Below are 57,671 nucleotides of genomic sequence, written 5' to 3'. Positions count from 1 at the left end.
TATTCCTCTTGGCTGTACTTCCAAATATCTTAAGGTATCTTCTAAAATGCTCTTTACTACAGGGGCAGCCAATTGGCTTCCAAAATGGGTTTCCGGATTATTAGGCTCATCTATTACCACCAACACAATAACTTTTGGATCCTCCGCTGGTGCAAAACCTATAAAAGATGCCACATATTTTCCTGGCATATATTTTTCTGTAGTACCAGTCTTTCCAGCTACATCAAATCCTTCAATATATCCTGCTTTTCCCGTTCCCTCTGACACTACACTTTTTAGTATTTCTCTCATTGTAGAAGATGTCTCTTCAGAAATGACCTGCCTCACTACTTTTGGTTTGAATTCCTTCACTACTTTTCCATTTGGATCTACAATTGATTTCACAATTATAGGTTGCATCAATTTCCCTCCATTGGCTATTGCAGAGACAGCAGTAATCATCTGAAGAGGCGTCACAGCAATACCTTGCCCAAAAGAATTAGTGGCCAACTCAACAGGCCCAACATTACTTTCTGCCAATACAAGGCCTGGAGCTTCACCAGGAAGAAATATTCCTGTCCTTTGTCCAAATCCAAAATCATGTATGTATTTATAGAGTTTTTCTACTCCTAACCTTTGTCCTAACGTCACAAAAACTACGTTGCAGGAATTTTGAACACCTTGAACAAAATTTTCACTGCCATGAGTAGCCCAGCAATTTATTCTATGTCCAGCAACTGTGGTATAGCCCGGACAATAAAACTGTTCATTAAGACCTACAAGTTTTTCTTCTAGAGCTGCAGAAGCAGTAATTGTCTTAAAAACAGAACCAGGTTCATAAGAATCAGAAATAGCTTTATTTCGCCAAGCTTTATACCATTCCTCCTGCGGTCCTTCAAAAGGATTATTAGGATTAAAATTTGGTCTATTAGCCAAAGCCAATATTTCCCCTGTTTTGGGGTCCATAACAATAGCTACCGCTCCCTTTGAAGGCCTAGAATTAACCATCGCTTGGTTAAGAGCCTTTTCTGTAAAATGCTGAATAGTCTCATCTATTGTAAGCACTACATTATAACCTGGAAGAGGTTCAAAATATTCTTCCTCTCCCACATCCATCTTTCTACCTATAGCATCCATTGGAGTAGTAATTCTTCCTGGAATACCTCTTAAAAAGTTGTCAAATGCTAATTCAATACCATCTAAACCCTGATTGTCAATTCCAGTAAAGCCTAAGACATGAGATGCAAGAGTATTATTTGGATAGAATCTTTTCATGTCCTCTGAAATTATTATTCCATCTATATTAAGCTTTCTTATCTCTGCTGCCTTTTCGTCATCAACTTGTTTAGCAATTAACACTTCTTGTAAGTTTTTATTAGAAATCTTTTGAAGAACTTTCCATTTATCTAAATTTAATATTTGGGCTAAAGCTTCAGCCACTGCTTCTCTTTGAGAAACAGGTATTTCTTTAGGGATAACACTTATCTTATTTACACTTATATTTTCTGCTAATACTTTGCCATTTCTATCAAATATATTTCCCCTTTTGCCACTAACAGATACGTCTAAAGTCCATTGAGGAAGTGCCATCTTTTGATAATCTTCACTTTTTACCACCTGTATCCAAAAAAGTCTGAGTATAAGTCCAAAAACAACTATAGAGGATAAAAAAAGTAAAAAAAGAATTCTTCTCTTTAAAGATATGGTTGGATATATCTATTATCCCCCCTATCTATTCAACACCCCCAATATCCTCATAAAAAAGTGACTTTTATCTTGTGATTTTTCTTCACTTTTTTTCTCTTCAGCTACTTTAGGTTTTTCTCCTACTTTTACGTAAACTATCTGATTTTCTTCTGGCAATTGCATTCCTAATTTTTCTTTTGCAATCTCTTCAATTCGAGCAGGATTGGTTAAAGAAGCAATTTGGGCTTTTAATTGTTGATTTAAATTTTCTGTATATTGTACTCGCTTTTCCATTTTGTCTAAAGCAATTGACCTTTGATAAATTACAGTATACCTGTAAAGTATCAAAATGCTTAGAGAACTTATAAAAACTACCAAAAGTAAATTCTTTAACTTCTTGTTTTTTTTAGTTTTCCTTACTTGCTCTTTCTTTTCTGAGGTATATGGGGGATACTCGTAATTATATTCTCTTTGTGCTACTATCAATTTATTCTACCTCCATTTCTTTTAGAACTTACAGTTTTTCTGCAACCCTAAGTTTTGCACTGCGGGACCTGGAATTTGTTTCTATTTCCTCTTTGGAAGGTAATACCGGTTTTTTTGTTATAATTCTCACTACCGGTTTTTTGCCACAAGTACATGGCATATTAGGTGGACAAGTGCAGGGATTTTCTAATTTTTTAAAAGTATTTTTCACAATTCTATCTTCCAAAGAGTGAAATGTAATTATCGCAATGCGCCCTTTCCCCCGTAATACCTCTACCATATCCTCAATCGTCTTATCTAAACCTTTAAGTTCTTGATTGACTTCTATCCGTATGGCTTGAAATGTTCTTTTGGCTGGATGTGGTCCTTCCCTCCTGGCAGAGGCAGGAATAGCATTTTTTATAATCTCTACCAACTGGAAAGTAGTTTTTATTTCTCCTTTTTCTCTTTCTTTTACAATAAATTTAGCAATACGTGATGCCCATTTCTCTTCACCATATTCTCTTATAACTTTTTCTAATTCTTGCTGTGAATACTTGTTCACCACGTCATAGGCAGAAAAAGGTGAATTTTTGTCCATTCTCATATCCAGTGGAGCATCTTTCATATAAGAAAAACCTCGTTCAATTTCTTCTAATTGATAAGAAGATACCCCCAGATCCAAAAGTATGCCATCAACTTTGTCAATATTTAAACTTTTAAGTATTTCTTTTATATTTTTAAAATTATCATTTATGTACTTTACATTTTCATAGTTTTTAAGCCTTTCTTTGCTAGCTTTTATCGCATCCAAATCTCTATCTATCGCAATTAATTTTCCTGTGGTAAGCCTTTTTAATATTTCTTCAGAATGACCTCCACCACCTAAAGTACCATCTACATATATTCCCTCTGGTTTTATATTTAAATATTCAATTGTCTCCTTAAGCAAAACACTTTTATGGCTATATTCCATTCTTTATCACACCTATATATTTAAGTCGTCAAGATGCTCAGCAATCTCTTCAAAAGAAACATCTGTATTATTAGAATACTCTTCCCAAACCTCTTTACTCCAAATCTCAACCCTTGTAGAAACTCCAATAAATATAACATCTTTTTCTATTTTGGCATGCTCTCTTAAATTAGCAGGTATAAGTATTCTTCCCTGTTTATCAATTTCACATTCCACAGCTCCAGCTAAGAAAAATCTCGTAAATGCTCTTGCGTCTTTTTTGGTAAGTGGCAAAGTTTTAAGTTTGGCCTCAATATTTTTCCACTCCTCCAAGGAATATACAAATAAACAATTGTCCAAACCTTTAGTCAATACAAACCTTTCCCCTAGTTCTTCTCTGAATTTTGCGGGAATTATGACTCTTCCCTTTGCATCAATTGTGTGTTCGTATTGGCCCATCAACATACAAAACACCAAACTTTCATTTCACATTCTCCCACTTACCACCACATTACACCACTTAATATGTTATTCTATATAAATTTAAAAAATCCTGCTAAATTTTTATAAAAAAATAAAAAAACAGGCTTTGCGCCTGTAGTTTGTTGACAAAGTTAAAAAAATATTCAAAGGAGATATTTTGCATCGTCGTTCCGATGTTCCAAAGCGACAAAACTAAATCTCGACCTTCGGGCTCCGGCAGGGTACCGGGCACAATCGGCCTCCATGCCTTAAGGTGCCCGCCTCCGCCATCCATGGCTTCGGCCCTGCCTCCACCTTCGGTCTTGCTAAGTTTTGTTACCGCTTTGTAACAAGTCGCTCCTTATGCAAAATATCTCCTTTACGAAAGTTTGTCTACAGTCTGAAACAGGCTTTGCGCCTGACTTTTATTTTTTAAGAGGATTCACAATAGAAAGTACGCTATTCTCTTCTCTCAGATGATTTTGAAATCTTCCCCTAACATCTTCAAAGCTTATACTATAAAGCACATCTAAATAATCCAGTAAATTTATTTCTTTCATATAAAAGTTTATAAAACTGTAAGCTATACTATCGACTGAATTAAAGGTTCTTAAAAATTTTCCTATATACTTTTTCTTTATTCTCTCAAAATCTTCTTCCTTTAAAAATTGTAGATTATTTATTGCATTTAAAATGATATCTCTCACTTTAAAAGGATCTTTAGATTGACCTCCTATTATAGAATAACCGTAATCTATCTCTCCGCCGTAATCAAAGCTAAAAGTGCTGTCAATAAGGCCTTCATTGTAAAGCCTTTCATACAAGTCAGAGCTTCTGCCTAATACCATTTCCAGCCCTATTTGTATCTCTAAATTTTTCTTTAATAATTTCTTTCCCCCAAAACCCACATCTGTATCTTTAAAACCTAGATTAAAAAGAGGAATGGATACTTGCATATCTTGTACCACTTCTTTTTTATAAACGCTTGAAGGCTCTTTAGGATATATCCTTTCTATTTCTCCCTGTTTTTTATCCTGTCTCACATTTTCTTTTATAACGTCAAGAGTTTTATCTATATCAATGTCTCCTACCGCAAAAAATACCATATTTTCAGGATGATAAAATGTGTAATAACACTTATATAAAATTTCTTTATTTATTTGAGAAATTGATTCAATCGTGCCAGCTATGTCCTTTCTGACTGGATGTACATGATAAAGGGCCTCTAATGCGTTAAAATAAACTCTCCAATTGGGGTCATCTTGATACATCCTTATTTCTTGAGCTATTATTCCCTTTTCTTTTTCCACATTTTCATCTGTAAAATAAGGATTTTGTACAAACTTTATCAAAAGTTTCAGATTTTCATAGAAGTTTTCAGTACACGCAAATAAATAAGCAGTTGTAGTAAAATTAGTATAAGCGTTAGCTGAAGCCCCTAATTTTGAAAACTGCTCAAAAATACTACCTTCTTCCTCTTCGAACATTTTGTGTTCCAAAAAATGTGCAACTCCATCAGGTACCTCAGTTATATCAGTATCCCCTGGAGCGATAAATTTACTGTCATTAGAACCAAAATGGGTAGCAAATATTGCAAACTGTTTTGTATAACCTCTTTTCGGCATTATATACACTTTTAGGCCATTATCCAATTCTTGTAAAAGCATTTTTTCATTTATTCTCTCATTGTACAACTGCTGCATAATTATTCCTCCTTTTTGCCGGTCATAAAATACACCGTATCTAATTTAACCTTTTTAGCAACTTCCACTACGTCCTCTTTTGTCACTTTCTCTACTTTTTTAATAAATTCTTCTATATTTAAATCTCCTCCTGCAATTTTTTGTGATAAATAGTAGTCAGATTTAGAAGTAGCATTGTCTTTCATTGCATTTAAAGAGGTCTTTAAAGCTTTTATTGTGGAATCTAATTCATAATCTGAGATATTGCCTTCTTCAATTTCTTTTAACTGTTTGAGTATTATATCAAGAGCTTTGTTGTAATTTTCTATCTCTATGCCGCAACTTACCACCATTAAACCTTTAAATCTCTCAAGCCTTGAATAAGCATAATAAGCAAGGCTTGCTCTTTCCCTTACATTCATAAAAAGTTTAGAAAAGGGTCCCCCTCCTAACACGCCACTGTATACCAAAAGAGGAAAATATTCCTCGCTGTTAGACGGTATATTAGTTCTAAATCCAAGAGTAAGCTTTCCTTGTGTTACTTCTAAATTTTCCGTCACATATTTTACTTCCTTTACTTCTTTATATACATTTGGAGAAGGAATATTTAATATTTGTCCTCTTTGAAAAGAAAAATATTTTCTAAAAACCTCCTCTACATATTTAGGGTCCACGCTTCCCACTACATATATATCCATCGGTAAAGTATTAATACAATTTTGATAATAATGGTAAAGATTTGTTTCATCAATAACCTCTAAATCCTCACTCTTGCCTAATTCGAATATAGCAAAAGGCTCCCCTTTACACATCTCTTCATAACAACGGTCTACCGCATATTTGGTTTTATCGTTTATTCTTGAATCTATTAAATTTTTGTGAATCTCTTTTTCTTGAAGTACATAATCTTTATTAAAAGCATTTCCTTCTGTAAGAGGGTTGAAAACTAACTCTTTTAAAAATTTTACTCCCTCTTCTAAAATATTCTCTTTTATGTACTCTTCTTGAGGTAATTCCAATCTATATTGTTGAAGGTGCCTTTCTCCTTTTTTATACACAGAAACAGCCATGGTAGTACCATATAAGTTTTCTAAAAACTTCACAATTTCTTTGTAGGTTTTAATATTAGAAGTACCCCTTTTTAAAACAGCAGGAAACAAAGCATATTTTGTAGCCTCTTCTCCTAATTGGTTGTGGATATAAAGATTAATTGTCACTGTTTTAAATTTGTCTGTAGTATCTATGTGCAAATCTATTCCATTGTTTACTTGTTTCCTAATTAATTCCATGTCATCAACTCCTTCTAAAATAATCCAATTATTTTTTGATTATATGATAATTGTAACACAAAGTCAATAATACATAAACCCGGGGAAAAACCCCAGGTTTTTGTTACATACCAGGTGTAATGCGTTTTATAATTTCTGAAATTTGTTTCGCAAATTCAGAAACTGGTCTTCCCGCAGAGATTCCTCTGGCAATGTTATCTATTCTTTTGTACAAATCTGGATCCGAAGTTACATAGACCCTTGTTATAGATTTATCAGTATTTTTTACAGTTTTTTCTATTTTCTTTTTTACATCAGTTTCATGCGTTCCCTGTACTCTTGCTTTCATATCCACACCTACAAGGGCTGTACTTCCAGATACTACTACTGTAGCCTTGTTTACTTCTGGTATTTTAGCAACATTTGAAGCTATTTTGCTTGCTCTTACACTTTCTGTTGTCGGTTTTCTTACAGGAGTTGGAGCTGGCATTGTTGGTGTCCTAGGTGCAGGCGTTGTATAACCTGGTGCTGTCTTAGAAGGCGCAGGAGTAGTCCTTGTAGGCGTCGGTGTATAACGAGCAGGAGCAGGCTTTTTAGTCGCAGTTTTGCATCCTGCCATTGAAACCATTATCATTATCCCAATAAGCATTATTGTAATTATACTTTTTATTTTTTTCAAAGCTATGCACCTCCTCAAAATATATTTTTGCACTTTTATCAAAAAGTATTATGCTAAATTATGGAATATTTATGAAAAACATTTGAAAAAATTTTTTAAGTAATATATAATGCATATGTAAAACTATTGGAGGGAAGATAAAATGGAAATAGGAATTGTTGGACTACCTAACGTCGGTAAAAGTACTTTGTTTAACGCAATTACAAAAGCGGGTGCAGAATGTGCAAACTATCCTTTTTGCACTATTGAACCAAATGTCGGAATTGTAGCTGTACCAGATGAAAGGCTGGATTTTCTAGCAAAAATTGAAAATCCACAAAAAGTTATACCCGCAACTATAAAATTTGTTGACATAGCAGGCCTTGTAAAAGGAGCGAGCAAAGGTGAGGGTTTAGGAAATAAATTTCTTTCTCATATTAGGGAAGTTGACGCTATATTAAACGTAGTAAGATGTTTTGAAGATAGCAATATTGTCCATGTAGAAGGAAGTATCGATCCTATAAGAGATGTTGAAATAATAACTTTAGAGCTTATACTTGCTGACATGGAAGTTATTGAAAGGCGTCTTCAAAAAACATCAAAACTTGCGCGAAATGATAAAAAAGCAGCCTTCGAATTGGAAATACTTGAAAAAATAAAAAAAGGATTAGATGAAGGGAAACCTGTAAGGGCTCTTCAATTTACTGAAGAAGAAAAAAGTTTTGTAAGTCAACTTATGTTGCTTACCTATAAACCTGTCATGTATGTAGCAAACATTTCAGAAGAAGATTTAATTTCAGAAGAAGACAATCAATATGTTAAGCAGCTAAAAGAATATGCTGAAAAAGAAAATTCTCAAGTTTTGGTTATAAGTGCAAAAATTGAAGAAGAATTAGCTTCTTTAAGTGATGAAGAAAGAAATGAACTTTTGAGAGAGTACGGCCTTGCCGAACCTGGCCTTAACAACATAATAAGGCATGGTTACTCTCTCCTTGGACTTATAACCTTTTTCACCGCTGGACCAAAAGAAGTCCACGCTTGGACAATAAAAAAAGGCACAAAAGCACCTCAAGCAGCAGGAAAAATTCATTCAGATTTTGAAAAAGGATTTATAAGGGCAGAAGTGATCTCTTATGAAGATTTAGTAAAAGCTGGTTCACAGGCAGCAGCAAGAGAAATGGGACTTATGAGACTGGAAGGAAAAGATTATGTGATGCAGGATGGGGATATAGTAGTCTTCAGATTTAACGTATAAAAATCGCCTTTTATGGCGATTTTTATACGTCAGCATCAGGTGGCATCCATGGCTTCGGCCCTGCCTCCACCCTCGGTCTTGCTAAGTTTCCCGGCACTCAAGTGTCTGAAACCAAGCAAAGTTGCTTGATTTAAACTTCTATAACCTCTTCTTCAAATTCATCAATGTATTTTTGATATTCCATTTTTTGTTCTACTTCAATTACTTTGTCTAACTTAGGTTTTGTAGCAGGATGTTTTGGCACAAAAATAGTGCAACAATCTTCATAGGGTCTTATAGAGATCTCAAAAGTACCAATCTTTTGAGCTAAATCTATAATCTCTGTCTTATCCATCCCAATGAGAGGCCTAAATATTGGCATAGAGACAGAAGCATTGGTTACATATAAACTTTCAATCGTTTGACTCGCAACTTGTCCTAAACTTTCACCAGTAATTAGAGCCATAGAACCATTCTTTTGAGCAATTTTTTCTGCTATCTTCATCATCATCCTTCTCATAATTATAGTAGTAAATCTTGGTGGACATTTCTCATAAATTTCTAATTGCAACTCAGTAAAATGCACTATATGTAATTTTATCTTTTGTCCATACTGAGAAAGGACTTTGCACAAATCTATAACCTTGTCTTTAGCTCTTTCAGAGGTATAAGGAGGACTGTGAAAATAAACCGCTTCTATCTCTACTCCTCTTTTCATCATCATCCAAGAAGCTACAGGGCTATCAATTCCTCCCGACAAAAGTACAGTGGCTTTGCCATTCGTCCCAAGAGGGAGCCCTCCTATTCCTTCAATCACTCCTGCGTACACAAATCCCATTTCTCTTATCTCTACATTTAAAAGCACATCAGGATTATGGACATCTACTTTTAAGTTTTTCACATTTTTTAATACAGCTGCTCCTACTTTACGACTAATCTCCATGCTGTTATAAGGAAAAGATTTATTAGGTCTTTTAGTTTCTACTTTAAAAGTTTTTCCTGAGTGCTCTTTCATTAATTCTATCGCAGCTTGATATATATCCTCCAATTTTAAATCAGTTCTTTTTGCTTTCGTTATTCCTACAATACCAAAGACTTTTTTTAATCTTTCTATTACCTCTTCAATATCTCCATCACATTCTACATAAATTCTGCCATGAGTTTTTTCAACATTAACTTCCTTAAAGTCAGAAAGAGCATGTTTTATATTTTTTATAAGTTTATTTTCAAAAAAAGACCTATTATCTCCTTTTAAAGCTAATTCTCCATATTTAATCAATAATATGTCTTGCATATTTTACCTCCGTTTGTATTTTCTCAAAAAATTCACTTTTTCTTTTAACACTGATATAGTATAGTCAATTTCTTCTTCGGTATTAAAAATTCCAAAAGAAAATCTTATAGCGCTTTCAATAAGGTCCTCTTTAAGACCTATCGCTTTTAAAACATGACTTTGTCCTTTCTTTTTAGAAGAACAAGCTGAACCTGTAGAAACATATATACCCTTTTCTTCAAGAGCGTGCAAAAGCACCTCTCCTCTAATTCCAGCAAAAGAAATATTAAGTATATGAGGAGCTCCCTCTTCAATCTTTGGTCCATTTAAATGGACATCTTTTATTTCCGAAAATATTCCTTCATAAAGGCGCTTTTTTAAGGTCATCAACTTACTTGCGTTTTCATGAAAATTTCCTTGTGCAAGTTTGCTGGCTACACCAAACCCCGCAATTCCAGGCATATTCTCCGTTCCGGACCTTAAATTTTTTTCCTGTCCTCCTCCAAAAATTATTGGCCTAATTTTGACTGATTTATCAATATATAAGGCTCCTACGCCCTTAGGTCCGTGTATCTTGTGACTACTTAAAGAAACCATATCTAAATTTTGCTTTTTTACATCTACATTTATTTTTCCCACTGCCTGTATAGCATCCACATGAAAAATTATATCTCTTTCCTTTGCTACTTCCCCTATTTCCTGTATTGGCTCAATCGTACCTATTTCATTGTTAACAGCCATAATTGAAACAAGAATCGTTTTGTCAGTTATAGTCCTCTTTAAATTTTCTATATCTACTTTTCCTGTTTTATCCACATCTAAATAGGTCACTTCAAAGCCATTTTCCTCTAAATATTTTAAAACATTAAGTACAGAGGGGTGTTCAATAGTGGAAGATATTATGTGATTGCCTTTTTTTCTTAAACTTTCAGCAACTCCAATTAAAGCGAGATTGTTTGATTCCGTACCGCCAGAAGTAAAAACAATCCCCTCAGTATCTCCGTTAATAAGTTTAGCAACATTTTCTCTTGCTTCCTTCATCAATTTTTCAGCCTGATACCCTTTTAAATGTAACGAAGAAGGATTTCCATATTCCTTTTCTAAAACCTCTACCATTTTTTCTATAACTTCTTTCCTAACTCGTGTAGTAGCACTGTTGTCAAGGTATACTTCCATAGACATCATCCCTTTTATCTATTTTGCAAACTTGATTAACAAATTAATAATTCGCTGTACTTCTTCATAGGTAGCCTTTCCATCCTCATTTGCTAATATACACTCCTTAGCATGCTCTTGTATTATAGACATACCCACTTTTTCTAAAGAAGCTTTTACAGCTGCTATCTGCAATAAAATTTCCTCACAACTTTTTGACTCTTCTACCATTTTTTCTATCCCTGCTATGTGCCCTTTTATCGTCTTTAATCTCATTAAAATATCATTTCTCAAATTATCGCCCACTTACAACACACCCTTTACTAATTTAATTCCCTATATATTAACTTTGCCACAAAATTTGCAAAGAGTCAATTCCTATGTAAAAAGCCAGCTAATTTGCTGGCTTTTAATAAGGATTTTGATACATTTGTGGTGGATCAAAAGATGGGAAAGGCTTTTTGTAAAAAATGTCACATACATCTGTTGTAAATTCTTCACAAGCTGCTGGAGTAGGACAGAATCCATAAGAAGGAACTAATAATTGCACATCTACTGCGGATTTTATCACAATCCATACCCCAATTATCACTTCTACAGTGGTAGTAGCTCCTAGATTAACCTTTCCGTACAAGCACTCTGCTAACGCCTCGTATTTCATTATCGCTACATTTGGGTCTGGCACATAAAGTACAATATCTTTGTTGAAAGTAGTAATATTTCCTGGTAATGTTTGTGTGGTTCCGTCCGGATAGTTAATCACAATATCATAAGTCACTTGAAAAGTTGCTTCTACCCTAGCAAATCCCGGTCTATCCGGAAGTGGCGTTATTACAAAACCCGGGGGTGTTACTAAAGTCACTTTTATATTTTCACATCCTCCAAAAGAAGGAGTTAAAGTTAGATTTGTTGGTACAAACGTAATCGGAGGTATATTATCAAGGCATAATCTTTGCGAACAAGCATCATATATCTTAGTCACTTCAATGCAAGCTATTTCTGTAGGTTCAGGAAGTTGCCCTGGCTGTACAGGGCCTGGCACTATCTCTTGCTGCCCTATCATCTTTTTAGAAAAAGCCATATTATTTCCCCCTTTACAGTTTACAGCTTTTATTAACTTAAACTATCTTATCTATCTACAATATACGTTTTAATATATTAGATTGTTACAGAAAATTAAAAAAATAAGTACCTCGATAAGGTACTTATCAGTTTGTTGACAAAGTTAAAAATATTCAAAGAAGATATTTTGCATCGTCGCTCCGATGTTCCAAAGCGACAAAACTAAAGCTCGGCCTTCGGGCTCCGGCAGGGTACCGGGCACAATCGGCATCCATGCCTTAAGGTGCCCGCCTCCGCCATCCTTGGCTTCGGCCCTGCCTCTACCCTCGGTCTTGCTAAGTTTTGTTACCGCTTTGTCACAAGTCGCTCCTTATGCAAAATATCTCCTTTACGAAAGTTTGTCTACAGTCTGATAAGTACCTCGATAAGGTACTTATTTCAACTATCTATAAGCACAAACTCCTTCTTTTATTTAATCTTTCCAATCATTTCTTCTACTTCTTTTGCCCCTTCTTCGTAAAATTTCTCCTCATCAGGAGCTAATTCTTTCAAAAGCCTCAAAAACTCTCCCGCATGCACTTTTTCCTCATCTGCTATGTCCATTAAAACTGCTTTTGCTAATTCATTATCAGTAGCTTCTGCCAACTGAGTATAAAGTTGAATTGCCTCATACTCTGCCGCCACCATAAAGCGTATAGCCCGTACCAACTCTTCATGGGTTACTTTTCTTTTTTCAGTGAGTCCTGAAAAAGGAGTTCCAAACTCAGGCACAGTTAACATCTCCTCTCCTTATGTATCGATTTTATTATATCATAAATTCATATAATATCAAAAAATTTCAAAAAGTTGAATTAACTCTTTGTCACCTTCAACCCCTCATCAGCATGATAAGAACTTCTGACCAAGGGACCAGAAGCTACGTATTTAAAACCTAATTCATATCCTATCTCTTCATATCTCTTAAACTGCTGTGGAGTAACATATTCTGCTACTTCTATATGTTTTGCTGAAGGTCTCAAATACTGTCCTATAGTCATCATGTCACAATCAACACTTCTTAAGTCTTTCATAACTTGTATAACCTCTTCTTCTGTTTCCCCAAGCCCCACCATAATTCCTGACTTGGTAATAATATAAGGGTTTAATTCTTTTGACTTTTTTAAAAGGTTTAAAGACCTTAAATAATCTGCTTTTGGCCTTACCATTGGATAAAGTCTCGGTACTGTTTCTACATTGTGATTTATTATATCTGGCTTGGCTTCTACTACTTGAGCAATAGACTCTTCTTTACCCATAAAATCAGATACAAGTACCTCAACTGTAACTCCTGGAAATTTTTTAAGTTCATAGATTGTCTTTGCAAAATGTGATGCTCCACCATCCGGTAAATCATCCCTTGTAACACAAGTAACCACAACATGCTTTAATCCTAACTTTTGAGCAGCCTCAGCAATTCTTCGAGGCTCATCCTCATCAAGAGGTTGAGGATGTCCTTTTTCTACCGCACAAAACCTACAGTTTCGCGTACATATATTTCCCATAATCATAAAAGTAGCTGTCTTTCTTGCAAAGCATTCCCCCATGTTGGGACAATTGGCACTTTGACAAACTGTGTTTAAAGACATACTTTTTAAAAAAGCTTCCATCCTGTTTAAATCTTCGTTTAATAGCCTCACTTTGAGCCATTCAGGCTTTTGCATTATCAATCACCGCCAATCTATCTAAAGTTATTTCATTAAAGTGTATACCAAATACTTCGCTAAATTTATCAACCATTTTTTCTTTTACTTTTTCTATGTCTTCATTTATTCCAAGTTTTTGCATAGAAGTAACTCCAAACTCAGTAATGCCGCAGGCATTTATTAAACCAAAATATGAAAGGTCAGTATTTACATTAAAGGCTATTCCATGCCAAGTAATCCAGCGCCTAACAGCAATACCTATGGCGCATATCTTTTCATCACCTACCCATACTCCGGTGTATTTAGGCTTCCTTCCCGCTTTTATACCATACTCCTCCAAGAGTTTTATAATCGTCTCTTCTAATTTATAAACAAAAAGATGAACATCTTTTTGCCACTTTGCCAAATTAAATATAGGATAGGCAACTATTTGTCCTGGTCCGTGAAAAGTTATTTTACCTCCCCTTTCTACTTTATAAAGCTCCGCTTTTTTCTTAAGTTCCTCTAAAGGTACAAGGATGTTTTCGTCAAAACCACCTGAAACTCCTATAGTATATACTGGTGGATGTTGAAGCAATATAAGAATCCCGTCCGTCTCGCCCTTTTTAACTCTTTCAAAGGCTTTAAGCTGTATCTCTTTTCCCTCCATATAAGGTACAATTCCCAGTTTTAACACTTCTCCTTTTTTCAAGTAAATCTCTCCTTTAACTTATCCTTTATTTATAGGCATTCCTAATGCGTCTTCTGCTGCCTCTTTTACGCTTTCTGAAAGCGTAGGATGAGCGTGAATTGCATCTGCCAACTCTTCTAATGTAAATTCTTCTTTTACAGCAAGTACACCTTCATGGATTATCTCTGTAGCGCCAGCACCTATTATTTCCATTCCCACTACCCTATTGTATTTTGCTTCTGCGATTATTTTAACAAATCCATCGTTTTGCCCCATAGTCATAGCTCGTCCTAAAGCAGTATAAGGAAAAGTGCCTATTTTTACATCTCCAAATTTTTCTCTTGCTTGAACTTCATTCAAACCTACCCATGCTATTTCAGGACTTGTATAGAGGCAATTAGGCACTGCATTTAAATCCGCTTCCTTTTCTTCTCCTGCTATATTGTGAGCAGCTACAATACCTTGATAAGAAGCCACATGAGCCAGTTGTATACCACCTGTGACATCTCCAATTGCATATATATTTTTTATGCTTGTCTTCATGTGGGAGTCGACTTTTATGCCCTTTTTATCCATATCAAGATTTAAAGCTTCAATTCCATTTACATTGGCAACTCTTCCTACAGCGACTAAAACAGTATCGCATTCCACTACCTGAGTATTCCCTTCTGTGGTATAAACTACCTTTAAACCTTCTTCTATCTTTTCTACTTTACTGCTTAAATGTAATTCAATTTTTTTATGCCTCAAAATTTTTTCCATCGTATCTGCTATGTCTCTATCTAACATAGGCAAAAGTTGAGGAAGCATTTCAATTATGACAACTTTACTTCCTAAAGCAGAATAAATATTTGCAAATTCCAATCCTATAATTCCCGCCCCTATGATGACAATTTTTTCAGGAATTCTTTCAAGTTCTAACGCTTTATCACTTGTAATAACACCTTCTAAGTTAATCCCTTCAATAGGCGGTAAAAACACCTTTGAACCTGTTGCAATTATAAAATTTTCTGCTGTGTATCTTTTATCAACTTCTATAGTGTTTTCATCAACAAACCTACCTCTCCCTTTTATAACATCTACATGGTGTAAGTTCATTAAATAACCTACTCCACCGACAAGTCTTTTTACTACTCTTTCTTTTTTCTGACGAAGTTTCACAATATCCACTGTATACTGGGCCATTATTCCAAAGTCTTTAGCATCTTTTATGGCATTTATAAGCTCTGTCGCATGAGAATAGACTTTCGTCGGTATGCAACCTCTGTTTAAACAAGTACCCCCCAATGAATCTTCTTCTACAACAGCGACTTTTTTCCCTAATTCGCTGAGTCTAATAGCAGCAGTATAGCCACCCGGCCCTCCACCTAAAACTATAACATCGTAATCCATTTTTCTCCTCCTTTTTGAGTTTATTGATTCTTGATTTATCTTTTTATTTATTTCTACACTTAACCTCAAAAATCCTTCTTTCATTATTGCAATAACATGTCAATTCTATTCAATAATCATTATGCATATATTTTAGCAAAGGGAGGGAAATTTATGGACAAGATTGTGACTAAAAAAGATGAGGATTTTTTTCAGTATATTTATCTTAAAGATAGAAAAATCATATTGAACACTATAGAAAATGGAAAAACAACAGAAGAAATCATTGTAAAAGACTGTTTAAGTGATTTTGACACTTGTTACGATGAAAAAGGAAGTCTAAACCTGATATACTTTAATTCACAAGGAGAAATAATTTTTTTAATTCAAAAGGAAGAAGGCTGGGTAGGAAAATCTTTATACACTTATAAAGATAAAAAAACGTATATAAGCAATTTTAGCCTCTTTATAAAAAATAAAACACTCCACATATTTTTCACAATCAGTAATTCTAATAATCCTAGAGAAGTCCATTTGATACACCAAAAATGGTCAAAAAATTGGAAGGGCAATAATATAGCTGTTATAAAAAATATCTCTTTCACCCCTTTTTATGATTTATTCATTGATGAAGAAGAAAATATTCACTTAATTTATATAACAAAAGAAAAAAATAACAGTCAACTTTACTACCTTAACTATGTAAAAGATAATTGGTCGCCAAAATTTCTAATTTCAGAAGCAGAAGGAATATTCTATCCTACAATAACTGTAGATCCGCAAAAAAATGTACATACCTTATGGGTAGAAGAAGATATAATTCAAGAAATAAAATATAGAAAGAAAACCCCTGGAAGCTGGCCAAAAGGCAGTTGGGGTAGTATCATGACTCTGGCTTATTCAACAAATATTAAAAATTGCTATATCTCATTTTTAGAAAATACTTTATGGTGCACTTACCTTCAAAACGACAACTTCTTTGCCACCATCTCCTCGGATGGAGGAAATAGTTGGTGCAAGCCCTTTAAAATTCCTTCTTCTTTTTCTGAATACAGTTTTTTTAAGTTAAAAACCCCGATAGATAAATTTCAAAGCAATTATTTATTTATAAACGATAAAGGAGAAATAATTCCTTCTTTGCAGTACACATTAACCAGCAAAAATGGAGAAAAAGATTCTTATTTCACTTTCTATATAAAAGAAGTTCAGGAGTATTTGAACATCCTAATAAAAAAGCTTGAAACTATCAAGGAGGAAAAAACAAGATTAGAAGAAGAACTAAGCAGAAAGAATATTGAAATTACAATAAAAAACAAAAATATAGGCGATTTACAAGAACTATTAAAACAAATAAATGATGAAAAAATGAAAATTGCCCTTAAAGCGGACAATTACAATACAATGGTAAATAGTTTGATAAGAGAAAATGAAAATCTTAAAAAACAAATAAAAGACTTACAAAATCAAATAATAATTTTAAATGCTAAACTGGAAAATCTACAAAATGTCAGCACTTTTCAAAAAATAAAAAATATATTTATAAAAAGCGACGAATATTAAACAATTTTAACTATTTTATATCCTGCAGGAATTCTTTCTACTTCGTATATCCCCTTGTAAGGAATGTTGAGCCTTTGCAAAAGGTTTTGTACTACTCGCAAAGATTCCAATCCAAACTTAAGAGAATGGCTGCAACTTTCCGTGATACTTCTGGGAGTTGGTACAAATTCTACCGGAATATTATTTTTCTTTAACATTTTTTCTGTCATTAAACCATGCTGATAAGAGTAAAAGACAATCAATCCATATTTCACTAATACCACCTCAAAATCAGTATATTCCAACAACGCAAAAGTTGATACAATGTTCCTATCTCACCATAAATTACTTGAAGGAATTTACAGCTGTCTGTAGAATATATGATTTTGAGGAGGTAATAAAAATGAAAATAAAATCAATAATAACAGTATTAATAGCAATAACTATAATTTTTTCTTCCAATCCTGCCAGTGCTTCAATTTTTTATTCTTATGGATATTTCACTAAAAATACTGTAGCAAATAATTCAATAAGATTTTCTAATTCAAAGAACTTAATAACTATAAAACAACCAGTTTCTTATAATGTCACACCTAAACAGACAACTTCAAATCCCTCAAATACTTTTAATCCCACTAATAGCGATAGCTCTATCTCGCAAAATACAGGGGTAGCACCTCAAACAACAAATATTTCTCTTTCTCAAGAGGAAAAAACTTTAGTAGAATTAATAAATCGAGAAAGAGTAAGCCGCAACTTAAATCCTCTTCAGGTAGATGAAAATCTCTGTAAAGTTGCCAGACTAAAAGCAGAAGATATGAAAGAAAATAATTATTTCTCTCATACTTCTCCAACCTACGGCTCACCTTTCGACATGATGAAAAAATTTGGAATAAATTATTATTTGGCAGGTGAAAATATAGCTTTAAATTCAAATGTTATAAAAGCTCACTATTCCTTGATGAACTCAGAAGGACACAGGGCCAACATTTTAAATCCCTACTATAATAAAATTGGAGTTGGGATAGTAAAAAATAAAGAAGGCAATGGCATAATAGTAGTAGAAATGTTTATAAAAGATTAAATCCGGGTAAATCCCGGATTTAATCTTTTTTCATAAATACTTTATAAGCCTTATACGCCATATACACATCTACTTTAGAAGATAACTCATAAGGTGCATGCATGCTTAAAAGTGCAACGCCGCAGTCTAAAACTTCCATGCCATAATTCGCAGCGTATTGGGCAACTGTACCGCCGCCTCCCATGTCAACTTTGCCCAACTCACCTGTTTGCCATATTACTCCATTTTCATTGAAGAGTTTTCTCACTTTACCGACAAACTCGGCATTTGCATCATTTGATCCTCCCTTTCCTCTTGAACCAGTATATTTGGTTACACAAACCCCTTTTCCTAAATAAGCAGTGTTTTGCTTTTCACTGACTTCTGGATAAGTAGGATCAAATGCAGCATTTACATCAGCAGATAGCAGTTCAGAATTAGCCAAAACCCTTCTCAATTTGATATCTGTGCTTCCTTCGTATTTTTCCAATATCTCTGCAATAGCATTTTCGAAAAATCTTGATTGCAAACCTGTATTGCCCATACTTCCAATCTCTTCTTTATCAGCGAATATCGCAACAGCCGTTCTCTCTGGCACTTCAAGCTCAAGAATAGCTCTTAAAGAAGTATAAGCGCAAACCCTGTCATCTTGACCATAAGCACCAATCATGCTTCTATCAAAACCTATATCGCGAGGCTTATAGGCAGGCACTAATTCTAACTCAGCGCTTAAAAAGTCTTCTTCCACTATGCCATATTTTTCATTTAAATATTTCAAAATATTGGGTTTCACGCTGACTTCTTCAGAAAGAGGAATGCTTCCAACTACAGCATTTAATGCTTCTCCTGTAACCGCTTCTGCTACTTTTTTCTCCATCTGATCTTTCCCCAAGTGGGGCAATAAATCTGTTATGTAAAGGACAGGGTCATTTTCATCTTCTCCCACTACAATGTTTATTTTCTCACCGTTTGCTTTGACAATTACTCCATGGAGAGCCAAAGGAATTGTCACCCACTGGTATTTTTTAATACCGCCATAGTAATGGGTTTTAAATAAAGCCAAGCCACCATCTTCATACATTGGATTAGGTTTTAGGTCAATTCTCGGAGAATCAATATGGGATGCTATCGCTTTTATTCCCTTTTGCATTGACTCTTTACCAATTACAGCTAAAACTACTGACTTTCCTTTGTTGTTATAATAAACCTTGCTGCCCGGCTTTAAATTTGTAACTTTTTCAATATCGATAAAGCCATTCTTTTCTGCTATTTCTATAATCTTCTCTGCCGTTTCTCTTTCCGTCTTACATTTTGTCATAAAGTCTTTGTAGTCTTCTGCAAACTGATAAACTTTTTCTTTTTCTTCATCAGAGATTTTTGTCCATGCATCTACATTTTTGTAACCTAAACGCTTTTCAATTTCCTTTAAATCTTTTTCTTCCAATGAAATTACCCCCCGTGGTTTTTTGTATGGATGACACTCTGCATCAACAATATGATACGCTTTTTTTGAATAAAAGTCAAATTTAGCCTTGTAAAAGATTAATTTTGTAAAATCGTTTCATTTTTAAGCATGTAAATAGCAGCTTGAGTTCTGTCTTTCACATCTAGTTTTTTAAAAATATTGTAAACATGGTTCTTGACAGTTTTCTCGCTTAAAAATAGCTTTTGTGCAATTTCTTTATTGCTATACCCTTTAGAAATAAGTTTAAGAATCTCTATTTCTCTTGGTGTGAGATCTTTTTTTAAGTTTTCGTGGTCTATATTGTCTATTTCTTCCATTAAAGAAGGATGAATATAAACCCCTCCATTGTAAATAGTCCTTATTGCTTTTATTAAATCGTCATATTCCGCATCCTTTAATATGTACCCTTCCACTCCTAATTTAAGCGCTTCCAAAAGATACTCTCTGTCATTGTAAATAGTTAAAAACAATACTTTGCTTGGATGTTTTTCTTCTTTTAACATTTTTGCTGCCTTAATACCGTTCATCACAGGCATATTCACATCCATAAGTATTAAATCGGGCATAAATTTCTTTGCAAGTTGATAAACCTCTTCCCCATTTGAAGCTTGAGAAATAACTTTTATATCTTTTTCCATTTCAATAAGCTGGACTAACCCTTTTCTTATCAAAGCATGGTCATCAGCCACCAACAATTTGATCATCCTCAACACCCCTTACAGGTATAGAAATATAAATTTGTGCACCCTTATTTTTAAAACTGCTTATTTCAAATTTACCATTTAAAATTTCTACTCTTTCCCTCATGCCCATCAGTCCATACCCTTGCCCAATATTTTCTTTATCAAATCCAATGCCATCGTCCTTGATAATTATGCTGATAAATCGCATGCCAAACTCAAATTTAACAGAGGCGTTTTTTGCCCTAGAATGCTTTTTTATATTTGTAAGGGCCTCTTGCACTACCCTAAAGCAAGTTATTTCAATCTCGGGACTAAGTCTTTTATAATCTGACAAAACAGTAAAATCTACAAATATACCTGTCTCCTCTGAAAAATTTTTTATGTATCTGGAAAGTGCAGGGACAAGTCCTAAATCATCAAGCGCAGAAGGTCTTAAGTCATAAATTATTTTCCTCACTTCTTTTAGAGATTGTTGTACAATATCTTTTAGATTTTTGAGTTCTATTTTAGCTAGTTCAATATCTTTAGTTATCAACTTTTCACAAAGTTCAGACTTCAATAACACATTTGCCATCGCTTGCGCAGGACCGTCGTGAATCTCCCTTGCAATTCTTTTTCTCTCTTCTTCTTGTGCTTCAATAATTTTTACACTCAAAGCCTGTCTATCTTTCAACTGCTCTAATTGACTATTCATTTCTTTTAAATCACTGTTTAAATAATTGAGAGCTATGCTAATCTGGGAAGCAAGTTTTTCAGCTTTTTCGATAATGGCCTTATTATCTACAAGTTTTCTCTCCAGTTCGTTCCTTTTTTCTATTAATTCTTTTTCTTCCCGCCTTTTTAACGCCAACTCTATTTGAGCCTCTTTTGCCTCTTCATAAGCTTCTCTTATAGCTTGTTCAGATAGGTGCCCAAATTGTTTACTTACAAATGCGAGTTTTAACCTGCACTTTTTTTCTTTCCTTTCACACAACTCTACTTCTTTTATCACATTTATGACTTGGATTTTCAGTTCTTCTAATTGCGTTTCTAATTTTCTAGCTTCTTCTTTTGCTTTTTCTAAAATATCAAAAATTTGTTCTTTACTGCTTTCAATTGCTTCTATTGTTTTTTCTACAATATTATCTAATCGTTTTTTATAAGTGACTTCTACATTGGCATTCATTTAATTCACCTCTTTGAGCACCATCTTCTTAATAATTCGACAAAAAACAAAAAAATCCTGCATTTTAAAGAAAAAATTGCTAAGCTACAAAAAGCAAAAAAAAATACCCTCATCGGGTAATTCATCTTTTTAATTGGTGGAGATGAGGAGATTCGAACTCCTGACCCCCTGCTTGCAAGGCAGGTGCTCTCCCAACTGAGCTACACCCCCACTAACCACACGCTTCTTATTATATCACATCATCAAAAAAATTCAATAGTTATTTTTGTATTTCTATATTTGAATTTGGAGATTGAGGCACAGGAATCGTAAATTTGTCTCCATTTACATCCACATAGCTTGCAGGCACATCTCCAACTATTATGCTTTCTGCTATTGGCATGTGAAGTGTAACAGCTATTTTATCAGAAGCTAAAGGTGCAATTATACGTATCGTAGTTTGAATGTCTAAATATATTCTGTGCCTTGTTTGGTTTATTCCAGCCGGTTCAAACTGAGAACTAAAATCAACATCTACCGCTCCAACTGGCAAAAGTCCTATTTTTATCCGTGGCCCTGCATTAGCGAATAAATCAGTCGAAAAAACTGAACCTAAAGGAATTTTAGCATAGAGAGGGCCTAAATTATTTAAGTTTTTTTTTACTTCTTTTATAATCTTAGAAGCTAACAAGTTCATCTCAACAGTATTTGCCTGTAGCATTGACACTTTTCCATTGTTGTCTGTTCGTACATAAATTAAATCTTTATACTCTATTCCTTTTAACACTTTTTCATTTATAGCATCATTTATAGTATTTACAGCTGTTTCTTTTGCTAAAGTTTCACTTACTGCTATAATAGCCGGTTTTAATCGATATTCTGTAAAATAGTATAAAATCACAAATAAAACAGCTATGTAAATCAAATATATGTAAAACGAATTAACCCGCCTCAGTCCCCATTTTTTCCTTTTCAAGTAAAACACCTCCCCTATATTTTATGTTAGAGGAGGTGTTTTGGTTACTCCTTTTTTATTTTTTTATAAAAATCATGTTCTGTCATAACAGATATCCCATTTTTCTTTAAAATCCTTGTGGTAATTCCATCTCCCTCTATCAAATTCCCCGAAAAAGTCCCATCGTAAATTTCTCCACAGCCGCAAGAAGGGCTTCTAGCCTTAAAAATTGCCTCCTTTATCTTGTACATTTTAGCAATTTTTAAAGTCTCATAGGCTCCTTTATAGAAATTTTCTGTAACCTCTTCTCCTTCAATGTTAAAAACCTTATCCCCATTTATCTCAGAAGGTAGACGCGGAGTTGGAAGTCCACCTAATTGCTCAGGACAAACTAAAATAGCCTTTCCTTCTTCCACTAATCTTTTTATTTCTTCTTTTTCATTATTTCCTCCATCGTATTTACAGTTAACTCCTGCAAGGCAAGCACTTACCAAATACATTTTACCATCCCCTATTTGTCAGCTAATTCTACTATAGTAACACCGTCTCCTCCTTCACCGTATTTACCTAATCTAAAAGATTTAACATGTTTATTGCTTCTTAAAAATTGTGATATCCCCGTCCTTAACACCCCTGTACCACGTCCATGAATAATTGTTACCTCCTTAAGTCCAGCTAAATAAGCATCGTCTATGTATTTTTCAACCTCTAACAAAGCATCGTCAAGGTTTTTACCTCTTACATCTATGAATGTGCTTATAGATTGAGACTTTTCGTGTACAAATTTGCTGTAGCCTTTTTTTACATCCTCCTCTTCTTTCTCTTCCACTACCCTTAAATTACTTATATGGACTGTCATCTTTAAAATTCCTGCCTGTACTTCTACATTTCCCGATTTGTCAGGAAGAGAAAGTACAATCCCGTTTTGGTCTAAAGGCACTATATAGACTGTCTGTCCCTTTTTTAAATTATCAGGGATTCTGCTGTGGTGAGCCTCTTTAGGCTTTAAAACTTCTTCTTCTAATTCTTCTAAATTTTTCTTTAATTCTTCTCTTACCTCTTGTATGATCCTGTCTTTATTTTGTGTGCTTTCTTCTGCTTCTTTTATCTTTTTAATTGTTTCCTCGGCGGCAAATTTCGCCTCTTGTATTATTTTTCTCGCCTTTTCTTTCGCCTCTTTTAATATTTTATCTCTTTCACTTTGCAATTTCTTCTTTTCTTTTTCTAATTCCTCTTTTAAAATTTCTACATCTTTCTTTAAAAAAGCTATTTCTTGATTTGCCCTTTCCAATTCTCTTCTTTTACTTTCGACGTCTGCAATTATGTCTTCAAATTTTAAAGCTTCTCCTGAAATATACTTTCTCGCATTTTCTATTATTTGCTGAGGAAGTCCTAATCTTTTAGATATTTCAAAGGCATTACTTTTGCCAGGAAGGCCTATTATAAGCTTATAGGTAGGCTTTAAAGTTTCAACATCAAATTCCACACTGGCATTTTCTACTCCCGGAGTTTTTAAGGCATACTGCTTTAGCTCACTATAATGGGTAGTAGCTATTGTCTTCGCACCAATCTTATGCAAGGTATCGAGAATACTCATAGCTAAAGCAGCGCCTTCTATAGGGTCTGTACCTGCCCCTAATTCATCTAACAAAACAAAGCAATTTTTGTTTACTTTTTGGAGTATACTTACGATATTCGTCATATGGGAAGAAAAAGTACTTAAGCTTTGTTCAATACTCTGCTCATCTCCTATATCCACAAAAACTTCCTCAAATATTGAAATCTGTGACCTTTCTTCCGCAGGAATATTAAGTCCCGCCATTGCCATTAAAGTTAAAAGTCCCACTGTTTTTAAAGTCACAGTTTTCCCACCGGTATTAGGACCAGTAATGACTAAAGTATTAAATTGGTCTCCTATATATATATCTATAGGGACAACTACTTCCTGATTTATGAGAGGATGTCTTGCCTTTTTTAAATTAATATATCCCATTGTGTTTAGCTCTGGCCTTACAGTTTTTAGCTTTAAAGAATATTTAGCCTTAGCAAATATAAAATCTAATTCTGAAACTATTTCAATGTCATTAAATAAAGCCTGTGCATACTTTTTGACCTCTTGAGAAAGCTCAAAAAGTATTCTCTGTATCTCCTGCTTCTCTTTTAATTCCACTTGTCTCAATTCGTTGTTTAAGTCAACCACTTGCATAGGTTCAATAAAAAGAGTAGCACCACTGGAGGATTGGTCGTGGACGATACCTTTAAAAGTGCTGCGATATTCTTGTTTTACAGGTACAACGTATCTTCCCTGTCTTACAGTTATAATAGGCTCTTGCAATTCTTTTTGACGTGTAGAAATTATTGAATTCAATGTCGCCCTTATTTTTTCATTTATGCTCAATTTCTGCCTTCTTAAAGCTTTAAGCATTGGAGAAGCATCATCTGCTATTTCATCTTCTGAAATTATTATATTTTCAATCCTTTTTTCCAAATCTTTTATCGGTAAAACTTTTTTATCGTATTCTTTTAACCTTACAAATCTATCATTTTCTTGAAGATTTTTGAAATAACCTTTTATTTTGCTTACTAAGTTAAGAAATTTCTTAATCTTTAAAAGCTCTTGGTTATAAAGCACGGAATCTATTTGTGCTTTTTTTATATCATCCCTTATGTCCTCAAAAGCAAAAGAAATACCTCCATAGGAGGAAATAAAGCTAATTGCCTCATTCAGTAAATCTAATTCCCTCTCTATTTCCTCTAAGTCTTTTTTTATGACAATATCTGAAGCTTTTTGTTTGCCTAAATCCGAATCACAATAGCCAACAATAAACTCCACTATCCTGTCAAATTCAAGACTTTTTATTGCTCTACTATTAATTCCTCTTACCATCACAAAACTCCCCTGTAAAAATGTCCTTTTGTATATTCCCCTTCTAAAATTTCAATTTCATTCCCTTTTAAAGCTTCAATATATATTTTTAAAACTTTCTCTATTTTTTTACTTTCTTCTATTGTGTCATGTATCCTCAAAAAAGAAAGTCCAGCTTGTTTAAGCTCCTTTATGCTTAACATTAAAAGCACATCTGCATTTAAAATCTGCATCCTGCAAAAACCATTGCTTTTAAGAGGCATTAATTTTCCTTTTCTGTCTTTTAGAAAATAATAACCTTTTTCACACCTTTCTCTGTCACAGCCTACTAAATTTCTTATTGGACAATATTCCATTGTCATAAGAGGCAGTCTGCCGTATATTAAAGCTTCAAATTTTACATCACTTCTTTTGGCAATATCTTTAATCTGCTCCAGCGTAAGTTCATAAGATAAAGTCGCAGCATAAGGTTTAAAGTAATCTACAGCTAAATTGTTGAAAATATTCAAAGGATAATCTATAAATATCTCAAAGTCATAATTTTTTGCAATATGATAAAGCCCTAAATTTGAAACCAAAATTTTGGTTATTCCTATATCTTGTAAAAATTCTAATTGAGGCTCTATTCTTTTTATCTCTTCTCTCAATATAGAAGGGAAAGCAGGTATAACCGTTGTCTTTGAATCTTTTGTCAGTTCTAAACCTTTTTTAAAAAGTTTTATATCAAGCTTGTAATTGAAATAGACGTATTCTATACCCAATTGGCTGGCCATCTTCAAATGTTCAAGCTTATCAGTATAAAAAGTTAAACTTACTTCTTCCTTTTTCTCCTTGAAAGAAGGCGGATTAAAAAAGGTATGTTTTTCTTCTCTTTTATAATAGTCTAACTTTCTCTTCTCTAACATTTCTATTGCTTTTCTTCGCGCTTCTTTTATTCCCTTTACAGACATGTAAAGGCCTTTTTCAACTACTACTTCTATTTCTTCTACGTAAAAGGCTGTGTCATTTATTTGAGTAAGTTTATCCTTCAAAAAATCTTCCTCAATAGAAACTTTTTCCGCTGTCTGGCTTATTTCATCACTATAAACTTCTACTGTATGAATTCCTTCCTGTATCTTTATATACAAAGGTTTGTCCTTTTTTAACTCCGCATAAATTTTTATAGGAATCTTTCTGGAAGGTAAGTTTTTCAGCTTGTCATTTAACAATACATCATAAGTTTTATTTAATATTTCTCCTTCTTTTACATAAAACTTAAGAGGTAGTTCTATTATGTCTCCTTCATAAGCTCTATCTACCTTCTTCCCATTTTTAAATATTATTTCAACTTTTTGTCCTTTTTCTCCTTTTTCATCAGAAATTCCATCACCTTTTGCAATATCCCTTAAAAGCCTCAGTTTTGAAGTTTTTGAAGTTACACTTATCACTTCTGCGGCAGCAACTCCCGTGTTTTTAGGGGAAATATAACTCATTTTAGAGGGTTTAACTCCAAAAAGATAGCCAGTAGAAAATCCTCTATTAAAAATTCGAGACATCTCTTCTATAGCTTTACCTGAATCAAAAGTCCTCCCTTCATAAAAGCTATCAATAGCTTCTCTGTAGGCTTTTACAACAGAAGCAACGTACTCGGCATTTTTCATCCTACCTTCTATTTTAAAAGAAGTGATTCCAGCCTCAATGAGTTTTGGTATGTGTTCTATAGTACATAAATCCGCCATACTCAAAAGGTGTAAATCCTTTTCTAAAACTTTTTCCTCTTTATCTACAAGAGAATACTTTAAGCGGCAGGGTTGTGCACATCTTCCCCTGTTTCCGCTTCTTCCTCCTAGTATACTACTCATAAAGCACTGCCCGGAATAGCTGACGCAAAGAGCTCCATGAACAAAGACTTCTATTTCAATGTTAGAATTTTGAACTATATCCTTTATTTCTTTTAACGTAAGCTCTCTTGATAAAATAATCCGGGAAACCCCTTTTTGAGCTAATTCCTGTACTCCTTCCAAATTATGAACTGTCATTTGTGTACTGGCATGAACTTTTAAATCAGGATAATTTTCTCGTAAAAACTTTAATACTCCCATATCCTGCACTATAATTGCATCAACACCTATAGAATACAAAAAATCTAAATAGTTCACCAGCTTTTCAAATTCTTTATTGGCTACAAGGGTATTTACAGTAACATATACCTTGACATCTCTTAAATGGCAGAATTCCAAAGCTGCTTTTAAATTATCATAGTCAAAATTGGTTGCATAAGCTCTTGCACCAAAATTTTTTCCTCCTAGATACACTGCATCGCATCCTGCATTAACTGCACTCGTTAAAGCCTCGTAATCTCCTGCTGGAGCTAATAATTCAACTTTTTTCATCCAATCACCTTTACTTACCTTTACTTTTCTTTATCAAAAGTTTCTATAAACTGTCGAAACTCTTCCTCTGTCTCTAAAAGCTGTTGTTTAGTTTTAGTAAGCTCCTCCTCCAATTGTCGTATATAGCGATTTTTTTCTTCTAATTCTGCTTTTAAAGAAAGCAATTCCTTTTTAATAGCATTATTTTCTTCTCTTGCAATAAAAAGTTCATCTGCAATATTTAAAGACGACAAAAGTAGTAGTTGCATTTGTGATAACTTTTTGTAGTTTTGGAGCAATTCTTTAATTACATTGTCTACATAATTGGCAAGTTTTATTACATGCTCTTCAGGATAATCAGATTTTAAAATATATTCATTCCCATTGATTATCACGGTAACTTTATTTAACTCCACAAAAACATCCCCTTAATCTTTTGTTATTTTATTTACTTCTACATTAAAGGGCAATTTCCTTCTTAATTAAGATAAAAGATAAAAAAGGCTGTAAAATTGCCTTCAGACTGTAGACAAACCTTTTAGATGTTGGCATTTTGCATAAGTGAGCGACTTAATAGAGCAGATAACTAAACTTAAGCGAGGGCGAAAGACGTAGGCGGGGCCGAAACCAAGGATGGCGAAGGCGGGCACCTTAAGGCAAGGAGGCCGAATGTGCCCGGTACCCCGCCGGAGTCTGAGACCGAGTTTTAGTTTAGTCTGCGATATTACTGGAGCAAACGATGCAAAATGCCAACAGAAAATGATAATTTGTCAACAAGCTGAAGGCTGTAAAATTGCCTTTTTTATCTTAATTTGGCTCCTAATTTTTTGTCAAGAGCCTCTACAATGTTGTTGTGAATTACATTTACTTCTTCATCTGTCAAAGTCCTTTCATAAGACCTATACCAGATAGAGAAAGCAACACTTTTTTTGCCCTCAGGGATGTTAGGACCTTTATAGACGTCAAACAATTCGACTTTATCTACAAGTTTACCTCCTGCTTCACGTATAACTTTTTCCACATCTTTTACAAAAATATCTCCATCTACTAAAACTGCTATATCCCTTTCTACAGCTGGATACTTGGGAAGAGGCATGTATCTCTTTTCTGTATTAGCATATTGTATTACTTTATCTAAGTCTATTTCTCCACCGTAGACTCTAACAGGTATGTTGTAATTTTCTAAAACATCAGGGTGTATCTCTCCAAATATACCTACTGTTTCGTCACCTAGGAGAATTTTTGCAGACCTTCCTGGATGATAGGAAGGATCTTCTGCCCTTACATATTCTACTTTTTTTATACTCATTACTTCAAAAAGTGCTTCTATTACTCCTTTTAATGAGTAAAAATCCACATCTTTCCCGTACATTCCTATTGCAATAGTCTTTATTTCCTGTGGTAATTCTTTTAAGGGTAATTCTTTTGGCATAAAGACTTTAGATATTTCAAAAACTTTGAAATCTTGTACTTTTCTACTATAGTTAGTATAAGCTACATTCAATATAAAAGGCAGTAGAGTAGTTCTCATAAGGCTTTGGTCTTCTCCCAAAGGATTTATAATTTTAACTGCTTTTCTAAGAGGGCTATCTAAAGATACGTTTATTTTGTCTAAATCCTTATGTCCCATAAAAGACATAGTGACAATTTCATTTAATCCACAAGCCAATAGAACTTCTTTTATTTTTTCCTCTAATTCCTGTTCTTTTGTCATTGCCCCCAATGTCGTTTGAGCATTTTTCATTAAGCTATCTTGTATGTTATTGTATCCAAATAACCTCGCTATTTCTTCTGCAATGTCTGCCTCTATTGTCACATCTCTGCGAAAATGCGGAACTGTTATCTCAAGGTCATCGCCTTTTTGCACAACTTTAAACTCTAAAGACTCCAATATCTCAATCATTTGAGATGTCGAAAGCTCTGTGCCTAAAAATCTATTGATCCTGTGAGGATTTACAGTTAAAACTGTTTTTTCAATTGGCTTTGGATACTCGTCCACAAGCCCTTTTAAAACTGTACCGCCACAGTATTTTTCCATAAGCTGTGCTGCTCTTTCACAAGCTAAAACTGTAATCTCTGGATCTAAACCTTTTTCAAACCTTGAAGAAGCTTCACTTCTTAAACCCAATTTCTTAGAAGTATGCCTTATATTGCTTCCTTTAAAATTAGCACTTTCTATTAAAATATTTACAGTAGTGTAAGTTATCTCCGTATTTTCTCCTCCCATTACACCTGCCAAACCTATAGCTTTCTTCTCATCAGCAATAACCAAGATTGAGCTGTCTAAAGTTCTCTCTTTTCCATCCAATGTAACTAATTTTTCTCCTTCTCTTGCCCTTCTCACTATTATGTGCTTGCTTTCAACTTTATCCAGGTCAAAAGCGTGTAAAGGCTGACCTAATTCTAACATCACATAGTTTGTAACATCCACCACGTTATTTATAGGTCTTATTCCCGCTTTCAAAAGACGCATCTGCATCCACATAGGAGAAGGACCTATCTTCACATTCTTAACAACCCTTGCCACATATCTAAAACATAAATCCGTAGCTTCAATAGTCACTTTTGCAGGATTTTGTTCTTCGCTTTCATTAACTTCTACCACCGGCATTTTAAATTTTTTCTTAAAAGTCGCAGCTACCTCTCTCGCTATTCCTACCATTGACAAACAATCAGGTCTGTTGGGCGTTATCTCAAATTCCAATACATCGTCTTTTAACTGAAGAGCTTCGTTTATATCCATTCCTAATGGGAAAGGTGGTAATATAAAAATTCCGTTTCTTTGATATTCTGGCAGCAAACTTTCATCTAGTCCCAACTCTTCAGCAGAACACATCATGCCATTTGATTCTATTCCTCTTAATTTGCCTCTTTTTATCTTAACTCCTCCAGGAAGAGTTGCGCCATGAAGTGCCACTGGTATGTAGTCCCCTACTTTAATATTTTGTGCTCCGGTTACAATTTGTAGTTTTTCAGTGCCTACATCTACAATACCAACCAACAATTTATCAGCATTAGGGTGTTTTTCTAATGAAATAATTTTCCCTACCACCACATTTGAAATTTCTCTCCCATAACTTGTTATAGTCTCTACCTTTGACCCTGACATAGTAAGGCCTTCAGCAATAGCTTTCGCATCTTCATCTATGTCAACAAATTCTTTCAACCACGAAAGTGACACTAACATACGACCACCCCTTTAAAACTGTTGTATAAACCTTAAATCATTTTCAAAAAGAAGCCTCAAATCTTCTATTCCGTATTTCAGCATTGTAATCCTATCTATTCCCAATCCAAAAGCAAATCCACTGTATTTTTCAGGGTCAATTCCAGACATCTTTAAAACGTTAGGATGTACCATGCCTGCACCTAAAATTTCAATCCAACCAGTATAACCGCAAACTCTACAACCTTTTCCACCACAAGCAAAGCAACTCACGTCCATTTCTGCACTGGGTTCTGTAAATGGAAAATAATGAGGTCTAAATTTGGTTTGAGTGTCTTCCCCAAAAAATTTCTTCGCAAATATATTTAAAACTCCTTTTAAATCTCCCATTGTTATTCCTTCATCTACTACAAGCCCTTCCATCTGATGAAACACTGGGGAGTGAGTTGCATCTATTTCATCAGACCTATAAACCCTTCCAGGAGATATAACCCTTATTGGAGGCTTATTTTTCTCCATAGTCCTTACTTGTACCGGGGATGTTTGAGTCCTCAAAAGTATATCAGAAGTCACATAAAAGGTATCCTGTAAGTCTCTAGCTGGATGGTCCTCTGGAGTATTTAATGCCTCAAAGTTGTAATAAGTAAACTCTATTTCTGGCCCTTCTGCAATAGAAAAGCCTAATCCTAAAAATATCTTTTTAATTTCATCCAATACTTGTGTCATGGGATGTTTGTGGCCATACTCATAAGGTTTACCTGGCATAGTTATGTCTATGTACTCACTTTTTATCCTCTTTTCTTTTTCTAATTTGGCAATTTTATTTTTTGTTTCTGTGAGTAAACCCTCAATTTTCTCTCTAATTTCATTGGCAATTTGACCAATTACAGGTCTTTCTTCAGGCTTTAAGTTTCCCATTCCCCTTAAAATTTGCGTCAATTCACCTTTTTTACCTAAGTATTTAACTCTTAAGTTTTCAATTTGCTGTAAACTATCAACTGAGAGAATTTCTTTTTGTGCATCTTCATAAAGCTTGCGCAACAATTCTTCCATCTGTAAACCAACTCCTCTTTTGGTTTATTAGTCAAAATAAAAAATCCTCCGTCAATAGGACGAAGAATCCGCGGTACCACCTAAATTAGCATTTTATAAAAAATGCTCACTCATTTAGATAACGGTATTACCGGCAATGCCTACTATTAGTTCAGCACGCTGCTCCGGAGGGAACTTTCCATTATCTACCTAACGATAACACTCTCAGTCTATGGTGTTATCTCCCTGTGATTTTCGATAATGTACTTTACTCCTTCATAGCATTTTGCAATATTTTTTTAAGATTATACCATCTTAATTATTTTTTATCAACCTCTGTCTTTGAGATTCGTATAAAAATATACTAGCAGCGATTGAAACATTTAAAGACTCTGCCTCCCCTGTCATAGGTATTTTCACAAAGTCATCTACCAAGTCTACAACACTGACACCTATCGCTTCATTTCCCAAAACAAAAGCTACTTTATCCGAAATATTGCATTCATGAACTAATTTTTGAGCTTTTAAATAAGTTGCAAAAACTTTTATTCCCCTTTGCTTAAGTTTTAACAAAATTTGTGAAGTAGTAGCTATGACAGGAATGTGAAAAATAGAACCCATAGAGGCTCTCAAAACCTTTGGATTAAAAACATCCACACAATTGTTTATAGTAAAAATTGCACTAACTCCAAATGCATCAGCTGTACGTATTATAGTACCTAAATTTCCTGGGTCTTGAATATTGTCTGCTATAACATATACACCCTTTTCTTTTATATAAGTATTTTCTTCATATTTTGGTATTTTTATAATCGCCATGACCATTTGTGGAGTTACTGTATCACTTATTTTCTTAAAGATTCTTTCAGTAGTATGTACAATTTCAAAATCCCCTTTGGGAATATCTATTTTAACCCCTTCCCCCATAACTATGTACTCTATTTCCAAGTCACTTTTTAAAGCCTCCAATACATTTGTAGTACCCTCTACAAAAAACATCCCTTCTTTATATCGGCCCTTTTTGTCTTTTAGCTTTTTGATTTTTTTTATGAGGTCATTGTTTTCACTCGTAATTAACATTGTCCACCACTCTTTTAAAGTTAAAGCAAAAGGCCATGCAAACTGGCCTTATGCGTTTAACTGCTGCTTAGCTATATTTACTAATTCTGCAAAAGCTTTTTCGTCATTTATTGCCATTTCCGAAAGCATCTTCCTGTTAATTTCTATTCCAGCTTTTTTAAGCCCATTTATAAACCTGCTGTAGGAAATTCCGTGGGCTCTTGCAGCAGCATTTATTCTTGTTATCCAAAGCTTTCTAAAATCTCTTTTCCTTAATTTTCTGCCAATATAAGCGTACATTAAAGATTTCATTACTGCTTGATTGGCAACTCTAAAAAGCTTGCTCTTAGCTCCAAAATAACCTTTTGCAAGCTTTAATATTTTCTTGCGTCTTCTCCTAGTTGCTTTCCCAAATTTTACTCTAGCCATTTTAAAAACCTCCTAATCTATTATGAATAAGGTAATAAGCGTTTGATATTTTTAGCATCCGCACCTACCAAATAAGTAGCTTTTCTCAATCTTCTTTTTCTTTTTGCATTTTTATGTGTCAAAAGGTGACTTTTATAAGCTCTCGACCTTTTAACTTTTCCTGACTTTAACACTTTAAACCTTTTTGCTGCTCCTCTATGTGTTTTCATTTTAGGCATAAATATATATCCTCCTTCTGCATTTTGCTAATTTTTTGGTGTTAATACCATCATTAAATTTCGCCCCTCCATATTAGGAGCTTTTTCTATAACGCCATACTCGCTGAGCTCATTTGCAAACCTATTTAAAAGGTCTTCTGCCAGCGAAGTGTGGGCTGCTTCCCTTCCTCTAAACCTTATAGTAACTTTTACTTTATTGCCTTCTTTTAAAAACTTAATAGCACTTTTTAACTTTACACCAAAGTCATGGTCTTCAATAGTCGGGGACATCCTTATTTCTTTTACATTTATAACCTTTTGCTTTTTCTTTGCCTCTTTTTCTCTTTTACTAAGTTCATACCTATACTTACCAAAATCCATCAATTTGCACACGGGCGGATTGGCTTGAGGGGCAATCTTAACCAAATCAAGATGGCGCTCTTGAGCAATTTTATAAGCTTCCTTTGCCGACATTATGCCTATCTGCTTACCGTCTTGGTCAATCAGCCTTACCTCTTTGTCTCTTATTTCCTCATTGACCTGCAGCTCTTTGTTAATAAATACGCACCTCCTAAAAATTATGAAAAAATAAAAGCGGATATAGAAATACCCGCTTCTTTACAATAAAACAAAGATAAATACTTTTGAAGAAACCTTTGCACCTTAAGTGAAAGGTGAGAAGCGGGCGCTTCTACTTAATCGCTTTTTTAGTTTATCATTATTTTATTTTTTTGTCAATATTTATTTTTATGTTTGCCAAACACCTAAAAATTTCTCACATACTCCAAGTAAGAAATATAATTTCTTTTTAGCTCTTCTATAGAGTCTCCACCAAACTTTTTGAGGCTTTCCTCAGCAATCACCCAAGCACAAACCGCTTCTAAAACACAAGCAGCCGCTTCAACTGCAGTTACATCTGAGCGCTCATAAGCAGCTTTTACTTCCTCTTTAGTATTTATGTCAATAGAAGTAAGGGGTTTTAAAAGAGTAGGAATTGGCTTCATGGCAGCTTTTATAACTATAGGGCTTCCATTTGAAATTCCACCTTCAATTCCTCCTGCATTGTTGGTCTTCCTATAAAATCCTTTTTCTTTGTCATAATAAATTTCATCATGGACTAAGGAACCGGGTCTTTTGGCTGCCTCAAAGCCTAAACCAAATTCTACTCCCTTAATTGCTTGAACGCTCATTATATGATAAGAAAGCAGAGCATCTAATTTCCTGTCCCATTGAGTATGGCTGCCTAATCCTATAGGCACCCCTTCAATTACTATTTCTATTATACCTCCTAAAGTATCGCCTTTAGCCTTTGCCTCTTCAATTACTTTAATCCACTCTTCCTCTGTTTTTACACCACCTATTTCTAATACTTTGCTTTTTATTGAAATATTTAGTTCTTTTAAAAGCAATTTTGCCACACTCCCTATAGCCACTCTTGCCGCGGTCTCACGGGCACTAGAACGCTCTAAAATATTTCTAATATCTCTTTGATTGTATTTAATAGCTCCTGCAAGGTCTGCATGACCCGGTCTAGGTCTTGCTATAGGCGGAATTTCTTTATCTTTCCAATTTGTATAATCTCTATTTATAATCTCCAATGTAAGAGGTGCTCCGATAGTCTTGCCATGTCTTACTCCACTTACGATGTGTACTTCATCTTTTTCAATAGCCATTCTTCCCCCTCTCCCATAACCCCCCTGCCTTCTTTGAAGCTCATTATTTATAAATTCTACGTCAATAAAGAGATTTGATGGAAGGCCTTCAATAATAGCAACTAAAGCTTCTCCATGGGATTCCCCTGCAGTAATATATCTCATATTTTCCCTCCTCACTGCTTTACTTCCATTTCTTTAATCCCATCTTCATAATTAGCGACTAAAAAGTACAAAATACTCACTACTATTCTTGTAATACCTGTTAAAATCATAAAAGCTACATAACCCATTTGTGTATAAAGCCACATTCCAAACATAGGAGCAATAAAAGCGGAAATTTGAGTAATTAGTGTAAACACAGCTATGTAACTCATTTTTTCTGAAGTAGGAGGTAAAAGCTCTAACAACCAATTTAAGAGCAACATGTTATAACCTCCTACAGCTATACCCCCTAAAAAGTCAAAAATAGCGCCAACATAAAGGTTTTTAGCCGTAGCCCACATGACGGGAATAAATCCTAGAAGCAATGCACTTAATGCAACAGCAAATCCGTTTCCCTTTTTGTTGGACAGGTCAGCCCATTTATAAAAAGCTAAAATAGACCCAATAGAGGAAACAATAGTAAATATACTCATCCATGCATTGTTGGCATGCAAAAAGTTCACCTTATATACAGTAAAAATAGGCCAAGCCATTATCCATGCAAAATAATATATAAAAGAAGTTACATTAAAATATATAAACTTCTTAGACTCAAACATGTTTTTAAAAGCTTCATAAAAACTTCCAGGTCTAGCTTCATCCAAATCCCTCTTCACCACATGAAACCTTGAAAAATAATAAGATTCTATTAATCCAAAAATAAATGCAACAGTAAATATTACTTGATAATTAATAGGGAAAACTATTTTATCAAGCAACCATCCTGTTATCAAAACTGTAATTGTTGCCACAATTGTCGTCCAAAAATTTCTGTCAGCGAAAACTTTACTTCTATATTCTGGGGGAATTAATTCACTCATAAAAGACTGCCAGCACATGCCAACTGCCATAGAAGGTAAATTCATTACTCCCACCAACACGACTACCACCCACGGTTGGAGCTCTTTATTAAAAAACGGAGCAAGAGCTAGCAAAAAATAAAAAGTTCGTGCAATATACAATACTGTATAAGCAAATTTATGAACATCCTTTAAGCTATTAATCAAATAAGTTATAGGAATTACTCCAATTACCACCATAAGAGCAGGAAGCGAGTTTAAAAGAGATACCTGAAAGTCGTTAGCCCCCAATTTTATGGCATATATTCCAATAAAAGGATTAACCATATTAAAGCCTATAGCCCATGCAAGGCCATTTAACATATTCATTTTTATGTTATATCTCAAATGCTTGTAAACTTCTAGCTTCTTTTTCATACCTCTCCCTCAAAATTAATATTTTAATTTTAGATTACCACGTTTTTTAAATTCTTTCAATAAATCAAAATGCCCCTTTAAAGGAGCATTTTGATTTTATAAAGCTTTTGTGGCAATTTCTTTAAGAATTTTTTCTATAAACTCATTTAAGGAAATGGCGCCTAGATCCCCTTCTTTTCTTGACCTTAAAGATACTGTCCCTTGTTCTACTTCTTTATCCCCTACAATCAGCATATAAGGAATCTTTTGAAGTTGTGCCTCTCGTATTTTGTATCCTATTTTTTCATTTCTGTCGTCTAATTCAGCTCTTATGTCATTTTCCAACAGACGACCGTATACATTTTGGGCATAAGCATAGTGTTTATCGGATATAGGCAAAACTTTAACTTGTACTGGCGCCAGCCAAGTAGGAAAAGCCCCTGCAAAATGTTCAGTAAGAATTCCAATAAATCTTTCTATACTTCCGTAAATTACCCTGTGCAACATTATAGGTCTGTGTTTTTCTCCATCTGGGCCTATATACTCCAGTTCAAACCTTTCAGGCATCTGGAAATCTAATTGGATAGTCCCGCATTGCCACGTACGACCTATGCTGTCTTTTAAATGAAAATCTATTTTGGGTCCGTAAAACGCACCATCTCCCTCATTAACTTTATATGGTAAATTCACGCGATTTAAAGCAGAAATCAAAGCATTTGTAGCTAATTCCCAGTCTTCATCAGACCCCATAGAATTTTCAGGACGTGTTGACAATTCAACAAAATACTCAAAGCCAAAAATTTTATAGAAATAATCCACTAAATTTATAACCCCTAAAATTTCATCTTCAACCTGCTCAGGAGTCATAAACAAGTGAGCATCATCCTGAGTAAAACTTCTTACTCTCATAAGCCCATGCAAAACTCCTGAGAGTTCATGCCTATGCACTAAACCCAATTCACAAAGTCTTAAGGGCAAATCCCTGTAACTGTGCATTGTAGACTTGTAAATAAGCATTGCTCCAGGGCAATTCATAGGCTTTATTGCATAAGTCTCTCCATCTATTTCAGTAAAATACATATTCTCTTTATAGTGGTCCCAGTGTCCTGACCTACGCCATAACTCTTCATTCAAAATTATAGGAGTTTTTATTTCCTGATAACCGTGCTTTATATGTTCTTTTCTCCAAAAATCTTCTAAAATGTTTCTTATAATCATTCCCTTAGGATGGAAAAATGGAAAACCTGGTCCTTCAGGTTGGATACTAAACAAATCTAACTCTTTCCCTAATTTTCTATGGTCTCTTTTTTTAGCTTCCTCTAACATATGTAAATATTCATCTAACATGCTTTTTTTAGGAAAGCTTATTCCATATATTCTTTGAAGCATTTTATTTTTTTCGTCGCCTTTCCAGTAGGCTCCAGCAACTGACAACAATTTAATAGTTTTTACCATGCCTGTTGACATAAGGTGAGGTCCTGCGCAAAGGTCAGTAAATTCTCCTTGCTTGTAAAAAGAAATTTCCTCCCCTTCTGGTATTTCTTCAATTAGCTCCACTTTATAAGGTTCACCTTTTTCCTCCATTAATTTTATTGCTTCATCTTTTGGAAGGACAAACCTTTCCAACTTATAATCTTCTTTTATAATTTTATTCATTTCCTGCTCTATAGCTTCAAAGTCTTCTGTAGTAAAAGGCCTATCTGTGTCGAAGTCATAGTAAAAGCCATTGTCTATAGCTGGACCAATTGCCAATTTCACATCTTTAAAAAGCCTTTTTACAGCCTGTGCTAAAATATGGGAAGAAGTGTGCCAATAAATCTTTTTTCCTTCTTCATCATCAAAAGTCAAAATTTCTAATTTTCCGTCCTCCTCAATTTTTGTATTAAGTTCCACTACTTTGCCATTAAACTTTCCACCAACGGCTTCTTTTGCTAATCTTTCACTTATACTTTTAGCTATTTCATAAACTGTCATACCCTTTTCAAATTCATTTTGTGTGCCATCCTTTAATATTATAATCATTCAATTACCTCCTTTGTAAAATTTTTTATTTAAATAAAAAACCTCTTACCCCGTAAAGAGGCAGAGGTTATCTGCGGTTCCACTCTTTTTTATACTCTGGTATTATATCGGAATAACCGTTCGGATTCATCATCCGCAGCTCCGGGGTGGTCTTCGATATTCAGAACATTTGAATGATCTCAGCCTATGTCATTCAATCTCTGTGATGTTCTTTAAATATCTACTTTCCCCCTCATTGCTTTAATATTTAATTTTTTAATCATTATATCTTCCTCTCGGACATTTGTCAATAATAACTTATAAAAATTGTATCACAATTGCTTGCAATACTCCTATTAGAAACCCTAAAACTCCCCCCATAATCTCTATCATATAAAGTTCACTATGAGCAATTTTTATCACCACATCCTCCAATTTTTCTAATTTGAAGCTTTTTATCTTTTCCTCTACAATTTCTGATATTTTAAGTTTTTTTGAAATAATCTCCACCACTTCATTAGGAGGAAAATTCAAAAATACTTCTACTTCTCTATTTATAATATCACCAATATAGTTTGATATCATCTCTTTTATAGCCTTGGGAAGAAAAGAAGGAAACTTATTTTCTGTAACTCCTTTAACTTTTAAGTCCAAATTCGATAATAGAAACTTGCGATTTTCTTCTGTTAAAAGCTTATCCCATAATTCATTAAAAGATAGTAGTTCTTTCTCTACAATTTCTCCCACTGATTTAGCAATTTCATACTTTCTTTTAGGAATAAGACCTTGTACCTCGATTCCTAAAATTTTTATTGGTTTTAAAGGTTTAAACAGCATTTTCACTGCCACAAAATTCGTAAACCATCCAATAGCTGCTCCTACAAAAGCTAAAAATAGCATCCTTGTTAAAAATTGCATTCCACCACCTCTAAATCTTAAAAAATCACAAATATAATAATATCAGATTTTGGCGAATTTTAAAACCCAGCCTTAAGCTGGGCTATTTTTCACATTTAATCTTTGAACATAATTCACAGCCATAGCAAATTTCTACTTTGTCATTAAAAACTTTTTTAACCGTCTCTAGAATTTCATTATCTCTCATATTGTTAATAGAATGAAAAAATATTTTTTTAGGAGCAATGGTTATAAGCGTGCTTATCAAAGCATCTTCATCACTTATAACACCATCTTTTAATTCAGCAACTATTTCATTAATAAAATCATTAGATATTGGTTTGTCATTTTCATCATAAAGTTTAAATTTGCCATTTTTGTCGACAATGATATTCAATATTTCAACTTTTGAATCCTGTAATTCGACGAAGTATTTAAGTAAACCTATAAACTCATTGTACTCTTTTTTCATTAAAAATTCATCAACAGCCTTATCTGTTACTTCGCTAAGTTCACTAATAAAATCCCTCAGTCTAAAGTTCACAAACCCTTCTAAGTCTATATAATCACTCTCTTTTAAAAAATCTCTTACCAATACAAAAATTTGCTCTTTTTTTGCTAATTTAAATGTCTCTTTATTCACATCATCTTCTAAAATATTGTAAGCGATTTTTTCTATTTCCTCCTTTTCATCTTCTGAAAAATAATGGTAATATTTATTGATTAATTTTTTTATTATCCGTTTGTCAACTTGGTTAACAATTATATCTGAAATAGCTTCCGCTATATAATTTCTTATTCTCGCAACATTATTAAAGTCTTGTTTATCCTCCACTTTTAAGCTATAATAGGTAACTGAGCCACACACATTAGAATTTATAGCAATCTTTATACCATTTTCAGCTAAGTTTTTTAATCCATGTTTTAAATTTTCTCCCTCTAGTTTTAAATCCTTTGAAATACCTATGGAAAATAGTTGCAATTTTCTCACTCCTTTCGTTAATAGTATATGTGTCTTTTTATCATTTTTATCTGTTTTAAATCAGTGGAATGATGGAACCAATGTCTTTTATTTGTTTAAAAGTAAGATAAATAATTTCAATTCCTTTTTTATTTAAAAATTCAATAATTTTTTCATAATTTTTATGTGAATTGAATACACCAGTTACTGCTAATTTTTTCTCTCCTATAAGTCCCATTGCACCGCCAATAAATCCATATTCAAAACCCTTTAAAAAAACGCCTCCGGGTTCTATCAAAAGCGCTTCAAAACCATTCTTAACTGCTACCTCAAATATTCCTTTGTCTGAAGTTATAAAACTATTGTCATCTATGATTGCCATATTACATTTTGTATAACCTTGCTTTACATTTAAAAACTTGACACCTTTCCTTTCTAAGGACTCTCTTAAAACAGGATCTGTGTACTTCAAATTGTGAAAAGCTGTGTTTCCCAATCTTGCTACATTATATGCGATATCATAAGGATAGTTACGTTTCAAAAAAGTTTGCCCTATTTTTACTTTTAAACCTATTAATCTCAATTTGTGTATAAACTCTAGTGTCACATTGGGAGCTACAATGACTTCTCCATCTCCCAACGGATGTAAAAGTATATCGGGATGAAAAGAAATAGCATCATATAAGTCTGGACATTTTTCAGTATATAAGACTTTTATCCCTAACTTAGACAAACTATCTCCAATTTTCCTCTCTCTCCCATCAATTACAATCCATCTAAAATTGCCATGGGGAACAAAAGGATTAAGCATTTTTTCACCTCTTTTATACAAAGATAGGGCATACTATTGTATGCCCTCAGACTGTAGACAAACTTTCGTAAAGGAGATATTTTGCATAAGGAGTGACTTGTTACAAAGCGGCAGCAAAACTTAGCAAGACCGAGGGTGGAGGCAGGGCCGAAGCCAAGGATGGCGGAGGCGGGCACCTTAAGGCATGGATGCCGATTGTGCCCGGTACCCTGCCGGAACCTGAAGGTCGAGCTTTAGTTTTGTCGCTTTGGAACATCGGAGCGACGATGCAAAATATCTCCTTTGAATATTTTTTACTTTGTCAACAAACTGAGGGCATACTATTGTATGCCCTTAACCTTTTCTTCTATCTTTTAAATAACAACTTCCATCCATTGTCTTTAATTTCTTTTTCAATTCGGCAGCTACTGCACTTATTTCCAAATCATTTTTAAAATTTCTAAATTCATTTGTGACAATAGCAATAGAAATTGATACCAGTGGAAACATCATCTTTTCGCCAGTCCTACCAATTGTCTCTATGTAACCACGTTTTCTATCTTCATCGTCATATAAATACTTTATTTCCTCATCAAAGCGAGAAATTATATACTTACACATCTCTTCAGCTTTATCAGGAGTAGTAATTATCACAAAATCATCTCCACCTATGTGTCCCAAAAAATCTCTTTCATTTCCAATCAGATTTACAACATCTGATAAAATTTTGGCTGTAAGTTTTATTACGTTATCTCCTCTTAGAAAACCATAGTAATCATTATAAGACTTAAAATTGTCCAAATCAATGTACAAAATGGCATAAGGCTTATTTTCTTTAATTCGCCTTTTTATTTCTTCTTTAATGTCAATATTTCCTCTAAGACCAGTAAGAGGATTGGCCATTCTGTTGTGTTCTATTCGCTGAAACAAATTATTGACTTTAAACAGAAGTTCTTTGTCATTAAAAGGTTTCACTAAATAATCATCTGCACCCAATTCCAACCCTTTAATTTTTTCTTCAAAATTGTCCTGTGAAGTCAAAAGTATTATAGGAAGCATCAAATTTTCTTCTTCTTTCCTCAAAATTCTTAAAAGGTCAAAGCCATTCATGCCTGGCATAATTATATCTAATATTACCATATCAGGTAGTTTATTCCTGTATATTTGTAAAGCCTCTTCTCCCTCTTTAGCCTCTAGCACCCCATACCCAGCATTTTCTAAAATATCTTTCAAAATTTTCCTTGTAAGTTTGTTATCATCGACAATAAGAATGTTTCTCCCCTTCACAATGCTTCCTCCACAAAAAAACATTTAACAACCCCATAATATTATATAAAAATTTTGGCAAAAAAACTACTACTTTAGCAAATTAAATTTAAATTAAAAATGAAAAAATTTTACATAAAATTTTATGCAGTTTCTTCAAAGAAAAGAGAGTAATATTTTGAAATTTTTTCTTCCAATGTGTCCATACTTATAAAACGAGCCTCTCTTATTGCCTCTTTCCCATCCACATAAACTATTACAGTAGGAACAGTAAAAACAGAAAACTTACCAGAAGCCAGCGGAATCTCATCAATAGGAATGTGAAAACTTTTTATTTTGGGATAGTTTACTAGCATTTCTTCAAGTTTAGGAAGTAATGATATACATATTCCGCAATCTTGTGTAGAAAAATAAAGAAATACCATATCATTTTCCTTTATAATTTGTTCTATATTTTCTATATCGATAATTTTCTCCATAATTTCCCTCCTATCCAAAAGACTATAAACGATTAGATTTTAAAATTAAAAAATATAAGCCCCTTCTAGGGCTTTTTCATAACCTTATTTACTAAAGTTTCATATTTTTATGGAGGCGACACCCGGATTCGAACCGGGGAATAAAGGTTTTGCAGACCTCTGCCTTACCACTTGGCTATGTCGCCATATTGGAGCGGACAACGAGACTCGAACTCGCGACCCTCACCTTGGCAAGGTGATGCTCTACCAACTGAGCTATGTCCGCATAATGGTGCCTCGAAGTGGAATCGAACCACTGACACAGGGATTTTCAGTCCCTTGCTCTACCAACTGAGCTATCGAGGCATAACTGGCGACCCAAAAGGGACTTGAACCCTCGACCTCCAGCGTGACAGGCTGGCGCTCTAACCAACTGAGCTATTGGGCCGTGGTGGTCGCAATAGGACTCGAACCTATGACCCCCTGCTTGTAAGGCAGGTGCTCTCCCAGCTGAGCTATACGACCATTCTACTGCCGTGCAAGTAATAGTATACATAAAAAACTGCTATTAGTCAACACTATTTTGAGGATTTTTTCGCCTTTATGTCTAATTAAAAATAAAAAATATCAATGATTCTCTTAAATTTGCTTTATCCCTCTGCAATTCTCAGCAATTCTTTAAGCCTACTTTCCTCTATCAAATACTTTTTACCACAAAAATGGCATACAGCTTCAACAGATTGTCCTTCTGAAATAAGTTTTTCTATCTCCTCTTTTCCAAGAGCAATTATAGCAGTTTCAAATCTTTCTTGTGAACAATCACATTCATATTTTAAATCAACTCTTTCTAAAATATTAAGTCCCATCTCCCCTAATATATGGTTCAATATATCTTCTGGCAGATATCCATTCCTTAATAATTCTGTAACTGAAGAAATATTCCTGAGTACTTCCTCTAGCTTTGCTACAACTTCTTTTTCAACATTAGGCAATAACTGTATAATAAAGCCTCCAGAAGCTAAAACATTTCCTTCTTTTCCCACTAACACTCCTACCCCAACAGCAGAAGGTACCTGCTCAGAGGCATAAAAATAATAGGCTATATCTTCCCCAATTTCCCCAGTTTGAAGCTCTACAGTTCCAATGTAAGGTTCCTTTAAACCTATATCTTTTATAACAGTCGCATATCCATTTTTACCAACAGCTTTGCCTACATCTAATTTTCCTTTTTCAGACAGTGGTAAGTCCACTTTAGGATTTCCTACATACCCTTTAGCAATTCCCGGATAATTTGACACTGCAATAATATTCCCTATCGGTCCATCACCTTTTATAACTAAGGTAACCTTATCTTTTTCTCCCTTCATCATAACTCGCATCATAGCAACAGCTGTCAAAGTTCTTCCTAAAGCTGCACAAGTGGTAGGTGTGAGATCGTGAATTTCTTTAGCTTTCTGCACAGTTTGTGTTGAAAAGGCTGCAATAGCTAATATTTTATTATTGTAAGCTGTAGCTCTTACAATGTAATCATTCATAGTAAATACCTCCTATATCAAAAAACCCTAACATATTTAATGTTAGGGTTTGATTTCGCGTCAGTTTACCTTTCTTACCTTAGAAGCTTGTGGTCCTTTTGCGGCTTCAACTACCTCGAACTCAACTTTTTGCCCTTCCTCTAATGTCTTAAAACCATCACCTTCAATTGCTGAGTAATGGACAAATACGTCTGTGCCATCCTCCCTTTCAATAAAGCCATAGCCTTTCTCGGCATTAAACCATTTTACTTTACCTCTTACCATTTATATCTTCCTCCAAACTTGATAAATAATTTACTTCTCTATCATAGCACTTATATATCAAATTGTCAAATTTTTTATTGAAATTTTATAATATCCCATATATTTCTAAGCGCATAACTTGCTTTTTCCCGTATAACTACATCAGCTTTATAGTCATAAGGAGTCTCTGTCGCATTTATAATTATTAAATGTCTTACTATATCTGGCAAAAAGTTCACTGGCGAAACTGCCAAAGAAGAACCTATGACTATTAACAAATCGCTGGACTTTACTTCTTTTATGGCCAAATCAAATGCATAAGGCATAGGGTCTCCAAAAAGCACAACATCTGGGCGCAATATGCCATTACAATCATCGCAACGAGGAGGAATTTGTTTTTTATTTACTTTTTCCTCTAAAACTTCAAAAGAGACTTTTTTACCACAATGTAAACAACTTCCTTCTCTCGTATTGCCGTGAACTTCGAATACATTTTTAGAACCAGCTTTTTGATGAAGATTGTCTATATTTTGTGTAATTACTCCAAAAATTATACCTTCTTTCTCCATTTCGCTTAATATGTAATGAGCTTCATTAGGTTCAGCATTTCTCATTGAAGACAAAATCTTGAAGCCAACTTTATAAAATTCCTCCGGAAAATTGTACAATACCCTCGTTGACAAAACCTCCATTGGATCTAAGTTCTCCCACAAACCCGTTCCTGGGCTTCTAAAATCAGGTATACCACTTTCCGTTGATATACCTGCTCCTGTCAATACAATAGTTTTTCTTGACTGCTTAATGAGGCGAGCAGCCTCTTCAAACAAATTTATATCCCCCATGGCAATTCACCTCAAATAGAGTATATCACAACTTTTCTTTTTTTCCTACCTCCTGTTGCATTTTCATCTTTTTCTTAACTATAGAGCCTATCTTCCCCGTTTCTTGGGCAGACAACTTAGACCATCCAACTTTTTTTACCTTTTCAAGAAGTCCTAATTCTTCAGCCGCTTCAAGTTTCAAAATTTCATTGTCCATTCTCTAATCTTCCTCCCAATTTAAAGAACTGTAATATATCTTTTCCCCTGTGCTGGCATCTATCATAAACTCCAAAGAGTTAGGTATATACACTAATTTACCTTTTTTATTCTCTGTTATAAAATAGTACAGTTTAAAACCACTATCTATAAAAATATTTTGAGCAACTTGTATATTGATAGTATTGTTTATCTTTGGAAAATCAATATAATCCCAATTAAAGATTATTTTTTTAACTATTCCTTCCTCATTTGTTTCAATGGTTATATAATTATTAGAAATTATCGTATTGTTTGTTTGTCTATAAAAAGTATAAATTTTATTATCTCGATACTTCATAGGATATGATACCAAAAAATTACAAGACAAATAATTATAAAGATGTCCTTTCACATATGTTTTTGCCTCTTCCATATCAAGTATTCTAAAATCTTTCTCATTATAATTCCAATAACCAAAACCTAAGTGAAGAATATTCCGGTCGTGAGAATCAATTGCTACATTTATATTTAAAATTTTGTCTTTTAAACTTGTAAAATTCCAATCATAAGTCACAGCCGGTTTACCCGTCAAATAAAAATTATTCACATAACCGGATTTGAGCAAAGAAATTTTATCTATTTTTAAATTTTTTGCTATATCTTGAGCAATTGTCTCTGGACTTTTTAAATTAAAACAATTGTCTTTTAACTTTGAAAAATCCAGTGTAATCATTTCTTCTTTAATATCATTTCCCTTATAATCAATAAAAATACCACTTTTTGCATCAATCCCATAAAACAAAGGATTCAAAGAGGAAATATACACTAACTGATACTTTTTGCCTTCTTTATAAACCATAAGCTGAGGAACAATATATTTTTGATATAGGCTTTTTATTTCGCCAATACTTTTAATATCCTTTGTATCCTCATATTTCACTTTTTCCGAAAGATTTTCACCAAAAAATTTAACAACTTCTCCTGAATGAGAATCTATGTACACAACTATTTCTCTATTATCCACTATCAGGTGATTTATCATTTTTTTAAAAATTAACTTATAAATATATGGTTTTTCTAAACTTTCATCAATATACTCATCATCTGAAAGGCTTTTTGCAAATTGATATTCTTCTCCTGTAATTGAAGATATCAAATTGTTGGCTAAAATTATAGACTCACTTTTTGAATATTTTTCTGATAAATTTTTGTCTAAAGGTGTAAAAGTATTTACATAGTAATCTATATACTCTAATTTATCATTGTCAGTATTGTATACAATTTTTAAATTCTTAAATGGATTACTTCCTTCAAATTTAAAGCTATATAACCCATTTTTCAACTTATGTTCTACCAATTTTAATCCCCTTGTAAAAGGTACCTTCATTACTATTTTTTGTAATATTTTTTCTTCTGAATAAGGATTAGCTTCTGAATAGGCACTTGATAAATTTAAAAATAATATCAAGACAATCAATCCTGCTAAACAAAATTTTTTAACCATACATAGACCTCCTTGAAAATATTCCCATATATACTATTCTATGTATGGCTAAAAATTCCTGCTTATATAACAAAAAAATCCGGATCACCCGGATTTTTAAACTGCTATTACTTCCCTCACTTCAGGTATTTCTTCTTTGATAGCCCTTTCAATGCCTTCTTTCAGCGTCAACGTAGCAAAAGGGCATCCTCCACAAGCGCCTGTCAATCTTACCTTTACAATTCCATCATCTGTAACGTCAATAAGTTCCACATCTCCTCCGTCTGCTTGAAGAGATGGTCTTAAAAGCTCTAATACTTCTTCTACTCTTTCTCTCATAGCCTATCCTCCTTCCTGACACAATTATTATACCACAAAAGCCAATGGATATCTATTTTTTAAGTTTTCGACTTATAATCTCTGCAACTTTTTGTAAAAATCTTTTATCTTCTTCATCAAAAGCAGCTAAATCATCGCTGTCAATATCTATTTCTCCTATTATGTCGCCATTAACCCATATTGGCACTACAATTTCCGATTTCGTCTCAAGACTACAAGCCAAATAATTATCTTCTTTTGTTACATCATCTACAATTATAGTATTTTTTTCTGCAACAGCTCTTCCACAAACTCCCTCTCCTACTTTAATTCTCACATGCTCTGTAGGTCTACCAATATAAGGTCCTATTACTAACTCTCCATCCTTCATGAAATAAAAACCTGTCCAATTGTAGTAAGGAACATTATCTGCTAATATCTTAACAACTTCACCATAAAATTCATCCATATCATCAATTTCTCTTGCCATTTGGTCAATCCTAACTAATAAATCATCAAAAACTTTTCTTTTTTCCATCTTTTCAGCTCCTCTGTAAAAAATTTATCAAATATAATTTTACCATTAAAATGTTGTAAAATAAAGTAGTTCCCTTTTAGATTTATCAATAGTTAAAGATTAATTCAATTTGCCTTAAATAAGAAAACTGCCTCAAAGGCAGTTTAATTGTAAAATTGTTTATTGGGGTCATTTAAAACCTTTCTAATCATCCAGTATGCCAATATCAAAATGAAAGGTGTTACTAACTGAGTTAAAGTAAAAAATCCTATTCCCCATTTTTCATTTAAATATACAGGCCATATTAAAGGATTGTCTCTTACGGTTTCTTCAATTAAACCTCTCATCAATTGATAATAAAATATAAAAGACCAAAATTGATATCCATCAGGCATATGCTTTTTCTGTATATAAAAATATCTTATAAGAAGTATTATCCCCATGGCAACTCCTACTAATTGTGCAGGCCATCTCCCAAATGCAAATTCAGTCGGTCTTCCCAATACTTCTTGATTAAAAATATTGCCAATTCTCACCAATATGTTTCCAATAGCAAGGCCTAAAACTGCAAAATCCTCCAAAGGATTTATCCTCACACCTTTTTTACGGCAATAATAAAGTCCTGCTAAAAAACCACCTAAAACTGAACCATGCCAAGATAACCCACCTTCATAAATTTTTAAAACTTGGATAGGATTTTTAATAAACCACTCAGGATAATTTGCCAATACAAACATCAATCGAGCACCTATAACACCAGAAATTACTACAACCATTAATAGATTTAATAAAAAGTCTTCATCGTAATTTAATTTCATTGCCTCTTTGTACAAATAATATCCACCGATAGCAATAGAAATAGCCATAAAAATTCCATACCAATGGACAGCAATTGGACCAATTTTAAAGGCATAAGGGCTAATTGTCGGAATGTACATCATACAACCTCCATACAATAGTTTTTAAACAGAAAACTCTGATAAGATTTTCATTATAATATCATTCTACAGCATTTCGATAATATGTCAAGAGGTGACTTTTATTTCCTTATAATGCCTTTATATGATTCTGAAATAAAAAAATCTATCCTCAACATGAAAAGTTTTGGCATCAAGCCCAAATTACATAAAAATAAAGGCAGCAAGCTTTTTTCTACTCTGATTGGTATAAGAAATTGCTCGCGAGGAATATTTAAGAAATTTCAACCGTTTTTTTAAACTCCTCTTTTATCTTCTTTAGCAATTCCTCTTTTGTCATTATATCTACCGCCGTCATAGCCAGAGCTTTGGCTGCAAGTAGGTTGCCTCCTTTCCCCTCTGTGAACCTGCAGCTTTCAAAAATTCCAAGCTATGAGGTGCTATGTCCTCTTCAGCTATGGCAATGTGGGGATGGATAGAAGGCACAACCTGGCTTACATTTCCCATGTCCGTTGAACCAACGCCCTCTTCTTTATCACTTATATCATGATAACCCAGTTCCTTTAAATTAGTTTTAAATGTCTCAGCCATAGTTTTATTGGTTACTAGGTTGTCAAAGCCAAGCTCAAAATTTCTATATGAAAGCTTTGCTCCCGTTGCCACTTCAGCCCCCTTGGCACAGGCTATTACTTTTTCCTTTACCTCCAGCATATATTTTCCCCTTTTGCCCTCACGTAAAAGCGGGCAACAGCTTTTTCAAGAATAAGAACTGCCTCCTTGGGCAACATAATTAAAATATTACCATTCTTTCATAAACATCAAAAAAATAAAAATTCCGGCATCTCTATAACGCCGGAAAATCTTCATATTATTGGTGGGGTTAACAGGGATCGAACCTGTGACCTCTACGATGTGAGCGTAGCGCTCTGACCAGCTGAGCTATAACCCCACTTTCTATATTTTTATTATACACATCCTCCTAAAACATGTCAATCACAAATTTTTTAATAAAAAGAAGGAATTTAAACGTTTAAATAGAATTTATAAATATAAAACCACTTACTTGTATAATAGCATATACTATATAGTAAAAACTGCTAAATAAGAATATCATTTTATGAAAAGAGGGATATCATGAATGACTTATTATCCTTAAGATGCATAAACACTACTTTGAGCGAAATTCTTAGCGACGAATACCTTTCCCTTATGAAGTGGGAAATAGAAAAAACCTCAGGAATTCACTTTATACAACATATTCTAAAATATGAAGACGATACTGAATGGTTTATCATTTTGAACGGAATTGAAAAAAACTCTCGCCTTTGGTTGACAATTTTCGAAGACCCTTATGAGCCAGTTAATAGAATTATAATTAATGAACTTTCTGTATCTTTTGAGGAAGAAATTAACAAAAAAGAACTAGGAAAACAAATTACAAAAACTGTTTCTGAGTTTTTACGCGATATTGGTGTCATTTCAGTATATTCTAATAATACATCTTTACCTTGGGAAGAATTAGGATTTGTGCTAGAAGAAAATAAATTATATTTTAGTTTAAAATAAAATCCCTCAAAAGAGGGATTTTATTTTGCTAATTCATATATAGCGTGGGCATAAATTTTTGCATTTAATATCAGATCTTCAATCTCTATATATTCATCTGCTTGATGTGCTAACTCTGGCTTGCCTGGGAAAACAGGCCCAAATGCTACTGTGTTAGGCATCTCCTTAGCGTAAGTTCCCCCCCCTATTGCTAAAAGCTCTACTTTCTGTCCCGTCTGTTCCTCGTAAACTTTGCTCAAAGTTTTTATCAAAGGATGGTCTGGTGGAAAATACAAAGGTGGTTGATGGAGCATGTCTTCTATTCTCATCCCATTAGTCTTGATTTTTTCTTCGAAAATATTCATCCAATCTTCATATTTATATTTCACTGGATATCTGATATTTAAACCTAATGCTCCTTTGCTTTCATCCAATTGGATAGTACCAACGTTAAAAGTCAATTCTCCTGTTTCATCTTTTAAGTATATCCCAAAAGTTTTCCCGTCTGTTTCCATTCCAACATTTGTAGCAAAGAAATGTATAAAATCTTTGACATCGCTATCCTCTAAATCTATTCTGTCAAGGAAGAGAAATAGCTGCATTATAGCATTCTTTCCTAAGTGCGGAAGACTGCCATGAGCCGAAACCCCTACTGACTTGATTACAAGCATTTCGCCTTTCTCTTCAGCCTTCAAATTGTAACCAGTCTCTTTTACAAAAGCTTCTAACTTATCTTTAATTTCTTTCTTTTTATCTGCTTCTTTTACCTTTAAGCCAGCTTCAGAATAGCCCGGCACTACATTGGGCCTTTCTCCACCTTTAATATATTCTATAACTATATTACTGGGCTTTTTATTAAAGTCTTTTACCACATTAAACATTGTTATTCCTTTTTCTGCATATATAATTGGATATTGAGCATCAGGAGTAAAACCCATAGTAGGAGCTTCATCGTGTTTTAAATAATAAGCAATTTCGTGAGAACCTGTCTCTTCATTTGTTCCAAATAAAATTCTCACTCTTTTAGAAAGCTTTAACCCAGCGTCTTTTATAGCTTTCAACCCGTATAAAGCAGCAATTATAGGGCCCTTATCATCTACAGTACCTCTTCCATATATCTTTCCCTCATGTATTTCAGCACCATAAGGTGGATGGGTCCACCCATCACCTTCTGGAACTACATCTAAATGTCCCAAAACTCCTATCATTTCTTCTCCTTCGCCGTATTCTGCATACCCTACATATCCATCCACGTTTTTAGTCCTAAAGCCTAAACTTTGTGCGATCTCTAAAGCTTTGTCCAATGCCTTCGCAACACCTTCTCCATAAGGCATACCTGGTTTTGGCTCATCTTGTACACTTTTTATCCTGACCAATTCTTGAACTGATTTTATAATGTCGTCTCTCATATTGTCTATGTAAGAATTTAAATTCATGAAAATCCCCCCAATAATTTGGTAATCACACCTCTATTATATATCTTTACTTAAATGTTTTCAATATTTTTCTATCTGCTTCCTATTTTCTTACCTATAACATCCCAAAAAGAAGGGGTTTCAAAGCCAATCCTCCACACACATATGCCATGTAAATTATACCTTTTAGCAACTTCTATCTTCTCAGCTAAAGTGGCAGAGTTTTCAAACCATACCTCTCTCGTTATTCCCGTGTTTTTGTCATAATAGACATAATAAGGCTCTTGGTATTGGTCGCTCCACTTTATTTGAATTCCTTGAATTTGTGCTTTTGTAAGTATTTCTTTTGTAGGACGAGAGAAACCACCACTTTTACTTGCAGGCCAATCATATCCATAAGTAGCTACTCCTAAACATATTTGTTCAGGTTTAAAACCTTCATTTAGTGCATCTTTGACGTTGTACTCCACCCACTGCTCAGGAGAAACAGGTCCCGGCGGTGAAGAAGCATTATGCCTATCATAGGTCATCAAAGTGACATGGTCAACTAAAGGCGCTAATTCGTGATAGTCGTATATACCTGATATTTCTTTAGGTACCTGATAATGAGGTATAACAGAAATATCAAGAATTTTGCCTTCTTTTTTAATAAAAGGTCTTATTTTACTCACAAACGCTGTTAGATAATCTTTATCTTTAATGTAATTTTTGGTTCCATGAGGAATAAACTCAAAATCTATATTGTAACCATCAAAATTATGTTTTTTTAACAAGGCCATTAATTGAGAAATAGCCTTTTCACGGATATTCGGATCCAAGAGAACTTCATCTTTGCTATTTGCCACATTCACCAGAGGAACTATCTTTATCCCTTGTTTTTTCGCATAATCCAGCGCCTGAGGATTTGTAGAATCTTTTACTGTCCCGTCTCCTTCTACAGTAAGCCATAATGGAGAAAGTGTATCAATATATCTTGAATATTTTACCAGTGATTGATATGAATTGTCTGGTCCAGCAGAATCAACATAAAATCCTACTATTTGAAGTTTTTTTACTCCTATCTTACTAAAAGGCTTAAAAAAAGGTTTTTGAATTGTATTTTTACATGCACTCAAAAAAATTGATATGGTAAACAGCAAAACTATCAAAATCAATACAAATCTTAGATTTTTCCACATAAAAAGATATAACCTCCTCATGTTGTTATGATTCGGTTATATCTTGTGAAAAAAAAATAAATTTATGTATAAAAATATTTTATTTTCAGTTTGGTGGAGATAAGGGGATTTGAACCCCTGACCTCATGCATGCGAGGCATGTGCTCTCCCTACTGAGCTATATCCCCATATGACCCATATAAGAAATGGTGGGGTTAACAGGACTTGAACCTGTGGCCTCTACGATGTCAACGTAGCGCTCTGACCAGCTGAGCTATAACCCCACTTATTGCTTTTTTATTATACAATTTTAATAAAAAGTTGTCAATATTTACGCTTTCTATATATAAGCTTTGAGCACCTTGCAATTTCCCTCTATTGTATAACTCGGTGTAGAAGCAGGTATTAATACAGTCTCTCCTGCCTTTAATTCAACAGTACCTTCATAAAAATAAATTTTACAATTTCCTTCTATAGCTGTTAAAGTGTTAAATTTTCCTTCTGTATCTATTTTTACCTCTTCATTTATTTCAATTATACTTACTTGAAAATATGGAGATTTAACAACATGAGATATGCGTCCGCCTCGTATTTCTTTAAATTCAGGTATTATTTTATCTGTCTTTAAATTAAAATTTATAACATTTAAAGCTTTTTCTATATGTAACTCTCTCTTCCTACCGAATTCATCTACTCTATTGTAATCATATACTCTATAGGTGAGGTCTGAATTTTGTTGAATTTCACAAATAAGTATGCCTTCACCTATAGCATGCACCATCCCTGAAGGTATGTAAATCACATCACCTGGCTTTACTTCTATTTCCTTTAAACATTCTTCTAATCTTTCTTCCTCCAATAGTTTTTTAAATTCTTCTTTTGTAGTTCCTTCTTTTAAACCGCACACAAGTTTAGCCCCGGGTTTTGCATCTATTATATACCACATCTCTGTTTTTCCAGAATCGCCATTTTCGTATTTAAAAGCATATTCATCATCTGGATGAACTTGGACGGAAAGTTTGTCTTGCGCATCAATTATTTTGATAAGTAAAGGAAATCTCTCATAATTTACCTCTTTACCATATATATCCTCAAAAAATTTGTAGGCTATATCACTTAGTTTTTGGCCATTAAATTCTCCACCTTCAATTACACTGACAGCAGTTCTATTGTCAGATATTGTCCACAATTCTCCAATTTTTTTACCCTTGGGAATATCAAAGCCAAATTTATCTCTTAATGCAGTACCTCCCCATATTCTCTCCATAAAAATAGGCTTAAATTTTAAAGGCTTCATCACCTATCAGCTCCTTTTTCAATTATTTTAAAAAGAGGATAAACCCAGCTATCCTCTTTTTAAAAATCATTATTCAGCAATTTCTAGTGCAATTTTTACCATATCCATAAAAGTCTTTTGCCTTTCTTCAGCTGTCGTTGCTTCTCCGGTAACCAAGCTATCGCTCACTGTCAATATTGTAAGAGCATCTACATTGTACTTAGCAGCCAGAGTATATAGTCCTGCAGTTTCCATCTCTACTGCCAAAACACCAAACTTCGCCCATAATTTCCAACTGTCTGGGTCATCATTATAAAAAGTATCCGTTGTAAGAATATTTCCTACTTTAGGTTGTATTCCTAACTCCATTGCTTTATCATAGGCTTTTTTCAATAATTTAAAACTTGCTGTAGGAGCATAATCCATACCATTAAATCTAATCTTATTTATTGCAGAGTCTGTTGAAGAACTCATGGCAATTACTATATCTCTGAGTTTGATATCTGGTTGCAAAGAACCACAAGTACCTATTCTTATGAGATTTTTCACGTTGTAACTGGTTATAAGCTCATTTACATAAATAGATAAGGAAGGTACTCCCATGCCTGTACCTTGAACTGATACTCTTTTCCCTTTATAATGCCCTGTAAAACCATACATTCCTCTAACTTCATTGTAACATTTTACATCTTCAAGAAAATTTTCTGCTATGTATTTAGCCCTTAAAGGATCTCCTGGCAATAACACTGTTTGAGCGATTTCGTTTTCTTTAGCCCCAATATGTATGCTCATCTGAATCTCTCCTTCTATAATAGTTTTGCCCATATATAATATTAGCAAAAAACAACTTTTAAATCAAACAAAAATTTATGGACCAAACAATTTTTAAATTTTGCATAAATAAAAAATAAAAAATACCACAGAATCATGGTATTTTAAATCCATGTGAGCAAGTCTATAAGCCGAGTTCTGTCGAGGATGGCCATCTATCTAGGGTGTCAGTTGCCTGACACTTCTAGCAGCATAACCCGAGGGAAACGGCGGGCCACCTACTCCCTCCTATTCGCCTTGCTCCAGGTGGGGTTTGCAGAGCAGACCAGTCGCCTGGTCTCTGGTGAGCTCTTACCTCACCTTTCCACCCTTACCTGGCATTCACAAGTTGAGTGCCAGGCGGTATATCTCTGTTGCACTTTCCTTGGAGTCGCCTCCACCGGGTGTTACCCGGCACCCTGCCCTGTGGAGCTCGGACTTTCCTCGTGCAAAATTGCAGGTGCAATTTTGCACGCGGCCATCCGACTTACTCACATGCGTTATTTCATATATATTTCTTCACATCAATCGAATATATATTATCATATATATTTATTTTTGTCAACCTAATTATAGAAATATAAAAGGATCTTTTTGACTTTCACTAACTAATACTTCTATTTCGTGTCCCTGTTCCTGAGTTTCATCAATTATATATTCTGCAATAAACCTGACTGCAATATTCTCCGTACCAAAATGTCCAGCATCAATTAAAGCCAATCCGAGGTGTTGGGCTTCTACCGCATCGTGATAGCCAATGTCTGCTGTTATTAAAACATCCGCTCCTTTAGAAACAGCTTTGTGAATAAGACTTGCACCGCTTCCACCACATACAGCCACTTTTCTAATCTTTTTATTTAGGTCTCCTACCACTCTTAAATTATTAATTTTAAGTTTTGTTTTTACTTGTAAAGCTAATTCTTGTAAAGTAGTTTCTGAAATAATTCCAATTCTTCCAAGCCCATATTCTTCTTTAACATTTTCCAAAGAATAAATATCATAAGCAACCTCTTCATAGGGATGAACATTCAGCATTGCAGTTACAACTTTTTCTAAATATCTCTGAGGTACTATAGTTTCTATCTTTACTTCTTCTGTCTTTTCTAGTTTCCCTATTTCACCAATAAATGGGTTTGTTCCTTCTAAAGGTCTATAAGTTCCAATGCCTCGCACCTGAAAAGTAGCATCACTATAATTCCCAATGAAACCAGCGCCTGCACTGCACATGGCATTTTTTACCACTTCTTCATATCCTTGCGGCACATAAACTGCAATTTTTTTATATCCTTCGGAATAAGTGACAGCCAAAACTTCCCTATCGTATATTCCTAGGACATTGCATAAAATATCATTCATACCATTTGGAGCTATATCAAAAGAAGTATGTGCTGCATAAAGGGAAATATCATTTTTAATAAGTTGTATTAACAAGGAGCCCACTGGATTATCAGCCCTGACATTTTTTATTGGCTTAAAAACTAACGGATGATGAGTTACAATCATATCTACTCTTTTGTCAATTGCTTCCTTAACTACTTCAGAAGTAGCATCCAAAGCTACTAAAACTTTTGAAACATCTTTAGAACCATCTCCTATTAACAATCCCACGTTATCCCACTCTTCAGCAAATTTACGCGGTGCAAGTTTATCCATTATGGAAGCTATTACTTGGCATTTCAAGCCCATTTATCAACACCTCGAATTTCTTTACTTTTTCCTCTAATTGCTTACGCTTTTCATTGGACCCTGGAAGTTTACTTATGATTTTCTTCATTTTGTCGATTTTATATTGTAAGAATTCTTCTAGTAGTGGATGTCTTTTTTGTAAGAGTTTTTCCCCTACTTCATAATATATGTGATTTTTGACTTTTTGTCTACCATGTTCTGCTACTATTATTTCATAATATTTTTGATTTTCCTTAACTAATTCCTCATCACAAATTTTGTATCCATTTTCTATTAAGTATTTCCTCAAGTCTGCTGAATCTCTCATAGGTTGAAATATAAATTTTTTGATAGTTTTTGCAATATTTTTTCCCTCATCTAGTATTTTTGTAATTGAAATTCCTCCAATACCTGCAATGACAACTATATCTACTTCCCCTGGCGATAAAACATTAAGACCATTCCCTAACCTTGTGTCTATCAAAGATTGCAAATTTCGCTTCTCAACTTCTTTTACAGCTTTACTTAATGAACCTTCATTTAAATCTGAAGCAATAACATAGGCAGATATTTTGTTTTCGATAAGGTAAACAGGAATAAACCCATGATCAGTCCCAATGTCTGCAACTTTTGACCCATGAGGAATGTATTCAGCTATTTTCCTTAATCGCTCTGTAAGTTTCATGTAATCCTCCTAAAAGTATAAAAAATAAAAAAGCATTTAAAGCTAAATGCTTTTTCTCTCAATGGTGGGCCTTCAGGGATTTGAACCCCGGACCAATCGGTTATGAGCCG

58 protein-coding genes, 10 tRNA genes, 1 other RNA gene and 3 other annotated features (2 of these 72 cut by a window edge) are annotated in these 57,671 nt (G+C 34.0%); of the genes, 4 read left to right on the top strand and 65 right to left on the bottom strand.

What is annotated here, in order from left to right; all coding sequences use genetic code 11:
* From BUB32_RS06360 to BUB32_RS06325, 8 genes are all read right to left on the bottom strand, one after another.
* Positions 1 to 1,695 carry the 5' portion of a stage V sporulation protein D gene (locus tag BUB32_RS06360; RefSeq protein WP_072968435.1) on the bottom strand. It extends 381 nt beyond the left edge of the window, so the window shows 1,695 of its 2,076 coding nt (coding positions 1-1,695); its start codon is at positions 1,693 to 1,695; its stop codon lies beyond the left edge, outside the window.
* Between the two features lie 12 nt (positions 1,696 to 1,707).
* A complete protein-coding gene (gene ftsL / locus BUB32_RS06355) occupies positions 1,708 to 2,151 on the bottom strand; it encodes a cell division protein FtsL (protein WP_072968433.1) in 444 nt (147 codons plus the stop codon).
* A gap of 28 nt (positions 2,152 to 2,179) precedes the next feature.
* Positions 2,180 to 3,106 (bottom strand): 16S rRNA (cytosine(1402)-N(4))-methyltransferase RsmH, encoded by a 927-nt coding sequence (gene rsmH, locus BUB32_RS06350; RefSeq protein WP_072968431.1) that lies wholly within the window; start codon positions 3,104 to 3,106, stop codon positions 2,180 to 2,182.
* Positions 3,107 to 3,118: 12 nt separating this feature from the next.
* Positions 3,119 to 3,550: a division/cell wall cluster transcriptional repressor MraZ gene (gene mraZ / locus BUB32_RS06345; protein ID WP_072968429.1), complete on the bottom strand. Its 432-nt coding sequence runs from the start codon at positions 3,548 to 3,550 to the stop codon at positions 3,119 to 3,121.
* Between the two features lie 91 nt (positions 3,551 to 3,641).
* Positions 3,642 to 3,842, bottom strand: coding sequence for a hypothetical protein (locus BUB32_RS06340; RefSeq protein ID WP_072968427.1), 201 nt, complete (start codon positions 3,840 to 3,842; stop codon positions 3,642 to 3,644).
* Positions 3,843 to 3,972: 130 nt separating this feature from the next.
* A complete protein-coding gene (gene yfmH / locus BUB32_RS06335; RefSeq protein WP_072968425.1) occupies positions 3,973 to 5,250 on the bottom strand; it encodes an EF-P 5-aminopentanol modification-associated protein YfmH in 1,278 nt (425 codons plus the stop codon).
* 2 nt (positions 5,251 to 5,252) lie between these two features.
* Positions 5,253 to 6,518: an EF-P 5-aminopentanol modification-associated protein YfmF gene (yfmF, locus tag BUB32_RS06330; protein WP_072968423.1), complete on the bottom strand. Its 1,266-nt coding sequence runs from the start codon at positions 6,516 to 6,518 to the stop codon at positions 5,253 to 5,255.
* A gap of 103 nt (positions 6,519 to 6,621) precedes the next feature.
* Positions 6,622 to 7,176, bottom strand: a complete 555-nt coding sequence (locus tag BUB32_RS06325) for a YhcN/YlaJ family sporulation lipoprotein (protein ID WP_072968420.1) — start codon at positions 7,174 to 7,176, stop codon at positions 6,622 to 6,624.
* A 142-nt stretch (positions 7,177 to 7,318) separates the two neighbouring features.
* Here BUB32_RS06325 and ychF point away from each other — a divergent pair, with 142 nt between their 5' ends.
* Complete coding sequence (gene ychF / locus BUB32_RS06320; protein ID WP_072968418.1) at positions 7,319 to 8,410, top strand: redox-regulated ATPase YchF; 1,092 nt, start codon at positions 7,319 to 7,321, stop codon at positions 8,408 to 8,410.
* Between the two features lie 130 nt (positions 8,411 to 8,540).
* Here the strand turns inward: ychF and thiI are convergent, their stop codons facing one another.
* The 8 genes from thiI to lpdA form a co-directional block, all read right to left on the bottom strand.
* Positions 8,541 to 9,683, bottom strand: coding sequence for a tRNA uracil 4-sulfurtransferase ThiI (gene thiI, locus BUB32_RS06315; protein WP_072968416.1), 1,143 nt, complete (start codon positions 9,681 to 9,683; stop codon positions 8,541 to 8,543).
* 3 nt (positions 9,684 to 9,686) lie between these two features.
* On the bottom strand, positions 9,687 to 10,838 hold the full coding sequence (locus tag BUB32_RS06310) for a cysteine desulfurase family protein (protein WP_072968414.1): 1,152 nt from the start codon (positions 10,836 to 10,838) through the stop codon (positions 9,687 to 9,689).
* 18 nt (positions 10,839 to 10,856) lie between these two features.
* Positions 10,857 to 11,123 carry a metal-sensitive transcriptional regulator gene (locus tag BUB32_RS06305; RefSeq protein ID WP_042833339.1) on the bottom strand — a complete coding sequence of 89 codons (267 nt, stop codon included), beginning with the start codon at positions 11,121 to 11,123 and terminating at the stop codon, positions 10,857 to 10,859.
* Positions 11,124 to 11,226: 103 nt separating this feature from the next.
* Positions 11,227 to 11,898 carry a hypothetical protein gene (locus BUB32_RS06300; protein ID WP_072968412.1) on the bottom strand — a complete coding sequence of 224 codons (672 nt, stop codon included), beginning with the start codon at positions 11,896 to 11,898 and terminating at the stop codon, positions 11,227 to 11,229.
* 449 nt (positions 11,899 to 12,347) lie between these two features.
* The gene (locus BUB32_RS06295; RefSeq protein WP_200773859.1) at positions 12,348 to 12,659 is read right to left on the bottom strand and encodes a ferritin family protein; all 312 of its coding nucleotides are present in this window, start codon (positions 12,657 to 12,659) and stop codon (positions 12,348 to 12,350) included.
* Positions 12,660 to 12,730: 71 nt separating this feature from the next.
* Positions 12,731 to 13,579 (bottom strand): lipoyl synthase, encoded by an 849-nt coding sequence (lipA, locus tag BUB32_RS06290; RefSeq protein WP_072968408.1) that lies wholly within the window; start codon positions 13,577 to 13,579, stop codon positions 12,731 to 12,733.
* The gene (gene lipB, locus BUB32_RS06285) at positions 13,566 to 14,252 is read right to left on the bottom strand and encodes a lipoyl(octanoyl) transferase LipB (protein WP_072968405.1); all 687 of its coding nucleotides are present in this window, start codon (positions 14,250 to 14,252) and stop codon (positions 13,566 to 13,568) included. Before lipB ends, lipA begins: the two co-directional genes overlap by 14 nt.
* An 18-nt stretch (positions 14,253 to 14,270) precedes the next feature.
* On the bottom strand, positions 14,271 to 15,623 hold the full coding sequence (gene lpdA, locus BUB32_RS06280) for a dihydrolipoyl dehydrogenase (protein WP_072968403.1): 1,353 nt from the start codon (positions 15,621 to 15,623) through the stop codon (positions 14,271 to 14,273).
* A 153-nt stretch (positions 15,624 to 15,776) separates the two neighbouring features.
* On the opposite strand from lpdA, the gene BUB32_RS06275 reads away from it, so the two are divergent.
* Positions 15,777 to 17,162 (top strand): hypothetical protein, encoded by a 1,386-nt coding sequence (locus BUB32_RS06275; RefSeq protein WP_072968401.1) that lies wholly within the window; start codon positions 15,777 to 15,779, stop codon positions 17,160 to 17,162.
* Here BUB32_RS06275 and BUB32_RS06270 read toward each other — a convergent pair.
* Complete coding sequence (locus BUB32_RS06270; RefSeq protein ID WP_042833346.1) at positions 17,159 to 17,416, bottom strand: putative Se/S carrier protein; 258 nt, start codon at positions 17,414 to 17,416, stop codon at positions 17,159 to 17,161. The genes BUB32_RS06275 and BUB32_RS06270 overlap by 4 nt on opposite strands.
* Positions 17,417 to 17,544: 128 nt before the next feature.
* On the opposite strand from BUB32_RS06270, the gene BUB32_RS06265 reads away from it, so the two are divergent.
* The gene (locus BUB32_RS06265) at positions 17,545 to 18,225 is read left to right on the top strand and encodes a CAP domain-containing protein (protein WP_072968399.1); all 681 of its coding nucleotides are present in this window, start codon (positions 17,545 to 17,547) and stop codon (positions 18,223 to 18,225) included.
* 19 nt (positions 18,226 to 18,244) lie between these two features.
* On the opposite strand, the gene BUB32_RS06260 is transcribed toward BUB32_RS06265, so the two are convergent.
* From BUB32_RS06260 to BUB32_RS06075, 38 genes are all read right to left on the bottom strand, one after another.
* A complete protein-coding gene (locus BUB32_RS06260) occupies positions 18,245 to 19,648 on the bottom strand; it encodes an aminopeptidase (protein WP_072968398.1) in 1,404 nt (467 codons plus the stop codon).
* A gap of 98 nt (positions 19,649 to 19,746) precedes the next feature.
* Positions 19,747 to 20,373 (bottom strand): response regulator, encoded by a 627-nt coding sequence (locus BUB32_RS06255; RefSeq protein ID WP_072968396.1) that lies wholly within the window; start codon positions 20,371 to 20,373, stop codon positions 19,747 to 19,749.
* The gene (locus BUB32_RS06250; RefSeq protein ID WP_072968394.1) at positions 20,351 to 21,517 is read right to left on the bottom strand and encodes a sensor histidine kinase; all 1,167 of its coding nucleotides are present in this window, start codon (positions 21,515 to 21,517) and stop codon (positions 20,351 to 20,353) included. Before BUB32_RS06250 ends, BUB32_RS06255 begins: the two co-directional genes overlap by 23 nt.
* Before the next feature lie 134 nt (positions 21,518 to 21,651).
* Positions 21,652 to 21,727 (bottom strand) — tRNA-Ala (locus tag BUB32_RS06245).
* A 49-nt stretch (positions 21,728 to 21,776) separates the two neighbouring features.
* Entirely contained in the window at positions 21,777 to 22,472 is a 696-nt protein-coding gene (gene yunB, locus BUB32_RS06240) for a sporulation protein YunB (RefSeq protein ID WP_072968391.1), read from the bottom strand.
* 44 nt (positions 22,473 to 22,516) lie between these two features.
* On the bottom strand, positions 22,517 to 22,951 hold the full coding sequence (locus tag BUB32_RS06235; protein ID WP_072968389.1) for a 2-thiouracil desulfurase family protein: 435 nt from the start codon (positions 22,949 to 22,951) through the stop codon (positions 22,517 to 22,519).
* A gap of 11 nt (positions 22,952 to 22,962) precedes the next feature.
* Complete coding sequence (locus BUB32_RS06230) at positions 22,963 to 25,338, bottom strand: endonuclease MutS2 (RefSeq protein ID WP_072968387.1); 2,376 nt, start codon at positions 25,336 to 25,338, stop codon at positions 22,963 to 22,965.
* Positions 25,338 to 27,689 carry a U32 family peptidase gene (locus tag BUB32_RS06225; RefSeq protein ID WP_072968385.1) on the bottom strand — a complete coding sequence of 784 codons (2,352 nt, stop codon included), beginning with the start codon at positions 27,687 to 27,689 and terminating at the stop codon, positions 25,338 to 25,340. Before BUB32_RS06225 ends, BUB32_RS06230 begins: the two co-directional genes overlap by 1 nt.
* 20 nt (positions 27,690 to 27,709) lie before the next feature.
* Positions 27,710 to 28,084 carry a cell division protein ZapA gene (gene zapA, locus BUB32_RS06220; protein WP_072968383.1) on the bottom strand — a complete coding sequence of 125 codons (375 nt, stop codon included), beginning with the start codon at positions 28,082 to 28,084 and terminating at the stop codon, positions 27,710 to 27,712.
* Between the two features lie 386 nt (positions 28,085 to 28,470).
* Positions 28,471 to 30,855 (bottom strand): phenylalanine--tRNA ligase subunit beta, encoded by a 2,385-nt coding sequence (gene pheT, locus BUB32_RS06215; protein ID WP_072968381.1) that lies wholly within the window; start codon positions 30,853 to 30,855, stop codon positions 28,471 to 28,473.
* Between the two features lie 12 nt (positions 30,856 to 30,867).
* A complete protein-coding gene (gene pheS / locus BUB32_RS06210) occupies positions 30,868 to 31,887 on the bottom strand; it encodes a phenylalanine--tRNA ligase subunit alpha (protein WP_072968379.1) in 1,020 nt (339 codons plus the stop codon).
* 52 nt (positions 31,888 to 31,939) lie between these two features.
* Positions 31,940 to 32,155: a binding site (T-box leader), on the bottom strand.
* Between the two features lie 26 nt (positions 32,156 to 32,181).
* Positions 32,182 to 32,946: a TrmH family RNA methyltransferase gene (locus BUB32_RS06205; protein WP_072968377.1), complete on the bottom strand. Its 765-nt coding sequence runs from the start codon at positions 32,944 to 32,946 to the stop codon at positions 32,182 to 32,184.
* A 48-nt stretch (positions 32,947 to 32,994) separates the two neighbouring features.
* Positions 32,995 to 33,354, bottom strand: coding sequence for a 50S ribosomal protein L20 (gene rplT / locus BUB32_RS06200; protein WP_072968375.1), 360 nt, complete (start codon positions 33,352 to 33,354; stop codon positions 32,995 to 32,997).
* Between the two features lie 20 nt (positions 33,355 to 33,374).
* Entirely contained in the window at positions 33,375 to 33,572 is a 198-nt protein-coding gene (rpmI, locus tag BUB32_RS06195; protein WP_004401892.1) for a 50S ribosomal protein L35, read from the bottom strand.
* 27 nt (positions 33,573 to 33,599) lie between these two features.
* The gene (infC, locus tag BUB32_RS06190; protein WP_072968373.1) at positions 33,600 to 34,151 is read right to left on the bottom strand and encodes a translation initiation factor IF-3; all 552 of its coding nucleotides are present in this window, start codon (positions 34,149 to 34,151) and stop codon (positions 33,600 to 33,602) included.
* Positions 34,132 to 34,254 (bottom strand) — a sequence feature (ribosomal protein L20 leader region). Its footprint overlaps the gene before it by 20 nt.
* A gap of 61 nt (positions 34,255 to 34,315) precedes the next feature.
* Positions 34,316 to 35,368 carry a chorismate synthase gene (locus tag BUB32_RS06185; protein WP_072968371.1) on the bottom strand — a complete coding sequence of 351 codons (1,053 nt, stop codon included), beginning with the start codon at positions 35,366 to 35,368 and terminating at the stop codon, positions 34,316 to 34,318.
* An 11-nt stretch (positions 35,369 to 35,379) separates the two neighbouring features.
* Positions 35,380 to 36,624 carry an MFS transporter gene (locus BUB32_RS06180; protein ID WP_072968368.1) on the bottom strand — a complete coding sequence of 415 codons (1,245 nt, stop codon included), beginning with the start codon at positions 36,622 to 36,624 and terminating at the stop codon, positions 35,380 to 35,382.
* Between the two features lie 96 nt (positions 36,625 to 36,720).
* Entirely contained in the window at positions 36,721 to 38,625 is a 1,905-nt protein-coding gene (gene thrS, locus BUB32_RS06175; RefSeq protein WP_072968366.1) for a threonine--tRNA ligase, read from the bottom strand.
* 53 nt (positions 38,626 to 38,678) lie between these two features.
* Positions 38,679 to 38,870, bottom strand: a binding site (T-box leader).
* 52 nt (positions 38,871 to 38,922) lie between these two features.
* Positions 38,923 to 39,522: a DUF445 domain-containing protein gene (locus tag BUB32_RS06170; RefSeq protein ID WP_072968364.1), complete on the bottom strand. Its 600-nt coding sequence runs from the start codon at positions 39,520 to 39,522 to the stop codon at positions 38,923 to 38,925.
* Between the two features lie 82 nt (positions 39,523 to 39,604).
* Positions 39,605 to 40,483 carry a putative sporulation protein YtxC gene (gene ytxC, locus BUB32_RS06165; RefSeq protein ID WP_072968362.1) on the bottom strand — a complete coding sequence of 293 codons (879 nt, stop codon included), beginning with the start codon at positions 40,481 to 40,483 and terminating at the stop codon, positions 39,605 to 39,607.
* 55 nt (positions 40,484 to 40,538) lie between these two features.
* Positions 40,539 to 41,273, bottom strand: a complete 735-nt coding sequence (locus BUB32_RS06160) for a DUF6873 family GME fold protein (RefSeq protein ID WP_072968360.1) — start codon at positions 41,271 to 41,273, stop codon at positions 40,539 to 40,541.
* A 333-nt stretch (positions 41,274 to 41,606) separates the two neighbouring features.
* Positions 41,607 to 42,539, bottom strand: coding sequence for a GGDEF domain-containing response regulator (locus tag BUB32_RS06155; RefSeq protein ID WP_084726992.1), 933 nt, complete (start codon positions 42,537 to 42,539; stop codon positions 41,607 to 41,609).
* Between the two features lie 122 nt (positions 42,540 to 42,661).
* Complete coding sequence (locus BUB32_RS06150; RefSeq protein WP_072968356.1) at positions 42,662 to 42,997, bottom strand: thioredoxin family protein; 336 nt, start codon at positions 42,995 to 42,997, stop codon at positions 42,662 to 42,664.
* 110 nt (positions 42,998 to 43,107) lie between these two features.
* Positions 43,108 to 43,182: transfer RNA gene (locus BUB32_RS06145), tRNA-Cys, on the bottom strand.
* 4 nt (positions 43,183 to 43,186) lie between these two features.
* Positions 43,187 to 43,262, bottom strand: a tRNA-Gly gene (locus BUB32_RS06140).
* A gap of 4 nt (positions 43,263 to 43,266) precedes the next feature.
* Positions 43,267 to 43,342: transfer RNA gene (locus BUB32_RS06135), tRNA-Phe, on the bottom strand.
* A 5-nt stretch (positions 43,343 to 43,347) separates the two neighbouring features.
* Positions 43,348 to 43,424, bottom strand: a tRNA-Asp gene (locus BUB32_RS06130).
* Between the two features lies 1 nt (position 43,425).
* A tRNA-Val gene (locus BUB32_RS06125) sits at positions 43,426 to 43,501 on the bottom strand.
* Between the two features lie 125 nt (positions 43,502 to 43,626).
* Positions 43,627 to 44,511, bottom strand: coding sequence for an Hsp33 family molecular chaperone HslO (gene hslO / locus BUB32_RS06120; RefSeq protein ID WP_072968354.1), 885 nt, complete (start codon positions 44,509 to 44,511; stop codon positions 43,627 to 43,629).
* A gap of 60 nt (positions 44,512 to 44,571) precedes the next feature.
* The gene (locus BUB32_RS06115) at positions 44,572 to 44,775 is read right to left on the bottom strand and encodes a cold-shock protein (RefSeq protein ID WP_003867228.1); all 204 of its coding nucleotides are present in this window, start codon (positions 44,773 to 44,775) and stop codon (positions 44,572 to 44,574) included.
* 74 nt (positions 44,776 to 44,849) lie between these two features.
* Positions 44,850 to 45,596, bottom strand: a complete 747-nt coding sequence (locus BUB32_RS06110) for an NAD-dependent protein deacylase (RefSeq protein ID WP_072968353.1) — start codon at positions 45,594 to 45,596, stop codon at positions 44,850 to 44,852.
* Positions 45,597 to 45,621: 25 nt separating this feature from the next.
* On the bottom strand, positions 45,622 to 45,792 hold the full coding sequence (locus BUB32_RS06105) for an alpha/beta-type small acid-soluble spore protein (protein ID WP_003870178.1): 171 nt from the start codon (positions 45,790 to 45,792) through the stop codon (positions 45,622 to 45,624).
* A gap of 3 nt (positions 45,793 to 45,795) precedes the next feature.
* Positions 45,796 to 47,277 carry a hypothetical protein gene (locus BUB32_RS06100; RefSeq protein WP_072968351.1) on the bottom strand — a complete coding sequence of 494 codons (1,482 nt, stop codon included), beginning with the start codon at positions 47,275 to 47,277 and terminating at the stop codon, positions 45,796 to 45,798.
* Between the two features lie 96 nt (positions 47,278 to 47,373).
* Complete coding sequence (locus BUB32_RS06095) at positions 47,374 to 47,595, bottom strand: NifU family protein (protein ID WP_042833384.1); 222 nt, start codon at positions 47,593 to 47,595, stop codon at positions 47,374 to 47,376.
* A gap of 52 nt (positions 47,596 to 47,647) precedes the next feature.
* Positions 47,648 to 48,112: a GAF domain-containing protein gene (locus BUB32_RS06090; protein ID WP_072968348.1), complete on the bottom strand. Its 465-nt coding sequence runs from the start codon at positions 48,110 to 48,112 to the stop codon at positions 47,648 to 47,650.
* Between the two features lie 143 nt (positions 48,113 to 48,255).
* Positions 48,256 to 49,029 carry a prolipoprotein diacylglyceryl transferase gene (locus BUB32_RS06085; RefSeq protein WP_042833387.1) on the bottom strand — a complete coding sequence of 258 codons (774 nt, stop codon included), beginning with the start codon at positions 49,027 to 49,029 and terminating at the stop codon, positions 48,256 to 48,258.
* Positions 49,030 to 49,362: 333 nt separating this feature from the next.
* Complete coding sequence (locus BUB32_RS06080) at positions 49,363 to 49,719, bottom strand: zinc-binding metallopeptidase family protein (RefSeq protein WP_234949235.1); 357 nt, start codon at positions 49,717 to 49,719, stop codon at positions 49,363 to 49,365.
* Positions 49,720 to 49,880: 161 nt separating this feature from the next.
* Positions 49,881 to 49,957 (bottom strand) — tRNA-Val (locus BUB32_RS06075).
* A gap of 185 nt (positions 49,958 to 50,142) precedes the next feature.
* On the opposite strand from BUB32_RS06075, the gene BUB32_RS06070 reads away from it, so the two are divergent.
* On the top strand, positions 50,143 to 50,574 hold the full coding sequence (locus tag BUB32_RS06070) for a hypothetical protein (protein WP_072968346.1): 432 nt from the start codon (positions 50,143 to 50,145) through the stop codon (positions 50,572 to 50,574).
* 20 nt (positions 50,575 to 50,594) lie between these two features.
* On the opposite strand, the gene pepV is transcribed toward BUB32_RS06070, so the two are convergent.
* From pepV to BUB32_RS06020, 10 genes are all read right to left on the bottom strand, one after another.
* On the bottom strand, positions 50,595 to 51,989 hold the full coding sequence (pepV, locus tag BUB32_RS06065) for a dipeptidase PepV (protein ID WP_072968344.1): 1,395 nt from the start codon (positions 51,987 to 51,989) through the stop codon (positions 50,595 to 50,597).
* Positions 51,990 to 52,060: 71 nt separating this feature from the next.
* The gene (locus BUB32_RS06060; protein ID WP_072968342.1) at positions 52,061 to 53,146 is read right to left on the bottom strand and encodes a glycosyl hydrolase family 18 protein; all 1,086 of its coding nucleotides are present in this window, start codon (positions 53,144 to 53,146) and stop codon (positions 52,061 to 52,063) included.
* 91 nt (positions 53,147 to 53,237) lie between these two features.
* Positions 53,238 to 53,313: transfer RNA gene (locus tag BUB32_RS06055), tRNA-Ala, on the bottom strand.
* Between the two features lie 19 nt (positions 53,314 to 53,332).
* Positions 53,333 to 53,409: transfer RNA gene (locus BUB32_RS06050), tRNA-Val, on the bottom strand.
* Positions 53,410 to 53,465: 56 nt separating this feature from the next.
* Positions 53,466 to 54,422, bottom strand: a complete 957-nt coding sequence (gene manA, locus BUB32_RS06045) for a mannose-6-phosphate isomerase, class I (RefSeq protein WP_072968340.1) — start codon at positions 54,420 to 54,422, stop codon at positions 53,466 to 53,468.
* Between the two features lie 69 nt (positions 54,423 to 54,491).
* Positions 54,492 to 55,193, bottom strand: coding sequence for a purine-nucleoside phosphorylase (gene deoD, locus BUB32_RS06040; protein WP_072968338.1), 702 nt, complete (start codon positions 55,191 to 55,193; stop codon positions 54,492 to 54,494).
* Positions 55,194 to 55,343: 150 nt separating this feature from the next.
* Positions 55,344 to 55,705, bottom strand: an RNA gene (rnpB, locus tag BUB32_RS06035) — RNase P RNA component class A.
* A gap of 76 nt (positions 55,706 to 55,781) precedes the next feature.
* On the bottom strand, positions 55,782 to 56,897 hold the full coding sequence (locus BUB32_RS06030; RefSeq protein WP_072968336.1) for a Nif3-like dinuclear metal center hexameric protein: 1,116 nt from the start codon (positions 56,895 to 56,897) through the stop codon (positions 55,782 to 55,784).
* A complete protein-coding gene (locus BUB32_RS06025) occupies positions 56,857 to 57,561 on the bottom strand; it encodes a tRNA (adenine(22)-N(1))-methyltransferase (RefSeq protein WP_072968334.1) in 705 nt (234 codons plus the stop codon). The genes BUB32_RS06030 and BUB32_RS06025 overlap by 41 nt, the downstream gene beginning before the upstream one ends.
* A gap of 62 nt (positions 57,562 to 57,623) precedes the next feature.
* A tRNA-Ile gene (locus BUB32_RS06020) sits at positions 57,624 to 57,671 on the bottom strand (it continues 28 nt past the right edge of the window).

This window comes from Thermoanaerobacter uzonensis DSM 18761 (genome assembly GCF_900129115.1).
GTDB classification, from domain to species: Bacteria; Bacillota; Thermoanaerobacteria; order Thermoanaerobacterales; family Thermoanaerobacteraceae; genus Thermoanaerobacter; species Thermoanaerobacter uzonensis.
Note: the sequence above shows the minus strand (reverse complement) of the source record. Positions and strands in the feature narration are given on the sequence as shown.

Coding starts and splice junctions, on each gene's coding strand:
- BUB32_RS06205 (WP_072968377.1), bottom strand. CDS start 32,946: ATGTTAATTACGAGTGAAAACAATGACCTCATAAAAAAAATCAAAAAG.
- BUB32_RS06085 (WP_042833387.1), bottom strand. CDS start 49,029: ATGTACATTCCGACAATTAGCCCTTATGCCTTTAAAATTGGTCCAATT.
- BUB32_RS06070 (WP_072968346.1), top strand. CDS start 50,143: ATGAATGACTTATTATCCTTAAGATGCATAAACACTACTTTGAGCGAA.
- BUB32_RS06025 (WP_072968334.1), bottom strand. CDS start 57,561: ATGAAACTTACAGAGCGATTAAGGAAAATAGCTGAATACATTCCTCAT.
- yfmH (WP_072968425.1), bottom strand. CDS start 5,250: ATGCAGCAGTTGTACAATGAGAGAATAAATGAAAAAATGCTTTTACAA.
- BUB32_RS06150 (WP_072968356.1), bottom strand. CDS start 42,997: ATGGAGAAAATTATCGATATAGAAAATATAGAACAAATTATAAAGGAA.
- BUB32_RS06310 (WP_072968414.1), bottom strand. CDS start 10,838: ATGGAAGTATACCTTGACAACAGTGCTACTACACGAGTTAGGAAAGAA.
- BUB32_RS06225 (WP_072968385.1), bottom strand. CDS start 27,689: ATGAAAAAAGTTGAATTATTAGCTCCAGCAGGAGATTACGAGGCTTTA.
- pepV (WP_072968344.1), bottom strand. CDS start 51,989: ATGAATTTAAATTCTTACATAGACAATATGAGAGACGACATTATAAAA.
- BUB32_RS06275 (WP_072968401.1), top strand. CDS start 15,777: ATGGACAAGATTGTGACTAAAAAAGATGAGGATTTTTTTCAGTATATT.
- BUB32_RS06115 (WP_003867228.1), bottom strand. CDS start 44,775: ATGGTAAGAGGTAAAGTAAAATGGTTTAATGCCGAGAAAGGCTATGGC.
- yfmF (WP_072968423.1), bottom strand. CDS start 6,518: ATGGAATTAATTAGGAAACAAGTAAACAATGGAATAGATTTGCACATA.
- pheT (WP_072968381.1), bottom strand. CDS start 30,855: ATGTTAGTGTCACTTTCGTGGTTGAAAGAATTTGTTGACATAGATGAA.
- BUB32_RS06060 (WP_072968342.1), bottom strand. CDS start 53,146: ATGTGGAAAAATCTAAGATTTGTATTGATTTTGATAGTTTTGCTGTTT.
- mraZ (WP_072968429.1), bottom strand. CDS start 3,550: ATGTTGATGGGCCAATACGAACACACAATTGATGCAAAGGGAAGAGTC.
- hslO (WP_072968354.1), bottom strand. CDS start 44,511: ATGAATGATTACATTGTAAGAGCTACAGCTTACAATAATAAAATATTA.
- rsmH (WP_072968431.1), bottom strand. CDS start 3,106: ATGGAATATAGCCATAAAAGTGTTTTGCTTAAGGAGACAATTGAATAT.
- lpdA (WP_072968403.1), bottom strand. CDS start 15,623: ATGGATTACGATGTTATAGTTTTAGGTGGAGGGCCGGGTGGCTATACT.
- BUB32_RS06080 (WP_234949235.1), bottom strand. CDS start 49,719: ATGCTGGAGGTAAAGGAAAAAGTAATAGCCTGTGCCAAGGGGGCTGAA.
- pheS (WP_072968379.1), bottom strand. CDS start 31,887: ATGGAAGAATTGTTGCGCAAGCTTTATGAAGATGCACAAAAAGAAATT.
- rplT (WP_072968375.1), bottom strand. CDS start 33,354: ATGGCTAGAGTAAAATTTGGGAAAGCAACTAGGAGAAGACGCAAGAAA.
- BUB32_RS06295 (WP_200773859.1), bottom strand. CDS start 12,659: ATGTTAACTGTGCCTGAGTTTGGAACTCCTTTTTCAGGACTCACTGAA.
- BUB32_RS06160 (WP_072968360.1), bottom strand. CDS start 41,273: ATGCTTAATCCTTTTGTTCCCCATGGCAATTTTAGATGGATTGTAATT.
- thiI (WP_072968416.1), bottom strand. CDS start 9,683: ATGCAAGACATATTATTGATTAAATATGGAGAATTAGCTTTAAAAGGA.
- BUB32_RS06340 (WP_072968427.1), bottom strand. CDS start 3,842: ATGGATGGCGGAGGCGGGCACCTTAAGGCATGGAGGCCGATTGTGCCC.
- BUB32_RS06030 (WP_072968336.1), bottom strand. CDS start 56,897: ATGGGCTTGAAATGCCAAGTAATAGCTTCCATAATGGATAAACTTGCA.
- BUB32_RS06105 (WP_003870178.1), bottom strand. CDS start 45,792: ATGGACAATGAAATTTTGAAACTTGAAGCGGCTGAAGAATTAGGACTT.
- BUB32_RS06250 (WP_072968394.1), bottom strand. CDS start 21,517: ATGAATGCCAATGTAGAAGTCACTTATAAAAAACGATTAGATAATATT.
- manA (WP_072968340.1), bottom strand. CDS start 54,422: ATGAAGCCTTTAAAATTTAAGCCTATTTTTATGGAGAGAATATGGGGA.
- BUB32_RS06265 (WP_072968399.1), top strand. CDS start 17,545: ATGAAAATAAAATCAATAATAACAGTATTAATAGCAATAACTATAATT.
- BUB32_RS06255 (WP_072968396.1), bottom strand. CDS start 20,373: ATGATCAAATTGTTGGTGGCTGATGACCATGCTTTGATAAGAAAAGGG.
- BUB32_RS06180 (WP_072968368.1), bottom strand. CDS start 36,624: ATGAAAAAGAAGCTAGAAGTTTACAAGCATTTGAGATATAACATAAAA.
- ychF (WP_072968418.1), top strand. CDS start 7,319: ATGGAAATAGGAATTGTTGGACTACCTAACGTCGGTAAAAGTACTTTG.
- thrS (WP_072968366.1), bottom strand. CDS start 38,625: ATGATTATAATATTAAAGGATGGCACACAAAATGAATTTGAAAAGGGT.
- rpmI (WP_004401892.1), bottom strand. CDS start 33,572: ATGCCTAAAATGAAAACACATAGAGGAGCAGCAAAAAGGTTTAAAGTG.
- BUB32_RS06300 (WP_072968412.1), bottom strand. CDS start 11,898: ATGGCTTTTTCTAAAAAGATGATAGGGCAGCAAGAGATAGTGCCAGGC.
- BUB32_RS06095 (WP_042833384.1), bottom strand. CDS start 47,595: ATGAGAGAAAGAGTAGAAGAAGTATTAGAGCTTTTAAGACCATCTCTT.
- BUB32_RS06235 (WP_072968389.1), bottom strand. CDS start 22,951: ATGTATTTGGTAAGTGCTTGCCTTGCAGGAGTTAACTGTAAATACGAT.
- deoD (WP_072968338.1), bottom strand. CDS start 55,193: ATGAGCATACATATTGGGGCTAAAGAAAACGAAATCGCTCAAACAGTG.
- BUB32_RS06100 (WP_072968351.1), bottom strand. CDS start 47,277: ATGGTTAAAAAATTTTGTTTAGCAGGATTGATTGTCTTGATATTATTT.
- BUB32_RS06185 (WP_072968371.1), bottom strand. CDS start 35,368: ATGAGATATATTACTGCAGGGGAATCCCATGGAGAAGCTTTAGTTGCT.
- BUB32_RS06170 (WP_072968364.1), bottom strand. CDS start 39,522: ATGCAATTTTTAACAAGGATGCTATTTTTAGCTTTTGTAGGAGCAGCT.
- BUB32_RS06090 (WP_072968348.1), bottom strand. CDS start 48,112: ATGGAAAAAAGAAAAGTTTTTGATGATTTATTAGTTAGGATTGACCAA.
- BUB32_RS06110 (WP_072968353.1), bottom strand. CDS start 45,596: ATGGGGGATATAAATTTGTTTGAAGAGGCTGCTCGCCTCATTAAGCAG.
- lipA (WP_072968408.1), bottom strand. CDS start 13,579: ATGCAAAAGCCTGAATGGCTCAAAGTGAGGCTATTAAACGAAGATTTA.
- BUB32_RS06230 (WP_072968387.1), bottom strand. CDS start 25,338: ATGGTAAGAGGAATTAATAGTAGAGCAATAAAAAGTCTTGAATTTGAC.